Annotated in this window: 38 protein-coding genes (1 of these 38 running past the window's edge); 18 read left to right on the top strand and 20 right to left on the bottom strand. The window is 70.9% G+C overall.

Translation table 11 applies throughout. The features are described from left to right. Together cphA and WFQ05_RS19175 are read left to right on the top strand one after the other, a co-directional pair. Positions 1-693: the final stretch of a cyanophycin synthetase gene (gene cphA, locus WFQ05_RS19170; RefSeq protein WP_337054951.1), read on the top strand. Its footprint begins 2,079 nt before the window's first position; 693 of the gene's 2,772 nt are visible here — the last part of the coding sequence; the start codon falls outside the window, past its left edge; the stop codon is at positions 691-693. Positions 694-734: 41 nt separating this feature from the next. After that, entirely contained in the window at positions 735-2,480 is a 1,746-nt protein-coding gene (locus WFQ05_RS19175; RefSeq protein ID WP_337054952.1) for a Mur ligase family protein, read from the top strand. 230 nt (positions 2,481-2,710) lie between these two features. Here the strand turns inward: WFQ05_RS19175 and WFQ05_RS19180 are convergent, their stop codons facing one another. Next, on the bottom strand, positions 2,711-2,995 hold the full coding sequence (locus WFQ05_RS19180) for a hypothetical protein (RefSeq protein WP_337054953.1): 285 nt from the start codon (positions 2,993-2,995) through the stop codon (positions 2,711-2,713). Positions 2,996-3,097: 102 nt separating this feature from the next. On the opposite strand from WFQ05_RS19180, the gene WFQ05_RS19185 reads away from it, so the two are divergent. Beyond that, positions 3,098-3,910 carry an AraC family transcriptional regulator gene (locus WFQ05_RS19185; protein WP_337054954.1) on the top strand — a complete coding sequence of 271 codons (813 nt, stop codon included), beginning with the start codon at positions 3,098-3,100 and terminating at the stop codon, positions 3,908-3,910. A gap of 76 nt (positions 3,911-3,986) precedes the next feature. Then, positions 3,987-4,628 (top strand): LysE family transporter, encoded by a 642-nt coding sequence (locus tag WFQ05_RS19190; protein WP_337054955.1) that lies wholly within the window; start codon positions 3,987-3,989, stop codon positions 4,626-4,628. A 94-nt stretch (positions 4,629-4,722) separates the two neighbouring features. On the opposite strand, the gene WFQ05_RS19195 is transcribed toward WFQ05_RS19190, so the two are convergent. The 5 genes from WFQ05_RS19195 to creD form a co-directional block, all read right to left on the bottom strand. Beyond that, positions 4,723-6,309, bottom strand: coding sequence for a M20/M25/M40 family metallo-hydrolase (locus WFQ05_RS19195; protein WP_337054982.1), 1,587 nt, complete (start codon positions 6,307-6,309; stop codon positions 4,723-4,725). Positions 6,310-6,430: 121 nt separating this feature from the next. Beyond that, on the bottom strand, positions 6,431-7,315 hold the full coding sequence (locus WFQ05_RS19200) for a carbon-nitrogen hydrolase family protein (protein WP_337054956.1): 885 nt from the start codon (positions 7,313-7,315) through the stop codon (positions 6,431-6,433). Further along, positions 7,312-7,935 carry a GNAT family N-acetyltransferase gene (locus WFQ05_RS19205; RefSeq protein WP_130524850.1) on the bottom strand — a complete coding sequence of 208 codons (624 nt, stop codon included), beginning with the start codon at positions 7,933-7,935 and terminating at the stop codon, positions 7,312-7,314. The genes WFQ05_RS19200 and WFQ05_RS19205 overlap by 4 nt, the downstream gene beginning before the upstream one ends. Beyond that, positions 7,932-8,321 (bottom strand): hypothetical protein, encoded by a 390-nt coding sequence (locus WFQ05_RS19210; RefSeq protein WP_337054957.1) that lies wholly within the window; start codon positions 8,319-8,321, stop codon positions 7,932-7,934. Before WFQ05_RS19210 ends, WFQ05_RS19205 begins: the two co-directional genes overlap by 4 nt. Beyond that, complete coding sequence (gene creD / locus WFQ05_RS19215; protein ID WP_337054958.1) at positions 8,321-9,646, bottom strand: cell envelope integrity protein CreD; 1,326 nt, start codon at positions 9,644-9,646, stop codon at positions 8,321-8,323. Before creD ends, WFQ05_RS19210 begins: the two co-directional genes overlap by 1 nt. Before the next feature lie 173 nt (positions 9,647-9,819). Between creD and WFQ05_RS19220 the strand changes: the two genes are divergently transcribed. The 5 genes from WFQ05_RS19220 (at position 9,820) to WFQ05_RS19240 (ending at position 18,330) form a co-directional block, all read left to right on the top strand. Beyond that, complete coding sequence (locus tag WFQ05_RS19220; protein WP_337054959.1) at positions 9,820-11,190, top strand: gluconate:H+ symporter; 1,371 nt, start codon at positions 9,820-9,822, stop codon at positions 11,188-11,190. 39 nt (positions 11,191-11,229) lie between these two features. After that, a complete protein-coding gene (locus WFQ05_RS19225; RefSeq protein WP_337054960.1) occupies positions 11,230-12,528 on the top strand; it encodes a DUF445 family protein in 1,299 nt (432 codons plus the stop codon). Between the two features lie 167 nt (positions 12,529-12,695). After that, a complete protein-coding gene (locus tag WFQ05_RS19230; RefSeq protein WP_337054961.1) occupies positions 12,696-15,377 on the top strand; it encodes a M1 family metallopeptidase in 2,682 nt (893 codons plus the stop codon). A gap of 977 nt (positions 15,378-16,354) precedes the next feature. Next, the gene (locus WFQ05_RS19235) at positions 16,355-16,627 is read left to right on the top strand and encodes a DUF2845 domain-containing protein (RefSeq protein WP_130528547.1); all 273 of its coding nucleotides are present in this window, start codon (positions 16,355-16,357) and stop codon (positions 16,625-16,627) included. Between the two features lie 251 nt (positions 16,628-16,878). Continuing rightward, positions 16,879-18,330 (top strand): MFS transporter, encoded by a 1,452-nt coding sequence (locus WFQ05_RS19240; protein ID WP_337054963.1) that lies wholly within the window; start codon positions 16,879-16,881, stop codon positions 18,328-18,330. A 1-nt stretch (position 18,331) separates the two neighbouring features. Here the strand turns inward: WFQ05_RS19240 and WFQ05_RS19245 are convergent, their stop codons facing one another. The 3 genes from WFQ05_RS19245 to WFQ05_RS19255 all read right to left on the bottom strand — a co-directional run bounded on the left by WFQ05_RS19245 (position 18,332) and on the right by WFQ05_RS19255 (position 22,434). Continuing rightward, on the bottom strand, positions 18,332-19,603 hold the full coding sequence (locus WFQ05_RS19245) for an MFS transporter (RefSeq protein ID WP_337054964.1): 1,272 nt from the start codon (positions 19,601-19,603) through the stop codon (positions 18,332-18,334). A gap of 66 nt (positions 19,604-19,669) precedes the next feature. After that, on the bottom strand, positions 19,670-20,941 hold the full coding sequence (locus WFQ05_RS19250; RefSeq protein WP_337054965.1) for an MFS transporter: 1,272 nt from the start codon (positions 20,939-20,941) through the stop codon (positions 19,670-19,672). 104 nt (positions 20,942-21,045) lie between these two features. After that, positions 21,046-22,434, bottom strand: a complete 1,389-nt coding sequence (locus WFQ05_RS19255; protein ID WP_337054966.1) for a PLP-dependent aminotransferase family protein — start codon at positions 22,432-22,434, stop codon at positions 21,046-21,048. Between the two features lie 118 nt (positions 22,435-22,552). Here WFQ05_RS19255 and WFQ05_RS19260 point away from each other — a divergent pair, with 118 nt between their 5' ends. After that, positions 22,553-23,416 (top strand): DMT family transporter, encoded by an 864-nt coding sequence (locus tag WFQ05_RS19260; RefSeq protein ID WP_337054967.1) that lies wholly within the window; start codon positions 22,553-22,555, stop codon positions 23,414-23,416. Between the two features lie 15 nt (positions 23,417-23,431). On the opposite strand, the gene rlmKL is transcribed toward WFQ05_RS19260, so the two are convergent. The 3 genes from rlmKL to WFQ05_RS19275 form a co-directional block, all read right to left on the bottom strand. Continuing rightward, the gene (rlmKL, locus tag WFQ05_RS19265; protein WP_337054968.1) at positions 23,432-25,570 is read right to left on the bottom strand and encodes a bifunctional 23S rRNA (guanine(2069)-N(7))-methyltransferase RlmK/23S rRNA (guanine(2445)-N(2))-methyltransferase RlmL; all 2,139 of its coding nucleotides are present in this window, start codon (positions 25,568-25,570) and stop codon (positions 23,432-23,434) included. 112 nt (positions 25,571-25,682) lie between these two features. Beyond that, a complete protein-coding gene (locus tag WFQ05_RS19270) occupies positions 25,683-26,210 on the bottom strand; it encodes a YqiA/YcfP family alpha/beta fold hydrolase (RefSeq protein WP_130517428.1) in 528 nt (175 codons plus the stop codon). Continuing rightward, positions 26,207-26,698, bottom strand: coding sequence for an MOSC domain-containing protein (locus WFQ05_RS19275; RefSeq protein WP_130517426.1), 492 nt, complete (start codon positions 26,696-26,698; stop codon positions 26,207-26,209). The genes WFQ05_RS19270 and WFQ05_RS19275 overlap by 4 nt, the downstream gene beginning before the upstream one ends. 91 nt (positions 26,699-26,789) lie before the next feature. Here WFQ05_RS19275 and WFQ05_RS19280 point away from each other — a divergent pair, with 91 nt between their 5' ends. Next, positions 26,790-27,353 (top strand): N-acetylmuramoyl-L-alanine amidase, encoded by a 564-nt coding sequence (locus WFQ05_RS19280; RefSeq protein WP_337054969.1) that lies wholly within the window; start codon positions 26,790-26,792, stop codon positions 27,351-27,353. A 438-nt stretch (positions 27,354-27,791) separates the two neighbouring features. Here WFQ05_RS19280 and trxC read toward each other — a convergent pair whose 3' ends face one another. Further along, a complete protein-coding gene (gene trxC, locus WFQ05_RS19285; RefSeq protein ID WP_337054970.1) occupies positions 27,792-28,232 on the bottom strand; it encodes a thioredoxin TrxC in 441 nt (146 codons plus the stop codon). Next, on the bottom strand, positions 28,229-28,708 hold the full coding sequence (locus WFQ05_RS19290) for an OsmC family protein (RefSeq protein WP_337054971.1): 480 nt from the start codon (positions 28,706-28,708) through the stop codon (positions 28,229-28,231). The genes trxC and WFQ05_RS19290 overlap by 4 nt, the downstream gene beginning before the upstream one ends. Before the next feature lie 158 nt (positions 28,709-28,866). On the opposite strand from WFQ05_RS19290, the gene modA reads away from it, so the two are divergent. From modA to WFQ05_RS19310, 4 genes are read left to right on the top strand one after another with little or no spacing between them, the layout of a single operon-like run. After that, on the top strand, positions 28,867-29,649 hold the full coding sequence (modA, locus tag WFQ05_RS19295) for a molybdate ABC transporter substrate-binding protein (RefSeq protein ID WP_337054972.1): 783 nt from the start codon (positions 28,867-28,869) through the stop codon (positions 29,647-29,649). 3 nt (positions 29,650-29,652) lie between these two features. Further along, entirely contained in the window at positions 29,653-30,351 is a 699-nt protein-coding gene (modB, locus tag WFQ05_RS19300; protein ID WP_130528537.1) for a molybdate ABC transporter permease subunit, read from the top strand. Continuing rightward, complete coding sequence (gene modC, locus WFQ05_RS19305; protein WP_130524870.1) at positions 30,351-30,968, top strand: molybdenum ABC transporter ATP-binding protein; 618 nt, start codon at positions 30,351-30,353, stop codon at positions 30,966-30,968. Before modB ends, modC begins: the two co-directional genes overlap by 1 nt. 59 nt (positions 30,969-31,027) lie before the next feature. Next, the gene (locus WFQ05_RS19310; protein WP_130517413.1) at positions 31,028-31,585 is read left to right on the top strand and encodes a flavin reductase family protein; all 558 of its coding nucleotides are present in this window, start codon (positions 31,028-31,030) and stop codon (positions 31,583-31,585) included. Positions 31,586-31,824: 239 nt separating this feature from the next. On the opposite strand, the gene WFQ05_RS19315 is transcribed toward WFQ05_RS19310, so the two are convergent. From WFQ05_RS19315 to WFQ05_RS19330, 4 genes are all read right to left on the bottom strand, one after another. Next, entirely contained in the window at positions 31,825-32,499 is a 675-nt protein-coding gene (locus tag WFQ05_RS19315; RefSeq protein ID WP_337054973.1) for a hypothetical protein, read from the bottom strand. Next, on the bottom strand, positions 32,499-34,361 hold the full coding sequence (locus WFQ05_RS19320) for a TonB family protein (RefSeq protein ID WP_337054974.1): 1,863 nt from the start codon (positions 34,359-34,361) through the stop codon (positions 32,499-32,501). Before WFQ05_RS19320 ends, WFQ05_RS19315 begins: the two co-directional genes overlap by 1 nt. Beyond that, complete coding sequence (locus WFQ05_RS19325; protein WP_130524872.1) at positions 34,351-34,719, bottom strand: BlaI/MecI/CopY family transcriptional regulator; 369 nt, start codon at positions 34,717-34,719, stop codon at positions 34,351-34,353. Before WFQ05_RS19325 ends, WFQ05_RS19320 begins: the two co-directional genes overlap by 11 nt. Before the next feature lie 172 nt (positions 34,720-34,891). Continuing rightward, positions 34,892-37,033, bottom strand: a complete 2,142-nt coding sequence (locus tag WFQ05_RS19330) for a TonB-dependent siderophore receptor (protein WP_337054975.1) — start codon at positions 37,031-37,033, stop codon at positions 34,892-34,894. Between the two features lie 264 nt (positions 37,034-37,297). On the opposite strand from WFQ05_RS19330, the gene WFQ05_RS19335 reads away from it, so the two are divergent. Then, positions 37,298-39,259, top strand: a complete 1,962-nt coding sequence (locus WFQ05_RS19335) for an acetyl-CoA hydrolase/transferase C-terminal domain-containing protein (protein ID WP_337054976.1) — start codon at positions 37,298-37,300, stop codon at positions 39,257-39,259. Positions 39,260-39,365: 106 nt separating this feature from the next. On the opposite strand, the gene WFQ05_RS19340 is transcribed toward WFQ05_RS19335, so the two are convergent. Together WFQ05_RS19340 and mprF are read right to left on the bottom strand one after the other, a co-directional pair. Next, positions 39,366-40,781, bottom strand: a complete 1,416-nt coding sequence (locus tag WFQ05_RS19340) for an AcvB/VirJ family lysyl-phosphatidylglycerol hydrolase (protein ID WP_337054977.1) — start codon at positions 40,779-40,781, stop codon at positions 39,366-39,368. After that, positions 40,778-43,360, bottom strand: a complete 2,583-nt coding sequence (mprF, locus tag WFQ05_RS19345) for a bifunctional lysylphosphatidylglycerol flippase/synthetase MprF (RefSeq protein WP_130528530.1) — start codon at positions 43,358-43,360, stop codon at positions 40,778-40,780. Before mprF ends, WFQ05_RS19340 begins: the two co-directional genes overlap by 4 nt. A gap of 193 nt (positions 43,361-43,553) precedes the next feature. Between mprF and WFQ05_RS19350 the strand changes: the two genes are divergently transcribed. Both WFQ05_RS19350 and WFQ05_RS19355 read left to right on the top strand, forming a co-directional pair. Beyond that, positions 43,554-44,567: a L,D-transpeptidase gene (locus WFQ05_RS19350; protein WP_131660420.1), complete on the top strand. Its 1,014-nt coding sequence runs from the start codon at positions 43,554-43,556 to the stop codon at positions 44,565-44,567. A gap of 4 nt (positions 44,568-44,571) precedes the next feature. Next, positions 44,572-45,327 carry a M23 family metallopeptidase gene (locus tag WFQ05_RS19355; protein ID WP_337054979.1) on the top strand — a complete coding sequence of 252 codons (756 nt, stop codon included), beginning with the start codon at positions 44,572-44,574 and terminating at the stop codon, positions 45,325-45,327. Positions 45,328-45,703: the final 376 nt, after the last annotated feature.

Genomic DNA, 45,703 nt, shown 5'->3' on the forward strand with positions numbered 1-45,703 from the left:
GGCCGCGCCACGCACAACGTGTCCAACGCGATGTTCGCCGCGGCGATGGCCTTCGCGCTGGGGCTCAGGCTCGAGGCGATCCGCCAGGGCCTGCGCACCTTCGACACCACCTTCTTCCAGTCGCCAGGAAGGCTCAACCTGTTCGAGGAACATCCCTTCAAGGTGCTGATGGACTACGCGCACAACGCGCACGCCGCGGCGACCATGACCGACCTGGCGCGGCGCATGGACGTGGACGGCCGGCGCATCGTGGTGCTGAGCGCGCCGGGCGATCGCCGCGATACCGACATCGATGCCGTCGCCCGCGCGGTGGCTGGCCAGTTCGACCACTACATCCTGCGCCGCGACGACGCGTTGCGCGGACGCGGCGACGACGAGGTGCCGCAGCGCCTGGCCCGCGCCCTGCGCGCGGCGGGCGTGGACGCCGAGGCCATCGAACTGATCCCCGACGAACAGCAGGCGGTGGACGCCGCGCTGCGCATGGGCCGGCCGGGCGACCTGGTGCTGATCTTCGCCGACCAGCTCAGCCGCACCTGGAAACAGATCACCAAGTTCCGCGCCGAGGGCAGCGCCGCGCCTTCGCCCGTGCAGCGGACCACGCACGCGCAGGACGACGAGGGGACGCCCGACGCACTGCCCGAAGGCGTGGTGCAGGACGCGCGGGGTCTGGTGTTCCGCCGCGAGACCGACTGAGCCACACCATGCAGGCCTTGCCCTATCGACACGCGCGTAGGTTGACCGGACCCAATGTCTACTTCGCCGACACCGGCACGGCGCTGGAAAGCGCGGCCGGGCAGGCGTTCGACCTGGACGCACTGCGGCGCTGGGACGCGCTGGTGCGCGAGGCCGTGGCGCGGCTGGGCTGGCCGGCCGGCGCGCGCTATCGGCATCGCCATGCCAGCGGCGCCACGCTTGCCTTCTCCGCGCCGCTGGATCAGCTGCACACCGCCACCGCGCTCAACGTCTGGGCGTGGTGGATTGCCAGCAACAGCCCGGCCGAGCCGCTGCACGCGCCCGGCGATGCGGCCACCTGGGACATCGCGCTGGCCTTGCGCACGCTGCAGGCCAGCGCAGCGGCCGAGACGCAGCCGACGCTGCTCGCGCTGCAGCGCAAGGCGCGCGCCCGCGCCCTGCCCTTCCTGCTGGACGAGGACGAACTGACGCTGGGCAGCGGCACCGGCGCACGCAGCTGGTTCGTCGACGAGCTGCCCAACCCGGCGCACGTGCCCTGGCCGCGCCTGCATCGCATCCCGACCGCGCTGGTGACCGGCTCCAACGGCAAGACCACCACCACGCGCCTGCTGGCCGCGCTGTGCCAGGCGCACGCTGGGGACACCGCGTACTGCTGCACCGATGGTGTGTTCTTCCAGGGCCAGGCGCTGGACAGCGGCGACTTCTCCGGGCCGGCCGGCGCGCGCGAGGCGCTGCGCCAGGGCCAGGCCCGCGCCGCCGTGCTGGAGACCGCGCGCGGCGGCCTGCTGCGCCACGGCCTGGCCATCGAACAGGCCGATGTGGCGGTGGTGACCAATGTGGCGCACGACCACTTCGGCGAGTTCGGCGTGCACGACCTGCACATGCTGGCGCAGGTCAAGCTCAGCGTGGCCCGCGCGGTGGGCGTGGGCGCACATCTGGTGCTCAATGCGGACGATGCGTTCCTGCGCACGCAGTCCACCGCGCTGTCGTGTCCGCTGGCGTGGTTCGCGCTGGATTTCGACCAGCCGCTGCTGCGGCTGCATCGCGCGCTCGGCAAGCCGGCGTGCGGCGTGCGCGACGCGCATCTGTGGCTGGCGCTGGCCGGTGTCGAACACGACCTCGGCCCCACCGCCGCGATGCCGCTGAGCCTGGGCGATCGCGCGCGCTACAACCTGGGCAACCTGGCGGCGGGCGCTCTGGCCGGCGCCCTGCTGGGCATCGCGCCGACGACCATCGCGCAGGTGCTTGCGCACTTCGGGCAAGACCCGGACGACAATCCCGGGAGGCTGCAGCAGTGGATGTTCGGCAGCACGCGCGTGGTCGTGGACTATGCGCACAATCCTGAGGGCCTGCGCAGCCTGCTCGATGCGCTCGACGCTTCGCGACGCGGCGGCCGGCTGGGGCTGCTGCTCGGCCACGCCGGCAATCGCCAGGACGAGGACCTGCGCGCGGTCGCGCATGTCGCGGCGGCGTACGCGCCGGAGCGGGTGACTCTCAAGGAGCTGCCGGGTTATGCCCGCGGCCGAGAAGCCGATTCGGTACCGGCGCTGATGCATGCGCAGCTGCTGGCCGATGGCCTGGATCCGCAACGCGTGCAACTGCAGCCCGACGAGGTGCAGGCCGCCCGCAGTCTGCTCGCCTGGGCCAGTGAAGGCGACTTGCTGGTGCTGCCTGTGCACGAGCTGGCCAACCGCGCGCAGGTGGTGGCGCTGCTGGATGAGATGGTCGCTTTGGGGTGGCGGGCGGGGGCTGCGGTTCCGGAGCAGGCGATGGATCCAGCCGGATAGAACAACGGTCCCGCAACTGCGCGACTCGGACTCGCCGGTATCGCTGATTGATCGATTGATCGATTGATCGAGCAGCAGAGTGTGAAGCTGCGGCTTTGCCCATTTCCGTGCATAGCAAGTTGAGTCCGGAAGTGGGTTGCGCCAGCCGAGCATGATGCGAAGAGCACCCCTCCCCAGCCCTCCCCTTCGCTTCGCGAAAGGGAGGGGGCCGATCATGCGATCGGCAAGGACTACTGGGCGGTGTTGCTGCCCGCTTGATTCGCGAACAGCGGTGCCGATCGTCGATCGGTAGGGATGGCAGGCCGTGCTTTTGCCCCCTCCCTTTCGCGAAGCGAAGGGGAGGGCTGGGGAGGGGTTGCGCCGTTGCCGTTGCCGTTGCCGTTGCCGTTGCCGTTGCCGTTGCCGTTGCTGTTGCTGTTGCTGTTGCTGTTGCTGTTGCTGTTGCTGTTGCTGTTGCTGTTGCTGTTGCTGTTGCTGTTGCTGTTGCAAATGCTCTCGCTGCCGTGCTGCTGCACGAACGAGCGAGCCAAGCGCAGCAAAGCAGCTGACCAAGCGCCATATCTGGCTAACCCGCCATTGCCCCCGCCCCCCTCCCGGCATGCCATCCTGATGCCCTCATGAACCCTGCCCCGCAGTTCTGGCGCGATCCGGCCATGCCGCATGTCGAGAGCAGGCGTGCGTGGCAGAGCCGCGCCTGTTATCGGCCGCATAGCCACCCGACCTTTTCCATCGGCGCGGTCGATGAGGGCACCAGCGTCTTTACCGGCGCGGCCGAGGGGCCGGTCGTGCTGCGGCCGGGCTCGCTGGTGCTGGTCCCGCCCGCGCGCGTGCATGCCTGCAATCCCGCGCCGGGCAGCGCCTGGAGCTACCAGATGCTGCATCTGGATGCGCGCTGGCTGCAGCGCGTGCTGCAGGCGCAGCGGCCGCCGGCGCAGACGCTGGAGCGCGCCCCAATCCGGGTGAGCGCCGAGCCTGCGCACTACCAGGCCTTCTGCCGGCTCAACGCGCTGCTGTTTTCCGCAGCCTCGATCCAGGAGAAGGAGGCCGCCCTCCTCGCCTTCGTCGCGCGCTTCTGCCGCCTGCCGGCACAACGCGTCTTCCCGCCGCGGGAAACCGGCGCGAGCCGCCAGCGACTGCGGCCGGTGCTGGACGCGCTGCGCCAGGCGGGCGCCGAGATGCGCTCGCTGCAGGAGCTGGCGGACATGGCCGGCCTGAGCCGCTACCAGATGATCCGCATGTTCCGTGCCGCGACTGGCCTGACCCCGCATGCGTGGCAGTTGAACCAGGCGATCAACCAGGCGCGCACGCGTCTGCAGGCAGGCGACGCGCTGGCCGACGTCGCCGCCGATCTCGGCTTTGCCGATCAGAGCCATTTCCAACGGATCTTCAAGGCGCATACCGGCACCACGCCGGGGCGCTACCGGGACTGAGCCCGGCGCAATTTCGTTCAAGACGCGCGCCGTCGGCATGCACAGACTCGGGCGTCCTTCGAACACCGATGTCCGCATGCAGCAGTTCCTGATCATCGCCGCGGCCCACTTCCTGGCGCTGCTCTCGCCCGGTCCCGATTTCTTCCTGGTCGCGCGCACCTCGCTGCGCGCCGGCTGGCGGCTGGCCAGCGGCGCCTGCCTGGGGATCGCCGTGGCCAACGGCGTCTTCATCCTCATCGCCTTCGCCGGCCTGTCGGCCTTGCGCCCGGGCAGCGCGCTGTTCGTCGGCCTTCAGCTGATCGGCTGTCTGTATCTGCTGTATCTGGGCTGGCTGTTCCTTGCCCACGCCGGCAAAAGTGACCTGCAGGTGATGGACGGCGTCCAGGCGCCGCGCGGCGCGGCGGCCGGCGCGGCGTCCTGGCTGCGCGCGATGGGCATGGGCTTTCTGTCCGGCATCCTCAATCCGAAGAACGCCCTGTTCTACGCCAGCCTGGCGGCGATGCTGACCGGGGCGCAGACCAGCGCAGGCTGGAAGCTGTTCTACGGCGTGTGGATGTTCAGCGTGGTCCTGCTGTGGGACCTGCTGGTGGCCATGTGCATCGGCAATGCGGCGGTGCTGCGCCGCTTCGCGCGGGCGCTACCGTGGCTGGAGCGGATCTCCGGCGCGGTACTGATCCTGTTCGCGCTCGGGGTCATCGTCCTGCTCGTCGTGCGCTGAATCCCGACCGGCGCGTCCATGCCCAAGCATGGCGCGCGTCGGCCCGGTCCAGCGGACTGCGCGCCGCGTCGCCAGGACGCGACGCGCGGCCGTCTTACTCCTCGATCACGTCCTTGCGCGGCAGCGGCGCGTCGCGCATCGCGGCCTGGTAGGCGAAGGTGGCGATGATCGCGGCGGCCTGCTGCAGGTCGGCCGGGACGGCGTGGTCGTAGGTGTCCAAATCGCTGTGGTGGACCTGGGTGCCGTAGTCCAGCCGGTCCTGCACGAACTGGAAGCCCGGCAGGCCTACGCGGTCGAACGGGATGTGGTCGGTGCTGCCGGTGTTGCGGCTGGTGACGATGCTCGCGCCGATGTCCTCGAACGGCGCCAGCCAGGCCTTGAAGATCGGCATCACCGCCTGGTTTTCCTGCGCGTAGATGCCGCGGATGCGGCCCGAACCGTTGTCCAGGTTGAAGTAGGCCGACAGCTTGCCCCAGTCCTTGGTCTTCTGCAGCGGGCCGGTCGGCGTGCGCAGCGAGGACGGCAGCTCCTTCTGCGCCGGGTCGGTCGGCTCGGGATAGCGGGCGAAATGGCGCGAGACGTAGTCGGTCGAGCCGATCAGGCCCTGCTCCTCGCCGCTCCACAGCGCCACGCGGATGGTGCGCTTGGGTTTGGCGCCGACCGCCTTGAGGATGCGCATGGCCTCCATCATCACCGCCACGCCGGCGCCGTTGTCCGAGGCGCCGGTGCCGGCGTGCCAGGAGTCCATGTGCGCGCCCAGCATCACCACCTCGTCGGCCTTGCCGCTGCCCTTGAGCTCGGCGATGGTGTTGTAGCCCGGGTCGTTGCCCTGGCTGGTGAAGCGCGCATCGGAGCGCACGCGCAGACGCACGGTGTCCTTGCGCTCCAGCGCGCGCATCAGCGGGTTGTAGTGCTCGGCGGCGACCACCAGCTCGGGCACGCCGACCGGCTCGCCGGCCTTGCGCGAACCGCCGCCGCCCACGCGCAGGATGCCGTCGTCCCAGCCGGAGATGCTCAGCGCGGCCAGCGCGCCTTCGTCGATCAGGAACTGGTTGGTGGCCTTGGCCAGCTCGGTGCGCTCGCGGTATTCCTTCAGGCGCTTGTCGCGCGCGGCCTTGTCGGTGGGCGCGGGGATGGCGAAGTCCAGCAGCTCGTGCAGGCCGGCCTCGTCATAGCGCTTGGAAGCGGCCTCGGTGTTGGGCTTGTACGGACGCGCCTCGCTGAGCAGCACGATCTTGCCGCGCAGCTTGCCCTTGTACTTGTCCAGGTCGGCCTTGGTCTTGAGGTTGAGCGCGATGGCCTCGCCCTCGACCGCGCCGTTGGTGCCCGGCGTCCAGGCCTTGGGCACGGCGTGCAGCGGCGCGGCGCGCGGGCTGAGCAGCTCCAGGCTGGCGCTGCTGAACTCCCAGCCGCGGCCGAAGTCGTCGAAGGCCTCGTCGTGGACGTTGCTCAGGCCCCACTCGCTGAACTTCTCCCGGGTCCAGGCGTTGGCGCGGCCCATGGCCGGCGAATTGGTCAGGCGCGGACCGATCTGCTCGGTCAGGTACTGCAGCGTGTCGGCCACCTGCGAGCGATGGAAGGCTTCCTGCCGGATCTTGCCGACCATCGCCAGGTCCACCGTTTCCTCGGCCTGGGTCGCGAAGGCCATCCCCAGCCCCGCGACCAGCGCCGCCCATTTCATCCGCCTCATGCCTGCTTCCCCATCTGCGTTGTTGAAGGTTGTGTCGTGCAACCCACCGAGTCTGCCAGCGCCCTGTGCGCCTGCAGCAGGCCACAGGTCATGGCCGCCGATGACAAACCTGTCAGGCCAGCGGCGTCAGCCGGGCGCGGCGCAGCGCCGGGGCGTCCTGGCCGGGCCAGTCGCGGTCCACCGCCACCTGCGCGCGGGCCGCGCTGGCCTGCAGCGCCACGAAATCCAGCTCGCCGATCGCCCAGATCTGCTCACCTTCCGTCCGCGCGATCACGCCGTCGGCGGGCAGATCCACATCCATCGGTGCGAACAGCGCGGCCTCGCCCGTGTTCTCGTCCAGCGCCGGGCTCCACGGCGCGCTGCCGGCGGTCACCGACTGGGCGACGAACAGGCGGTTCTCCAGCGCGCGCGCCAGGCAGCCCACGCGCACGCGGGTGGCGCCGGCGGCGGTGTCGGTGCAGCTGGGCACCACCAGCAGACGCGCGCCGGCCTGTTGCTGGGCACGCACCGGCAGCGGGAACTCGGCGTCGTAGCAGATGGCGATGCCGGCGCGGATCTCGTCGGCGGCGAACACGCGCAGGTCGTCGCCGCCTTCGATCACCTGGGCGTTCTTTTCGAAGCCGGTGAGCTGCAGCTTGTCCTGCCAGCCGCGGCGCCCGTCCGGGGTGAACCAGTGCGCGCGGTTGCGATAGCGTCCGTTGCCCACCGCGGTGAGGAAGCTGCCGGCGATCACGTGCAGGCCCATGCGCTGGGCCAGCGTGGCGTAGAGATGCAGGAAAGCCTCGGCGTACTGCTGGGTCGCTTCCAGCGAGGCCAGCAGGTCGGCGCTGATGGCCACCGGGAAGGTCGCGGCCAGCTCCAGCGACAGGTATTCGGGCAGCACCGCGATGCGCGCGCCGGCGTCGGCCGCCTGCTGCAGCAGATGCACCTGCTTCTCGGCGAAGGCATCGAAGTCGCGCGGCTGGCCGATCGGGTACTTGGCGACGGCGACCCTCATGCCTGCCCCTCCAGCGCACGGGTCCAGAAGGTCAGCGTGTGCGCGACCTCGCCGTGCCCGGCCTCGCGCCAGGGCAGACGCAACTGCAGCCCGTCGCGGCGCGTATAGCCGCGCTTGCGCCAGAACGCGTCGTTGTCGCGATGCCCGGCCGGGCGGCGCGGATCGGCCGGGTCACGATCCACCGCGCAGAAGGCGGTCGTGTCGAACCCGCCCAGCGCGCGCGCATGGGCCTCGCGCGCATCGAAGAAGGCATGGCCGATGCCGCGTCCGCGCCACTCCGGCAGCAGCACGGACTCGCCGAAGTAGAAGACGCGGGCGGCATCCAGATCCTGGTCAATAAACGGCGCGGAGAACGCCTCGGTATCGTCCAGCAGCGGCAGGCCGGTGGAGGCACCGATCACCTCATCGCCCGCCAGCGCCAGCACGAACACGCTGCGCGGCGAGCGCGCGTAGGCGGCCAGGTATTCGCACTCGTAGGCGTGGCTGCCCTGGTAGAGGTAGGGCCAGTGCGCGAACACGGCGATGCGCAGGCGCGCCACATCGTCCAGGTAGGGCGCGATCTCGGCGCCACGCACCACCGCGATGCGGTGCGCGGGCAAGGCGGAAGCAAGCGAGGTCATGGACCTAATTTACCGCACCCCGCCCCGCGCTTCCGCCACAGCAGGACCGCGATGCCCTGCTCCGGCACCAGCGCCAGCCACGCGGCGCGATCGCACCGCGCACTGAGCCACACCAACCCGCCCTGCACGCCGCGCAGGCACCGCCACGGGCGCCAGGCCGGCAGCTGCGGGCAACGCGGCCACAACGCCGCGCACAGCAGCTCGGCAGGCCGCTCGCGCAACGCCTGCGCGGTCGCCTGGGCCAGCTGGAACACCACCGCACCGCCCACGCCGCGCCGCAGCGGCGGCAGCGGCGGCCCGTCCGGCTCGACCCGCAGCCCGCACACCGACAGCGCCGCCGGCAGACGGCGCGCCGCGTGGCGCACCGCGCGTCCGTGCAGGAGCATCAGCGCAGCTCCGTGGACAGCGCATACCAGTCGATCCTGCGCGTGATCCACATGATGGCCGCCAGGATGGCGAACAGCAGCAGCGAGCCCATCAGCAGCGCGTTGTCCTCGGACATCAGCAGGCCGTACAGCGCACCGTACAGCGCGGTCAGTGCAAGCGCGAACCCGCCGGCCAGCCAGGGGCTACGCAGTACGCCTGCGAGGTAGACGAACTGCACGCCGATGCAGGCCCCGGCCGCGATCAGATACGCCAGCCAGAACGCGATGTGCTCGGACAGGCTGAACAGCAGCAGGAAGAACATCGCCAGCGCCAGGCCCACCAGCAGATATTGCAGCGGATGGATCCGCATGCGCCGCACCAGTTCCAGCAGGCCGAAGCCGACGAAGGTCAGCAGCACGAACAGCAGCCCGTACTTGCAGGCGCGATCGGCCAGCGTATAGGCATCGAGCGGGTCGACCAGCTCCACCCGCAGCGCATCCAGCTGCGCCCCGCTGTCGGACTGCAGCCGCTGCAGCTGGGCCTGTGCCTGGCTGGCCAGCGAGGACACCGCCCACTGCGCATCGAAGCCGCGCGCGCCGACCGTACGCTGCACGGGCAGGAAGTCGCCGCCGAAGGCCGGATGCGGCCACGGCGAGGCCAGCCGCACGCGGCTGTCGTCGGCCACCGGCACCACCTCCAGCGCCTGCGTGCCGGCCAGCGCGAAAGACAGCGTCACGTTGCGCCCCGGCACGCGTCCGTCCACGACCTCCGGCAGGAGCGCGCTGACGCCGGCCAGGTGCGCGTTGAAGGCGCGCGTGCCGGGCTGCAGGCGCAGGGCCGCGCCGTCGACGCGCAGGCTGGGCGCAGCCTGCAGACCGCGCACATCGCGCAGGCCCAGCACCAGGTAGGGCGTTCCGTAGCGACGCACCGCCCCGGCCGGCGCCGGCGGCAGCGCGGTGGAGAACTGCGCCGACAGCTGCCCGTTCCAGACGTAGGTCGGCACGTCGAACAGCCCGACCCTGCGCGTCTGCGGTCGCAGCTGGCCGCCGACCTGCAGCGACAGCGGCGCCTGCAGCAGCGTGCCTTCGCTGCGCACCTGCCGCGTGCGGGCCTGGCCGGTGTCGTCGGTCCACGCCTGCTCGCGCACATCGACATACGGCAACGCGCGCAGCGGCCCGACCAACCGCTGCGCGCCGGCGCTGCTGAGCGCTACGCGCTCGACGGCCTGTTCGCGGTAGGCGGTGCGCTCGGCGATCAGGCTGCGGGTCATGCTCAGGGGAATCAGCAGCGCCAGCACCAGCGCGCCGACGATGGCCAAACGCAACAGCAACTTCAGGGATTTCATGCACGGCTCCGGCCGGTGGTCGATGCCGGACAGGCTGCGCGGCCCATGTGGGGCGCGGTTGAGCGTTGCTTGAAGCCAATGTGAAGTGCGCCGGCGGGCCGCTCGCCTTGATCGGGATGACATGTCACGCCGACTAGACTGACGGCCCCGTCAGTTTCAACCGGAGCGTCGCCTTGGACTTCACCACCGTGCACTGGGCCGCGCACGACTCGCGCCTGCTGCTGTGCGCCCTGGCCGGCATCGTCTGCATCGTCGCGCTGATCAGCCTGCTCCGGCTGCCGCCGTTCCTGTCGATCCTGGTGGGCAGCTTCGTGGCCGGGCTGGGCATCGGGCTGCCGCCAGAGCAGTTGGCCAAGTCCTTCAGCACCGGCGCCGGCCATCTTCTGGGCGATGCGGGCCTGATCATCGCCCTGGGCGCCATGCTGGGCGCGATGCTGGCTGACACCGGCGCGGCCGACCGCATCGCCTCCACACTGCTCGGCATCGGCAAGGGCAAGGCGCTGCCCTGGGTGATGGCGCTGGTGGCGATGGTGATCGGCCTGCCGCTGTTCTTCGAGGTCGGCCTGGTGATGATGGTGCCGATCATCTTCGTCATGGCGCGCCGCGCGCAGCAGCCGCTGCTGCGCATCGCCATCCCGGCGCTGGCCGGCATGACCACGCTGCACGCGCTGATGCCGCCGCACCCGGGTCCGCTGATCGCGGTCAGCACGCTGCATGCGGACCTGGGGCTGACGATGCTGTTCGGCTTCATCATCGCGGTGCCCGCGGTGATCCTGGCCGGGCCGCTGTACGGGATCTGGCTCTCGCGACGCATGGACATCGCCGTGCCGGCCAAGATGGAGGCGCTGTTCTCCGCGCGCGAGGCGCCGGCGCATCCGCCCGGCTTCGCCGCCAGCCTGTCGATCATCCTGCTGCCGGTGGTGCTGATGCTCGGCGCCACCCTGGCCAAGATCGCATTGCCGCCGGACGCGCCGGCTGCCACGGCGCTGCGCTTTCTGGGCGAACCGATGGTGGCCCTGGCCCTGGCGGTGCTGGCCGCGGTGGCGCTGCTGGGCTGGGGCGGCGGGCTGGGCCGCGCGCGGGTCAACCAGGTGCTGCTCAAGAGCCTGCCGCCGATCGCCGCGCTGCTGCTGACCATCGGCGCCGGCGGCGGCCTGAAGCAGGTGCTGCTGGATGCCGGCATCAGCGACACCATCGCCAAGGTCGCCCAGGGCGCGCACCTGCCCTATCTGCTGCTGGCCTGGCTGATCGCCGTGGCGCTGCGCCAGGCGACCGGCTCGGCCACAGTGGCCACGACCACCACCGCCGGCATCCTGGCGCCGCTGGTGGCGCACCTGCCGCCCACGCAGGGCGCGCTGATCGCGCTGGCCATCGGCGCCGGCTCGGTGTTCTTCTGCCACGTCAACGACGCCGGCTTCTGGATGGTGCGCGAGTACTTCGACCTCAAGCTCAAGCAGACGGTGATGGTGTGGTCGGTGCTGCAGACCATCGTCTCGCTGGTCGGACTGGCCGGCACCGCGCTGCTGTGGCGGCTGCTGGCGTGATCGCAGGGGCTTTGCAGGACACGCGCTAGGCTTTGCCCTATGACTGAACCGCTGACCGGCCCGGCCGACGATCCCCGCCGCATCCGCCTGCGCCGCATGAAGCTGGCCGCGTTCGGCCTGCTGGTGCTGATGCTGGCCGGCTTTGGCTTGAGCCATGCGATGGGGCTGCGCGGCGGCTGGGCGTGGCTGGCCGCGTTCTGCGAGGCGGCGGCGGTGGGCGCGATGGCGGACTGGTTCGCGGTGGTGGCGCTGTTCCGCCGGCCGCTGGGCCTGCCGATCCCGCACACGGCGATCGTGCCGCGCGGCAAGGCGCGGCTGGCCGACAGCCTGGCGGTGTTCGTACGCGACCACTTCCTGGCGCCCGAGGCGCTGCTGGAGAAGCTGCGCGCGTTCGACCCGGCCGCGCGCCTGGGCCAGTGGCTGGCCGAACCGGCGCAGGCGAAGCTGCTGGCCGGCATGGCGCGCGGCTGGGCGCTGCAGGCGCTGGACCTGCTGGACGAGAGCGCCGTGCGCGCGGCGATCCAGCGCTTCGTGATCGCCCGCCTGCGCGGCTGGAACGCCGCCGGCACCGCCGGCCAGGTGCTGGGCCTGCTCACCGCCGACGGCCGCCACCAGGCACTGCTGGACGCCGCGCTCAAGCGCATCGCCCGCTGGCTGGACGACCCGGCGCTCAAGGCCCGCGCCTCGGCGCTGATCGTGCGCTACGCGCGGCGCGAATGGCCCAAGCTGATGGGCACGGTGGACCTGATCAAGCCGGTGGACGAGATCGGCGACGCCCTGGCCCAGCGCATCGCCGCCGCGGCGCTGGAGGAGCTGCAGACCGTGCTGTCCACGCCCGGCCATCCGCTGCGTCAGGACTACGAGGCCTGGCTGTCCCGCTACGTGCAGCGCCTGCGCGAGGACCCGGCGCTGGTGGAGCGCGTGGAGCAGATCAAGCAGGATCTGATCGACCACCCGGCCGTGCAGGACTACGTGCGCGGGCTGTGGGACCAGGTCCATGCCGCCCTGCGCGCGGACCTGGAGAACCCCGACTCGCGCCTGGCCGCGCACCTGGAGCGCCTGCTGCAGACCCTGGGTGAGGCGCTGGGCCGCGACGCCTCGCTGCGCGAGGCGCCCAACGCCCACCTCACCACGGCCGCCGAGAGCCTCACCACCCGCCTGCGCAGCGGCGTCACCCACCACATCGCCCAGACCATGAAGGGCTGGGACGAGCGTCAGCTGGTGGACGTGCTGGAACTGGCCGTCGGCCGCGACCTGCAGTACATCCGCTTCAACGGCACGATCGTGGGCGGGCTGATCGGGCTGGTGCTGCATGCGGTGGTGGTGTTCTGGGGCTAGCCCGAGCGGGCGCGGAACGGGCTTCTGGCGACACGCAGCGCTCGCGCGTCGACGCGTTCCACGCCACCCGCGCGCCCTCCACACCTCGCCCCCCTGCCTTGTGGCACTGTGCGCCCCGCCGCCGGCACTTCAGCCTGCGCAGTCCTTTTTTGACCGGAGCCTTGCCCATGCGTCGTCTGACCCGTTCCGTGCTGGCCCTCGCGCTGGCCAGCGCCTGCTGCGGCGCCTCCGCCGCCGACGAGGCCGTGCCTACCGGGCGCCTGCCCACCTGGGCCCAGCCGCAGGAATACGCGCTGGACCTGAAGATCGACCCCGCCCAGGACAGCTTCAGCGGCACCACGACGATCAAGGTCAAGCTGACCCAAGCCAGCGACCACCTGTGGATCGACGGCAAGGAGCTCAAGGTCGGCAAGGTCAGCGTGACCGGCGCCGACGGCAAGGCCGCCGCGGCCAAGTACACCGTGGCCGACGCGCAGGCCGGCGTGGCCCGCATCGATTTCGGCAAGACCCTGCAGCCGCAGGAACTGACCCTGTCCATCGCCTACACCGCGCCGTTCAACCAGGCGCTGGAAGGCCTGTACAAGGTCACCTACGAAGGCAAGCCGTATGCGATGACGCAGATGGAGCCGATCAGCGCGCGCTTCGCCTTCCCCAGCTTCGACGAGCCGGCGTTCAAGACGCCTTACGACATCAAGCTGACCATCCCGGCCGACCTGCAGGCCGTGGCCAATACCGCCCAGGTGCAGGAGGCGCCCACGACCACCAGCAAGCGCTGGAAGACGCTGACCTTCGCCCGCACGCTGCCGCTGCCGACCTATCTGGTCGCCTTCGCCGTGGGCCCGTGGGACATCGTCGATGGCCCGGGCATCACCGCCACGCCGCAGCGCGCCGGCACCCTGCCGCTGCGCGGCGTGGCGCCCAACGGCAAGGGCCCGCGCATGAAGATCGCGCTGGATTCCACGCCGGTGATCATCCACACGCTGGAGGACTACTACGACTTCGGCTATCCCTTCGACAAGCTCGACCAGCTGGCCGCGCCGGACTTCTCCGCCGGTGCGATGGAGAACGCCGGCCTGGTGACCTACCGCGACTATCTGCTGCTGCTCGACAAGGATTCGGCCACCAGCTACAAGCGCTCGTCCTTCAACGTGATCGCCCATGAGCTGGCCCACCAGTGGACCGGCGACACGGTGACCATGTCCTGGTGGAACGACCTGTGGCTCAATGAGTCCTTCGCCACCTGGATGCAGCAGAAGGTCACCATGAAGGTGCATCCGGAATACCGCGCCGACCTGGACCGCGTGCAGGGCGCGCAGGGCGCGATGTCCGGCGATGCGCTGGTGGCCACGCGCAAGATGCGCCAGGAGATCACCGGCAACGGCGACATCGAGAACGCCTTCGACGGCATCACCTACCAGAAGGGCGCCGCGGTGCTGGGCATGTTCGAGGCCTATGTGGGCGAGGACACCTTCCGCACCGGCATGCGCCAGTACATCCAGCGGCACAAGTTCGGCAACGCCACCGCCGACGACCTGGTCAGCGCCATCGCCACCGCCGCCGGCAAGGGGCCGGAGTTCACCGCCGCGTTCAACAGCTTCCTCGACCAGCCTGGCGTGCCCTACGTGCACACCGAGGTCACCGACGCCAAGGGCCAGGTGGTGCTCAAGCTGACCCAGCGGCGCTACCTGCCGCTGGGCAGCACCGGCGATTCGGCCAGGACCTGGGGCGTGCCGGTCTGCGTGCGCTACCAGACCGGCGCCGGCAGCGACAAGGCCTGCACCCTGCTGTCGGCGGCCAGCGGCACCCTGGCCCTGCCGGGCGCGAAGCAGGGCGGCTGGGTGATGCCCAACGCCGGCGCCGCCGGCTACTACCGCATCGGCCTGGACGCCAAGGCGCTCAAGACGCTCACCGCCGATGTGGCCCAGCTCACCGATGCCGAGCAGCTGGCCTACGGCGACGGCGTCAGCGCCGCCTTCGACCTGGGCGAGTTGAACCCGACCCAGCTGCTGGCCGCGCTCAAGCCGCTGACCGCCTCCAAGGTCTCCGAGGTCGCGACCGTGCCCACCGAACACGTGGGCTGGCTGTACGGCCGCCTGGCCAGGACCGACGCCCAGCGCGCGGCGCTGACCCAGTGGGCCGAGGACGCCTATCTGCCACGCATGCAGCAGCTGGGCTATGTGCGCAAGGACGGCGAGGAAGGCAGCGATGCGCTTGAGCGCGCGCAGCTGGCCGGCTTCCTGGCCCTGACCATGAAGGTGCCGGCCGCACGCGCCGAGCTGCTCAAGCAGGGCGATGCGGTGCTGGCCGGCGGCAAGACGCTGGCCTTCGACCAGGCCAACCCCGACCTGCTCGCCGCCGCGCTGTCGGTGAGCGTGCAGGAGCACGGCGCTCCGGCCGTGGACCAGCTGATGGCTGCGCTGCCCGGCGTGATCGATCCGGCCCACCGCAACGCCATGCTCTCGGCGCTCAGCCGCACCGAGGACCCGGCGCTGGCCGCCAAGGTGCGCAGCTTCGGCCTGGGCAAAGACGTCAAGGTCGGCGAGATGCGCTACCTGCTGACCGCCGGCAAGCACGCCACCGTGGCCGATCGCGACACGCAGTGGAGCTGGTTCACCCAGAACTACGACGCCATCCACGCGCGCATCGGCGCCTTCGCCGGCGGCTCGCTGCCGCGCATGGCCTCGGCCGGCGCCTGCACCCCGGCCGAGTCGGACCGTCTGCAGGCGTTCTTCGAGCCGCGCCTGAAGGACCTGCCCGGCGCCATCCGCGGCCTGCAGCAGGCCCGCGAGAGCATCGCCCTGTGCGCCGCCCTCACCGCCAAGCAGGACCCGGCGACGCTGGTGAAATAAGCGCCAGCGCTCGCTGCAGCACCTGGACGCCGCCGCAGGAAACTGCGGCGGTTTCTTTTTGGGCGCTTTGCCGAACTGCGGATATCGATGAGTGCGGCTTTGGTGAGCGGACTTCGCCCACCAGCCTCGACCCGGCCAAGCGCAGCTTCTCGGCTCGGTTTCCACTGATAGCCGGCGCTTGGATGGGAAAAGATTGACCGCGCCTAATGCTTCCGGTGGGAGCCGCCCTTGTGGCCTTTTCGGCCATGGCGGCTCCCACGGGATTCCGCGAGGACTATGCGCACCCGTGCACCAGCCTGGCCCGTGCTGTGTCACGCCCTGCCGGGGCGGGGCAGTGCGATCGAAAAGCGCAGGATTTCTTTCGATCCAAAGGCGTTGGGTGAGCGCTCTGCCCCCCCCCCTTTCGCCGCAGGCGAAGGGGAGGGCCGGGGGTGGGGTGCTTTTGCTCTTGCCTTGGCGGCTTCACCGGTAAAGCCCCGACCCCTCCCCATCCCTCCCCTGCGCTGCGCGCAAGGGAGGGGGCCTCACGTCGATGCATGTAGTCACTGATCGCGTTGTGCGCAAGAGAGAGGTAAGCAGGATCACGCAAACCGAAGTCCTGCGACGTGACGCGTGAGGCAGCGGGCCGGCGGGCGGTGGCCGCGCCTAGCGAGGCAGGATGCCGAGCGCCCGAATCAGGGCAGGATGCCCTGATTGAGGGAAAAGCGGCCGCCGCCCGCCGGACCGCTGCCCCTTTCGAGGCCGACACGCGTCTGCCTTGCGCCCACCCAAGCCGCAGAAGAAACCTTTTCGCAGGCAATCGAACGCTGCGGGATGCTTCGCAATCCGGGTGTATCGATTCAAACCGAGAAGTCGGATTCAGAAAGCTGAGCAATGACAGTGGACACCTCAGACCCAACCATCCGCCCGTGCCCCGCTCGGCGGCTTGTGGCACAGTCCGCGGGCTCGCAATCACCCCTGATACGAAGGAAAGCCCGATGAAAAGGATCCTGTTGAGCCTGGCCCTCTGCCTGCTGGCCGGCACGGCGCTGGCGGCCGGCAGCGTGCGTTTCGGCAACAAGCTGGTCAGCACCGGCGACAGCGCCGGCAAGGTGACCCAGGTGGCCGGCAAGCCCGACCGCGTGATTCCGCTGCAGAACGAGTACAGCGCCAATATCGGCGAGCGCTGGGAGTACGACCAGTCGCAGAAGACCATCCAGATCATCTTCAAGGATGGCCGGGTGACCGATATCCAGGAGATCTACAACTAATCACCCCGCATCGCAGCGGCCGACGCTGCGATCGCCCGTGAATCTCGCCCGGCCCCGGTCGAGGCCCGCCGCTTGTGTCCCGCATCGCGGGAGGCTGCGCCCCGCGCGGCTTGTCCGGCCCCCGCCACAGGCGAATAATCCGCGTGTTGCGGTGCGCAACTCCCGCGCGCACCGGCCCTTCGACGCGTGTTCACCGCCGCCAGGCTCGCCTGCCGGGACCGTGAGGCCGCGTCGGTCAGGACCCGATCGCTGTGACTGCTGCTCCCCAGGCCCGGCCGCCCGCGCCGGCGCGCCCGCCCCGCAAGACGCCCGACTACCGGGTCATCTCGCTGATCCTGGCCTGCGCCATCTTCATGGAGCAGCTGGACGCCACGGTGCTGGCCACCGCGCTGCCGGCGATGGCACACGACTTCGGCGCCAGCGCCCCGGCGATGAGCATCGCCATGACCAGCTACCTGCTGGCGCTGGCGATCGGCATCCCCGCCTCGGGCGCGATGGCCGACCGCTTCGGCGCGCGGCGGGTGTTCAGCGCCTCGATCGTGGTGTTCGTCGCCGGCTCGGTGCTGTGCTCGCTGGCCACCAGCGTGCCGACCATGGTCGCCGCGCGCCTGCTGCAGGGCGCGGGCGGGTCGATGATGGCCCCGCTCGGCCGGCTGATCCTGCTGCGCACGGTCGAGCGCAGGCACCTGGTCTCGGCCATGTCCTGGACGCTGGTGCCGGCCTTCCTGGGGCCCTTGCTGGGGCCGCCGCTGGGCGGCCTGCTGGTGACCCACGCCAGCTGGCACTGGATCTTCTACATCAACGTGCCGATCGGGATCCTGGGCTTCGTGCTGGTGCGCGCGGTGATCCCCTACATCGAGGCGGCCGACGAACCCCGGCCGTTCGACCTGCCCGGCTTCGTGCTGTGCGGGCTGTGCCTGGGCTGCGGCCTGTTCGGCCTGGAAAGCGTGGGCCAGCCGGGGAACCTGGTCACCGGCCTGGCGCTGATGGCGGTCAGCGCCTCGGCGGCGGCCGGCTACCTGTGGCACGCGCGGCGCGCGGACGCGCCGCTGCTGGACCTGGACGTGCTGAAGATCGACTCGTTCCGGCTCTCGGTGATCGGCGGCTCGCTGATGCGCATCACCCAGGGCGCGCAGCCGTTCCTGCTGCCGCTGCTGTTCCAGCTGGGCTTCGGCTACAGCGCCGCGAACGCCGGCCGGCTGGTGCTGGCCACCGCGCTGGGCGCGCTGCTGATGCGCCTGTGCACCCCGATGCTGCTGCGCCGGGTCGGCTATCGCAACGGCCTGCTCGCCAACGGCGTGCTGTCCAGCCTGGGCTATGCGGTGTGCGCGCTGTTCCGTCCGGGCTGGCCGGACTGGTTGATGTTCGTGCTGCTGGTGGGCTGCGGGGCGTTCATGTCCTTCCAGTTCGCCGCCTACAACACGGTGGCCTACGAGGCGGTGCCCACGCGCCGCATGAGCCACGCCTCCAGCCTCTACAGCACGCTGCAGCAGCTGATGCTGTCGGTGGGCGTGTGCGTGGGTGCGCTGGCGCTGAAGACCGCCATCGCCGTTGGCGGCCATGGCAGCGCGCAGCTGGGCGACTTCTCGGCGGCCTTCGTGCTGGTGACGCTGATCTCGCTGTCCTCGACCTGGTGGCATCTGAAGTTCAGCCACGACGTCGGCGCCGAGCTGTCCGGGCATCGCGCCCGCGCGACGGCCTGACTCACGCCGCGACCTGGCGCTTCCCCAGATACAGCGCCAGGCCGACGTTGACCAGGGCCACCAGCGCCACGTAGTGCGCCGGCGCCAGCGCGCCCACGCGCGCGGCCAGGTAGGCGATCAGCGGCGGCGTCAGCGCCCCGGCGATGGCATAGGCCAGGTTGTAGGACAGCGCCAGGCCGGTGAAGCGCACCGGCGCGGGGAACGCCGCGGTCATCACCCCCGGCGCGACGCCAGACACACCCGCGGTGAAGCCGGCCAGCGCGTAGAGCGGCAGGAAGTAACGCCCGCCGTGGGCCAGGTCGAGATACAGCAGGTAGACGCCCACCATCAGCGCCAGCGAGGACACCGCCAGCGCCGGCGCGCGGCCGATCCGATCCGACAGCAACCCGGTCCACAGGCAGCCGACGATCAGGCAGACCGAGGCCAGCACGCTACCTTCGCTGGCCCGCGCCGCCGAGATGCCGAACGAGGACTGCACCAGCGTCGGCGTCATCAGGATCACCACCACGATGGCCGCGGTCAGCGCCCAGGTCGCCCCCATCGACACCAGCACACCGCCGCGATGGTCGCGCAGTACGTCGCGGATCGGCAGCTTGGCCAGCGCCTTGCGCGCGCGCATCTGCGCGAACACCGGCGTCTCGTCCAGCCAGCGGCGCAGCCACACCGACACGAAGCCGAACACGCCGCCGATCAGGAACGGAATGCGCCAGGCGTAATCCAGCAGCTGCGCCGGGGTGAACCAGTGCGCCATCGCCGAGGCGGCCAGCGCGCCGAGCAGCAGGCCCAGGCTCAGCCCCGCCGACAGCGTGCCGATCGCGAAGCCCACCTTGCCGGCGGGCGCGTGCTCGGCCACGAACACCCACGCCCCCGGCATCTCGCCGCCGATGGCCAGGCCTTGGGTCAGACGCATCACCAGCAACAGCAGTGGCGCGGCGATGCCGATCTGCGCGTAGGTGGGCAGCAGGCCGATGCACAGCGTCGGCAGCGCCATCAGGAACACGCTGAAGGCGAACAGCCGCTTGCGCCCGATGCGGTCGCCGAAGTGGGCCATCAGCACGCCGCCGATCGGCCGCACCAGGTAGCCGGCGGCGAAGATCGCGAAGGTCTGCAGCTGCTGCAGCCACGCCGGCATCTCCTGCGGAAAGAACAGCGCGCCCAGGGTCTTGGCGAAGAACACGAAGACCACGAAGTCGTAGAACTCCAGCGCCCCGCCGAGCGCGGACAGCGACAGGACCTTGGCATCGTTGCGCAGCGGCGCGGCGGCGGTGGACATGGCAGAGACGCTCGGGCGAAAGGCGGCACACGATAACGGGCCCGCCGCCCGGATGCGCGAAGCGGCTTACTCGACCGCCGGACGCCTCCACAGGTACAGCGCCAGGCCGACGTTGACCAGCGCCACCAGCGCCACGTAATGCGCCGGCGCCAGCGCGCCCACGCGCGCGGCCAGATAGGCGATCAACGGCGGCGTCGCCGCGCCGGCGATGGCATAGGCCAGGTTGTAGGACAGCGCCAGGCCGGTGTAGCGCACCGAGGCCGGGAACGACGCCACCATGATCGCCGGGGTCACGCCCGCCACGCCGGCGGTGAAGCCGGCGAAGGCATACAACGGCAGGAAGTGCGCGCCGCCGCGGGCCAGATCGAAGTACAGCAGATACACGCCGACCAGCAGCGCCAGCGAGGCCACCAGCAGCGCCGGGGCGCGGCCGATGCGGTCGCTCAGCACCCCGTTCCACACGCAGCCGATCACCAGGCAGATCGCGGCCAGCACATTGCCCTCGCTGGCCAGCGCCGGCGCGATGCCGAACGAGGACTGCACCAGCGTCGGCGTCATCAGGATCACCACCACGATGCCGGCGGTCAGGGCCCAGGTCACGCCCATCGACACCAGCACGCCGCCGCGGTGGTCGCGCAGCACGTCGCGGATCGGCAGCCTGGCCAGCGCCTTGCGCGCGCGAATCTGCGCGAACACCGGCGTCTCGTCCAGCCAGCGGCGCAGCCACACCGAGATGAAACCGAACACGCCGCCGATCAGGAACGGGATGCGCCAAGCGTGATCCAGCAGCTGCGCCGGGGTGAACCAGTGCGCCATCGCCGAGGCCATCAGCGAGCCCATCAGGGTGCCGACATTGATGCCGGCCGACAGGCTGGCCACGGCGAAGCCGACCTTGCGCACCGGCGCATGCTCGGCCACGAACACCCAGGCCCCCGGCATCTCGCCGCCGATCGCCAGGCCCTGCAGCAGGCGCAGCAACAGCAGCAGCAGCGGCGCGACGATGCCGACCTGCGCGTAGGTGGGCAGCAGGCCGATGCACAGCGTCGGCAGCGCCATCAGGAACACGCTGAAAGCGAACAGCCGCTTGCGCCCGATGCGATCGCCGAAGTGCGCCATCATCACCCCGCCGATCGGCCGCACCAGATAGCCGGCGGCGAAGATGCCGAAGGTCTGCACCTGCTGCAGCCAGGCCGGCATCTCGGCCGGGAAGAACAGTGCGCCCAGGGTCTTGGCGAAGAACACGAACACCACGAAGTCGTAAAACTCCAGCGCCCCGCCCAACGCGGACAGCGACAGGACCTTGGCATCGTTGCGCAGCGGTGCGGCAGGAGCGGACATGGGGCGGGCGTAGCGGTGGGGGCCGCACACCATAGCGGCCCAACGCCGCGCCTGCGCGCGTGCAGTGATGCGTCAGCCGGATGCAGCTTTCCGCACGCCCCGCCTCAGCCCTGTCGGGCCAGGCCGTCGGCCAGCACCTCGAAGATCCGCGGCGCGCCGCACTGGGCCACGTTGAAGCGCATGCAGTCCTCGGCGCGCTGGGCCGGGCTGAAGGCGTTGCCCGGCGCCAGCACCACGCCATGGGCCAGGCCGTGCTGGGCCAGCGGCGCGGCCAGCCGCCCCTGTGGCAAACGGCACCAGAGAAACATCCCGGCGTCCGGCACATGCCACGGCACGATGCCCAGCGGCGCCAGCCGTTCGATCACCCGGCGCCGCTCGACCGCCAGGCGCAGGCGCAGACGCTCGATATGACGCCGGTAGCCGCCATCGGTGAGCGCGGCCAGCAGCACCTCCGAGGCCAGCCGCCCGCCGCCGAAACTGGTCGCCACGCGCAGGTCGGCCAGGTCGTCGATCCAGTCCGCACGCGCGGCGATGTAGCCGCAGCGCATCGACGCCGACAGCGTCTTGGAGAAGCTGCCGACGTGGATCACGCGCGCCAGGCCATCGAACGCCGCCAGCCGCGGGGCCGGCGTGGTTTCGAAGTCGGCGAAGATGTCGTCCTCCACGATCCACGTGCCGGCCTGCTCGGCCAGCTTGAGCACCTGGTGCGCGATGCGCGGGGCGAGCGTGGCGCCGGTCGGGTTGTGCAGGCCGGAATTGGTGATGTACAGCCGCGGCGCCTGCGTGCGCAGCACCTCGGCGAAGGCCTCCAGGTCCGGCCCCTCCGGCGTGTAGGGCACGCTCACGACCTGCACGCGATGCGCGCGCAGCAGCGCGTGGAAGTTGAAGTAGCAGGGGTCGTCGACCAGCACCGTGTCGCCCGGCTCCAGCAGGAAGCGGCAGACCAGATCCAGCGCCTGGGTGCCCGACTCGACCAGCAGCACCTGCTCGGGGCGCGCGGCGATGCCGGCGCCGACCATGCGCCGCGCCAGCAGCACGCGCAGCGCCGCAAGACCGAGCGGGCTGCCGTAGTCGCACAGCGTGGCGGCGTCGCCGCGCGCGACCTGGCGCAGCGCGCGGCGCATGCTGGCCTCGGGCATCCACGACGGCGGCAGCCAGCCGCAGCCGGGCTTGAGCACGCTCGGGTCGGCCTCCAGCGACTGCCGCGACAGCCACAGCGGATCGACCTGGCGATCCAGCCGCGGCCCCAGGCCCGACAGCGCCAGCGGCGCGACCGGCCCCTGCACATAGAAGCCCGAGCCGGCGCGCGGCTGCACCAGGCCTTCGGCCGCCAGCCGCTCGTAGGCCTCGACCACGGTGGACACCGACACGCCGAGCCGGCGCGCCTGCTCGCGCACCGAGGGCAGCCGCGCCCCGGGCGGATAGGCGCGCGCCGCGATGCCCTGCCTGACGGCCTCGATCACCTGGTCGATCCGGAATGCCAGCCGCGCCATGTCCCAACCGTTCTGGTCAAAAAGGAAAACAGTTCCCGCGGATCGTACTGGATTGTGTCTGGGTCGCCCGGCGCGGCGCTGGCCTACTGGCCCGCCCTCCCCAAGACAAGACGAGACGATGGACGACACCACGCGCGGCTGGATCAACGGCGGGATCGGCGTGGCGATCTTTGCCGGATCGCTGCCGGCCACGCGGATCGCGGTGTCCGGCTTCACCCCGGTGTTCCTGACCTGCGCGCGCGCCAGCATCGCCGCCGCGCTCGCCGTGGCGCTGCTGATGCTGCTGCGCCAGCAGCGGCCGCAGCGCCAGCAGCTGGCCAGCCTGGCGGTGGTGGCGCTGGGCGTGGTGGTCGGCTTTCCGCTGCTGACCGCGCTGGCGCTGCAGCAGGTGACCTCGGCCCATTCCCTCGTGTTCGTGGGCCTGCTGCCGCTGTGCACGGCGATCTTCGGCGTGCTGCGCGGGGGCGACCGGCCGCGGCCGGCGTTCTGGGCGTTCTCGCTGCTGGGCAGCGCGCTGGTGGTCGGCTACGCCGCCATGGGCGGGCTACATGCCTCGCTGCGCGGCGATCTGCTGATGCTTGCGGCGGTGCTGGTCTGCGGCCTGGGCTATGCCGAAGGCGCGCGGCTCTCGCGCCGGCTCGGCGGCTGGCAGGTGATCAGCTGGGCCCTGGTCCTCGCGCTGCCGCTGATGCTGCCGCTGGCCTGGCTGTCGCGTCCGGACAGCCTGGCGTCGATCACCCCGCCGGCCTGGCTGGGGCTGGGCTACGTGTCGCTCTTCAGCATGCTGATCGGCTTCATCTTCTGGTATCGCGGACTGGCCCAGGGCGGCGTGGCCGCGGTCGGGCAGATCCAGCTGCTGCAGCCGTTCCTGGGCCTGGCGCTGGCCGCCGGCCTGCTGCACGAGCCGGTGCGCGCGAGCATGCTGTGGATCATGGCCGGCGCGGCGGTCTGCGTGGCCGGCGCGCGCAGGTTCGCGCACTGACCGGCCGGCGGGCGATCAGGCCCGCGTGAGGCGCCAGGCGCGGTGGATGCGGGCGTTGCGCTCGAAGTCCGGGCCGATGGTGCTGGGGCTGATCTCCTCGCACACCGCGAACTCCACCACCGCCGCCTCGTCCAGCCTGAAGCGGCGGAAGTTGTTGGAGAAGTACAGCACCCCGCCCTGCGCCAGCCGCGCCACCGCCGCGCGCAGCAGGCGCACGTGGTCGCGCTGCACGTCGAAGTCCTCGGCGCGCGCGGAGTTGGAGAAGGTCGGCGGGTCGCAGAAGATCAGGTCGTACTGGCCGCGGTCGGCCTCCAGCCAGGCCAGCACGTCGGCCTGCACCAGCTGGTGCCGGGCGCCGCCCAGGCCGTTCTCGCGCAGGTTCTCGGCGCACCACTCCAGGTAGGTCGCCGACAGGTCGACGCTGGTGGTGCTGCTGGCGCCGGCCACCGCCGCCTCCACGCTGGCCACGCCGGTATAGCTGAAGAGGTTGAGGAAGCGCCGGCCGCGCGCCTGGGCGGCCATCTGTCCGCGCAGCGGACGGTGGTCCAGGAACAGCCCGGTATCCAGGTAGTCGAACAGGTTCACGCGCAGCCGCGCACCGTGCTCGCGCACGACGATGAACTCGCCCTGCTGGCCCATGCGTCCGTACTTGCTGCCGCCCTTGCCGCGCGCGCGCGACTTGATCGCCACCTGCTCGCGCGGCACCTCGAACACCGCGCGCACCGCCGAGAGCAGTTCGTTGAAGCGGCGCTGCACGTCGGCTTCGGGGATGCTGGCCGGCGCGGCGTATTCCTGCACATGCAGGAAGGTGCGCTGCGCGCCTTCGGCCTCGGTGTAGACGTCCACCGCCGCGGCGTATTCGGGCAGGTCGGCGTCGTAGGCGCGGTAGCAGCTCACGTCCTCGCGCTGGCGCCAGGCCTTGAGCTTCTTGAGGTTCTTGCGCAGCCGGTTGGCGACCATCTGGGCGCCGTCGTTCAACTCCGGTGGCGCGTCGGGGACCACGCGCTGCGGCGGCGCGATCGGGTCGACGAAGATCAGCGCGCACTCGATGGCGCCGTTGAACAGCTGGTACTTCTTCTGCGCGCGCAGGCCGGTGGCCATGGCCAGATCGGCGCTGCCGCACAGCAGGCTGGCGCGCCAGTCGGGCACGGCCTGGCGCAAGCCATCGCCCAGCGCGCGGTAGAGCGCGGCGGCGGCCGCCAGGCGTTCGTCGTAGGGCGGGTTGCACACCACCACGCCGCGGCGGATCGGCGGCGCCGACAGCTGCGCCACGTCGCTCACGCTCAAGGCGATGGCGTCCTCGACGCCGGCCTCGCGCGCGCTGGCGCGGGCGGCCTCGATGGCGCGCGGATCGATGTCGCTGCCGAAGGCGACCTGACCCAGTTTGGCGCGGCCGGCGGCTTCGCGCGTGCGCGCCTGGTCCAGCAGCACGCGCCACTGCTCGGCATCGAAGCCCAGCCAGCGCGACGGCGGCAGGCTGCCATGGCGCTGCAGGCCCGGCGCCACGTCGGCGGCCATCAGCACGCCTTCGATCAGCAGCGTGCCGCTGCCGCACATCGGGTCGAGCAGGCCGCCCCCGCCGGCGTAGGACTGCAGCCAGCCGCCGCGCAGCAGCACGGCGGCGGCCAGGTTCTCCTTCAGCGGCGCCTCGTTGCGCACCTGGCGCCAGCCACGCCGGTGCAGCGGCCCGCCGCCCAGGTCGATCGACACCGTCGCCCGGCCCTTGCGCAGCGAGAAGTTGATGCGCACGTCCGGCTCGTCCACGTCCACCGACGGCCGTTCGAAGCCCTCGGCGCGCAGGTGATCGACGATGGCGTCCTTGATCCGCTGCGCGGCGAAGCGCGCATGCGTGATCGCCTCGCCGGACACGTGCGCGTCAACGGCCAGGGTCAACTCGGAGGTCAGGTGCCGCGTCCATGGCAGCGCGAAGATGCCGTCGTACAGCGCGTCCTGGTCGGGGCATTCGAACTCGCCGATCGGCCACAGCACGCGGCTGGCCAGGCGCGACCACAGCACCGCGCGCTGCGCATCGTGCAGCGTGCCTTCGGCATTGACGCCCGAGACGGTGGCCGTGGCCTTGGCCGCACCCAGCGCGGTCAGCTCGTCGACCAGCAGGTACTCCAGGCCCTTGGCGCAGGAAACGTAGAACTTCATAAAAAGCCAGGCGTGAGTGAAGAGGAGTGAGGCGTGCGTGAGATCGAGCGCGAGGGAGGTGGAGAAGATTGTTGCTGTTGCTCCCTCCTCACTGCGCTCCGCTCACTCCCGCCTAGAGCCCGGCCAGCAGCTCGCCGAATGCGGCCGCGGCCGCGTCGACATGGTTGGCCAGGCGATGGTCGTCGTTGACCAGCAGCAGGCGGGCGCGGCGGGCCTGGGCCCAGTCGATGACGTTGCGGGCGGGGATCAGCTCGTCGTCCCAGCCGTGGATGACCGACAGCGGCACCTGCGCCGCGTCCAGCGCGGGCATCGGCCCCAGCGCGGTCGGCGGCGCCATCAGGAACAGCCCGTGCACCGGCACCTGCAGCGACACCTGGGCCGAGGTATAGGCGCCGAGGCTGGAGCCGACCAGCACCAGCGGCCCCTTGCGTGCGGCAGCCTCGGCCAGCGTGCGCAGGCGCGCCAGGCGCGCGCCGACATCGCCGAGCTGGCTCAGGTCGCTGCGCGCGTCCAGGTCGGTGAAGTCCGGCCGCTCGCTGGTCCAGCCGGCGGCCTGGGCGACCTGCGCCAGCGCGGTGACCTTGGTCGCGTCCGGCCCGCTTTCGAAGCCGTGCGAGAGGATGACGTGGCCGCGGATCACAGCGGCACCACCGCATCGCCGACCGCGAAGCTGCCGCCTTCGATGATGCGCGCGCACAGGCCGCCATGGCCGCGCATGGCGTTGTAGCCGCCGGCGCCCAGCGCGTCCTCCATGCGCGAGCAGGGATCGCACGGCTCGGTGCCTTCCAGCACCACGCTGCCGATGCGGAAGCGGCGCTCCTTCAGCGCGATCAGCGGCAGGCCGCGCACCACCACATTGCGCCGTAGGGTGGCCGCCTGCACCGCGTCCAGCCCGGCCAGCGTGGCGATCACCGGCAGATGCTCGGCCTGGATCAGGGTCAGTCCGCGCTTGCCGCTGCCGCCCTTGTAGCGATCGCCTTCCAGCCCGCCGCCGGTGCTGGCCTGGACGCGCGCGACCGCCTGCATCGGCACATCGCGCGCCGGGCGCAGCCCGATCCATTCCACCGTGCCCGGGCGCGGCAGGGTGGCCATGAGCCTGGCCAGGGGGGAATCGGGATTGAGCGGCATGCGGATCGGACGCGACAGGCGGCGCCTGGCGCCGGGGACACGCAGTTTACCCCGCCCTCGCCCGCGGCCCGCCCGTGTAGCATCGGCGCCCATGCCCGATGCCTTGCCGATCACCGCCGATCCCCTGCCCTACCAGGACCTGCTGGAGGCGCGGCCCCTGGACCGGATCGACCTGGTGGTCATCCACTGCACCGAGCTGCCGGACCTGGCCACCGCGCGCCACTACGGCGAACAGCCGCGCTATGCCTCCGGCACCGGCAACAGCGGGCACTGGTACATCGACCGCGACGGCGGCGTGCAGCAGTGGATCGCGCCCGAACGCGTCGCCCACCATGTGCGTGGCCTCAACGCACGCAGCGTCGGCATCGAACTGGTCAACCGCGGCCGCTACCCGCACTGGCTGCACGCCGGCCACCAGGCGATGGACGAGCCCTACCCCGAGGCCCAGATCGAGGCCCTGCTCGCCCTGCTCGACCGGTTGCGGCAGACGCTGCCGGCCCTGCGCTGGATCGCCGGACACGAGGACCTGGACACCGCCCAGGTGCCCGCCGAGGACGCGCCCACGCGGCTGGTCGCACGCAAGCGCGACCCGGGACCGCTGTTCCCGTGGGAACGCGTCCTGGCGCGCGCGGGGCTGGAGCGATTGGTGCCCTGAGCGACGGGCGGTGGCGTTGCAGTTGCGCTTCGCGCTGCGAACCCAACGCTCGTCATCCCCGCCAACGCGGGGATCCATGGACTTCCGCGCAGGCCACCGCAAAGTCCCTGGGTTCCCGCTTTCGCGGGAACGACGGTAGGAAGGTCCGCCCGAGGCTTAGCGCTGCAAACCCAACAGCCGTCATCCCCGCGAACGCGGGGATCCAGGGACTTCCGCGCAGGCCACCGCAAAGTCCCTGGGTTCCCGCTTTCGCGGGAACGACGGTAGGAAGATTCGCCCGAGGCTTCGCGCTGCAAACCCAACAGCCGTCATCCCCGCGAACGCGGGGATCCAGGGACTTCCGCGCAGGTCGCGCAACGTCCATGGGTTCCCGCTTTCGCGCGAACGACGGTAGCGAGGTTGTTGCGGCGCCAGCGCCGCTTCGCTGCCCGACCCAACTCAGCCCTGCGCCACGCGCCGTGCCCATTGCACGATCTGCGCCGCCTGCAGCGCGCCGGACTGCCGGCCCAGCTCGCGCCCATGCAGGAACACCGCCATCGTCGGAATGCTGCGGATGGAAAAGCGCGCGCCCAGCACCGGCTGCGCCTCGGTGTCGACCTTGGCCAGGCGCATGCGGGGCTCCAGCTGCTTGGCGGCGGCCTCGAACTGCGGCGCCATCACCCGGCACGGCCCGCACCACGGCGCCCAGAAATCCACCAGCAGCGGCAGATCGCTGTCGCGCGCATGCAGGTCGAACGTGCCGGCGTCCAGCGCCAGCGGGTGCCCGGTGAACAAGGCCTGATGGCAGCGACCGCAGGTTGGCGCCTCGGCCAGGCGTTCGGCCGGCACGCGGTTGCGCGCCTGGCAGTGCGGGCAGGCGATCAGCAGCGGCGCGCTCACAGGACCGCCTCGGCCGGCGCCTGGCCCAGCAGCAGCTGGCCCTGCGCGTCGCGCACCTCGACCTGCACGTCGATGCCCTGGCGCACGCTCTGGGTCACGGTGCAGAAGTCCTCGAAGGTCGCCAGCACGCGCTCCAGATGGGCATAGTCCGCGCTGCCTTCGGGCAGCTGCAGCGTCGCCAGGGCGCGCGGCAGGCGCAGCCGGCCGTCGGCATTGCGTTCGGCGACCGCGCTGATCGAGGCGCGCAGCCGGCCCGGCGCGTTCCTGTACTTGCGCAGCGCGAACAGCAGGCTGGCCGAGAGGCAGTTGAGGATCGCGGCCAGCAGCAGATGCGAGGGCCGCGGCCCCTGGTCATGGCCCAGCGGCGGGCCTTCGTCGGACAGCACGTCGGGCGCATCGAGGCCTTCGAAGTGGAGCCGGAACACGAAGTCCTGCTCCTGCTCCAGCACGACGGTGATCGGGGTGGCGGTGCTCATGGCGGGCCTGGCCTGGCGATGCGGGAGGCCAGCCTACTCCGCGCGCCGTGTGACCGACGCGCAGCCGGGCGAACGGTCCGTCGCATGCGCTCTCACCTCCGGCGCGACCGTGGCGCGCGATACTCGGCGCACATGCCCGATCGAGAGACATCCTCGCGATGACACGCCTGCTTCCCCGCCTGCTGCGCGCAGGCCTGGTCCTGTTCGCCGCCACCGCCGCGCTGGCCGCGCAGGCGGCCGCCCCCGCGCCGGTCACCGTGTTCGCCGCCGCCAGCCTGAAGGAATCGATGGACCAGGCCGCCGCCCTCTACCAGAAGACCACCGGCACGCCGGTCACCGTGTCCTACGCGGCCAGCTCGACGCTGGCGCGCCAGATCGAACAGGGCGCACCGGCCGACGTGTTCGTCTCGGCCGACCTGGAATGGATGGACTATCTGCAGCAGCGCGCGCTGATCGACCCGGCCAGCCGCCGCAACCTGCTCGGCAACACCCTGGTGCTGGTCGCGCCCAAGGCCAGCACCGTGCAGGTCAGGCTCACCCAGCCCGGCGCGCTGGACAAGGCGCTGGGCGATGGCCGCCTGGCGGTCGGCCAGGTCAACGCCGTGCCCGCCGGCAAGTACGCCAAGGCGGCGCTGACCTCGCTGCGGCTGTGGGACGGCGTGCAAGGCCGGCTGGCCGAATCGGACAGCGTGCGCTCGGCCCTGCTGCTGGTCTCGCGCGGCGAGTCGCCGCTGGGCATCGTCTACGGCTCCGACGCGGCGGCCGATGCCAACGTGCGCGTGGTCGACACCTTCCCCGCCTCCAGCCATCCGGCCATCGTCTATCCGGTGGCCACGCTCAAGGCCGGCACCGCGCCGGCGCGCGCGGCCTTCGTGCAGTGGCTGGGCACCGCGCCGGCGCAGGCGATCTTCCGCCAGCATGGCTTCACGGTCCTGCCGTAACGCGTGTTCGGTTTCTCGCCCGAAGAACTCACCGCCATCGCCCTGAGCCTGAAGGTGGCGGCCGTGGCCGCCGTCTGCAGCCTGCCGGCGGCCATCGCCGTGGCCTGGCTGCTGGCGCGCCGGCGCTTTCCCGGGCGGGCGCTGCTCGATGCGCTGGTGCATCTGCCGCTGGTGCTGCCGCCGGTGGTGGTGGGCTATGCGCTGCTGGTGACGCTGGGCACGCGCGGGGCGATCGGGGCCTGGCTGCTGGAACACTTCGGCCTGCGCTTCGCCTTCCGCTGGACCGGCGCAGCGGTGGCCTGCGCGGTCATGGGCTTCCCGCTGATGGTGCGCGCCATCCGCCTGTCGATCGAACAGGTCGACCGCCGCCTGGAGCACGCCGCCGCGACCCTGGGCGCGCCGCCGTGGAAGGTGTTCGCCACCATCACCCTGCCGCTGGCCTGGCCCGGGCTGGTGGCCGGCGCGGTGCTGGCCTTCGCCAAGGCCCTGGGGGAGTTCGGCGCCACCATCACCTTCGTCTCCAACATCCCCGGCCAGACGCAGACCATGTCCGCCGCCATCTACGGCCTGCTGCAGGTGCCCGGCGCGGAGGCCGGCATCTGGCGCTTGGCGGCGGTGTCGGTGTGCATCTCGCTGGCCGCGCTGGTGCTGTCCGAATGGCTGGTGCGCCGCCAGCGCGGGCGCGAGACCGAGGTGCTGTGATGCTGGATGCGGACCTGCAGCTGCAGCGCGGCCAGTTCACCCGCCATGTGCGCATCCACAGCGATGCGCGCCTGCTGGCGCTCGCCGGCCCTTCCGGCGCGGGCAAGACCAGCGTGCTCAACGCCATCGCCGGGCTGCTGCGACCCGTGGCGGGGCGCATCGCGGTCGATGGGACGGTGCTGTTCGACAGCGCGCGCGGCATCGACGTGCCGGTGCATCGGCGCCGCATCGGCTATGTGTTCCAGGATGCGCGCCTGTTCCCGCACCTGGATGTGCGCGGCAACCTGCGCTACGGCACGCACGGGCGCAGCGCCGGCGCGCGCTTCGGCTTCGAGGCGGTGGTCGAGCTGCTGGGCATCGGCCCGCTGCTGCAGCGGCGGCCGCGCAATCTCTCCGGCGGCGAGGCCCAGCGCGTGGCGATCGGCCGCGCCCTGCTGTCGCAGCCGGCCCTGCTGCTGCTGGACGAGCCGCTGTCCGCCCTGGATCCCGCGCGGCGCGGCGAACTGATCCCCTATCTGCGCGGCGTGCGCACCGAACTCCAGCTGCCCATGCTCTACGTCAGCCACCAGCCCGACGAGGTGCAGCAGCTGGCCGATGCGGTGCACGTGCTGGACTGACACGCCGTGAACGGCCGGCGCGGTGCAATGGCAGTCCGCTGTCGCCGTGCAAGGCCCGCATGAAAACGCCCACCAAAGAGGACTTCCCCGTACACCAGGTGCGGCGCTTCCTCGAGCCCGGGCCGGTGGTGCTGGTCAGCAGCGCGCACGCCGGCGCACGCGACATCATGACCATGGGCTGGCACATGATGGTGGAGTTCTCGCCCTCGCTTCTGGCCTGCGTGATCGCCAACGGCAACCGCAGCTTCGAGCTGGTGCGCGCCAGCCGCCAGTGCGTGATCAATCTGCCGACCGAGGCGCTGCTGGACACGGTGGTGCGCATCGGCAACTGCAGCGGCAGCGAGGTCGACAAGTTCGAGGCCTTCGGCCTGACCGCCCAGCCGGCCAGCCAGGTCCAGGCGCCGCTGATCGCCGAGTGCCACGCCAGTTTCGAGTGCCGCCTGCACGATGACCGGCTGGTGGAACGGCACAACCTGTTCGTCTGGGAAGTGGTCAAGGCGCACGTGGCGCCGACGCCGAAGATCCCGCGCACCGTGCACTACCGCGGCGACGGCAAGTTCATGGTGTCCGGCCCCGAACGCTCACGCCGCGGCCTGTTCAAGCCGGAGATGCTGTAACAGCGAGTGAAATTGTCTGTGGGAGCCGCCCTTGTAGCCTTTTTGGCCAATCGCGACGATGAGGCGTTCCCGATAAAGCCCCTCGCCGCCATAGCGGCTCCCACCTGTAGAGCGGAGCTCGCTCCGCTGCTCTTCGTTCGGTTCGTGGGGAACGCCCGAGCGGAGCGAGCTCCGCTCTACAGAAGGGCGGCTGCTGGAGTTGAGGAAGCAGTTGCTTCCGCCCAGCCGCACAAAGACGGTCACCGGCCTCCCACACCGCCCCGCTCCACACGCACACGCCCCTGCTCCACCTCGAAGGTGAAGGCATACAGCAGCGTCACCGGCACCGGCTCGACCGACTGCGCGCCATCGCAGCGCTCCGGATCGGCCGGCGGATGCTCGGCGCTGAAATGGCAGACGGCGGCCGGCTCGAAACGCCATTGCCGCACCTGGGCCAGCATCGCCTGCACCAGATCGGCATTGTCCGGCTGCGCGCCGGCGGCGCATTCGGCGCGGTCGGCGAGCGGCTCGGCACGCAGCACTTCGCCGCGCGCATCGAGGATCACGCGCGCGCAGACCGTGGTCGGTGCCAACGTCTGCCGCGGCGAGTCGGCGGGCAGCGCGGGGTTGTCGGCCTGCACCGGCTGCGGCATGCGGAACACCTCGGTCGGCGCCAGCGCATAGCGCTCGATCTTGCCGGCGCCATCGCCGCCTTCCGGTGTCAGCATGCGCTGATCGACATTGGCATTGCGGACCAGGGTGTCCTGCGCCGGGTCGAGCGGATGCGTGGCGCACGCGGAGAGCAGCAGCGTCGCCGCGGAGATCGTGGCGAAGTGCAGAGTCCACGATGGGGCTCCGCTGGCAAGGCCCCGATCGCCGCCATGGCGGCTCCCACGACAGCGGGTGGGCCGGAGGCTGTTGGGGGGCGTGCTCATCAGCGGCCCGCCATGAAGCCCGCGGGCGCCGGGCGGGTCTCGAATGCGACGGTGTCGGCATCCACGCCCTGGCGCTGCAGCACCCACTTCAGATTGGACGCCGCGACGGTCTTCATCACTTCCCGCTCCAGCGCGGTCGGCTTGCGAGCCGTATCCAGGCGCACGCGCGAAACACCACCATCGGCCGCGACATCGGCCAGCACGCGCCCAAGATCCATGGGCTCACGCGATCCGGCAGGCGCTGACGCGACGCCTTGGTGCGACGCAGAGGGCGCGGATGGCTCATCCAGATCGAAGTCGATCGGCACGCGCATGCGATGGGCGACCGGCCGGCCGTGCTCCAGGACCGGCTTGAACTTCCACTTGCGGACCGCTTCCACCGAGACGGCATCGAACACGCCCGCAGGCCTGGATTCTTCCACCTGCACGTCCTGCACCGAACCGTCGGCAGCCACATCGACCAGCATCACCACACGCCCGGAAATGCCGTTGTTCGCGGCCTCCTTGGGATAGCGCGGCGGCGCATGCTGGGAATAGTCGAAGGGCGATGTCTCTTCCGCTTGCGCCTGCTCAGGCGCAGGCGCCACCTGCTTGCGCGCCACCGGCGGTGCCGCCGCAGCGCGATGGGCGGGGACATCCAGCGCGCGCACCCGCACCGACAACGCCACATCGCGCGTGGCGCCCTGCACCGGGCCCGTTGTCAGCTTGAGCGACGCCGCCTCGCCGAGGCGCGCAATCAGCAGCACGGGGCCGGTCACGTCGGCACCGTCCCGCAACAGCCGGGCATGCACCTTGGCTTGGCCAGGGGCGTCGGGCTCGAGGCTCAGCTCGCCGCTCCAGCGGTGTCCGGCCTGGGTGTCGATGGCAAACGCGAACGGCACTCCGGCCGCGCTGTGCATCTCCAGCGCGTGGCGCTCGCCGTCCACCTCGATCTGCAGGTTCGCGCCGTACTGCGCGGCGGTGGGCGCCGCCGCATGCGCCGATGGCGCAGCGGCCGGCTGCTGCGCCCAGGCCACATAGCCACCGCCGGCGAACAGCGCCAGCAGCAGGACAGCGGACAGACGCGTCTGCCAACGACGGGGACTGGGACGTTTCAACATGGCGATCCGCTCCTTGATCGGGTGTGTGTGCCAGTGGCAGCCCACCGGCAGGGCGAAGACATCCAGCTGCGTCTTCAACATGGCCTGCGCATACGCCCGCCGCGCCCTCGGATGCCGCCGCAGCACGCGCGCATCGCAGGCCAGCTCCTGGTCCTGGCGATAGCGCGCCACCGCCCAGTGCAGCAGCGGGTTGAACCAGTAAACGCAGCGCAGCAGCGCCACCAGCGCATTGCAGGGCAGATCGCCGCGGGCGATGTGCTGACGCTCGTGCGCCACCACCAGAGCGCGTTCGTCCGCGTCGTAGCGATGCAGGAAATCCGCCGGCAGCACAATGCGCGGGCGCAGCACGCCGGTCACCGCCGGCAGCCCCGCGCTGATCGCGGCCACGCGCACGCCGTGAGCATGCACCCGCAGCCGGCCGAGCCGGCGCAGGAATCTGCGCTGCTGCCACAGCTGCAGGCCGGCCATCGCCAAAGCGCCGGTCAGCCAGAGCACAAGCAGCACGGACGTCCACGGCACAGCCGCATCCGCCGGCGCGACGACGACGGACTGCACGCTGCCGACCCGCACGGCCATCGGCATCAGCGCCATCGAACGCACCGGCGCCGGCAGCAGCACGGCGATCAAGGCCACGGGCACCAGCGGCCACAGCGCATACGCGGCCCCGGCGCCGAAGGCGGCGCGCATCGGTCGGCGCAGCAACAGCACCACCACCAGCGCGGCGCTGGTGGCCAGCGTCGTCTCGCCCAGCTCACTGCTCATCGTCCAGCTCCTGGACCAGGCGCTTGAGCTCGGCGATGTCCTGCGCCGAGAGCTTGCCGCGCTGCGAGAAATGCGCCACCAGCGGCGCCACGCGCCCGCCGAACACCCGCTCCAGCAGGCCCTCGCTCTGCTGCTGCACCCAGGCCTGGCGTGTGAGCACCGGCGAGTAGAGATAGCGGCGCCCTTCCTTGGTCGCCTGGATCGCGCCCTTGTTGAGCAGGCGGTTGAGCAGGGTCTTGATGGTCGGCTCGGCCCAGTCGTTGCGGCTGGCCAGCGCGGCGACCACCTCGTCGGCGCCCAGCGGGCTGCGCTCCCACAGCACTTCCATCACCACCGCCTCGGCCTCGCTGATCGCCATGTCGTTTACGCCTGTAATTTTTATTGAAATTACGCGCGTAATCGAACCGCTGTCAAGCGTCTCGGGCGACACCCGACGAACGGCGATGTGCACTGACCTGAAACGCGAAAGCGCCGGACCAGCCGGCGCTTTCGCGGACAGGAGGCGGACCGACCGCGTCGGCTGAATCAGCTCAGAAGCGCCATTCCAGGCTGGCCGTGGTGTTGCGCGGCGCGCCGTAGTAGCCGATCTGGTACAGGCTGCCGATGTACTTGCGGTCGGTGATGTTGCGCGCGTTGACGCGCAGGGTCAGGTCGCGGGTGATGTCCCAGCCGACGAAGGCATCAAGCACGGTGTGCGCGTCCTGGCTGACCGTATAGCCGGTATAGCTGTCCGGGCCGGAGACGGTCTTGTCCTGCCAGCGGCCGCTGAGGCCGAAGGACAGCGCGCTGTAACTGGGCAGGCGCGCGCTGATGGCCAGGTTGGCCGTGTTGCGCGGCACCCAGGGATAGGTGTCATCGCCCTGCTCGCCATCCATCTTCAGGTGCGTATAGCCGAACACCAGGTCGAGGTAGTCGTTGACCTTGCCGGTGACCTCCAGCTCGACGCCCTTGGATTCCACGTCGGCCGGCTCGTAGTAGTACTGGCCGTTGGCCGGGTTCAGCCCGCGCGAGACGGCCAGGCCATCCTGCTTGGCATCGAACACCGCCAGCGTGGTCAGCAGACGCTGGTCCAGCCAGTTGGCCTTGACGCCGACCTCGTAGTTCTTGCCCTTGGTCGGCGGCAGGTAGTTCTGGAGGATGTCCTGCTGGTCCTGCGGCTGGTAGATGTCCGAATAGCTGACATAGCCCAGCACGTCCGGGGTGAAGTCCCAGGTCAGGCCGGCATAGGGGCTGGTATGGCTGTCGCTCTGCTCGAAGTACGCCCCGCCGGCCAGGCCGTTGCGCGAGAACGAGGTGTAGTTGAAGCCCAGCACCGTCTTCAGGCGCTCGGTCAGCGAGACATGCGTGGCGCCGTAGGCGCGCTTGATGTGCTGGTTGAGCGAATCCTGCGGCTGCGGCGCGGCCCAGAGCGGCTCGGGCACGACATCGCCGGCATAGGGGAACCCGGGCAGCGGCTCGAAGCCGGACAGCGCCGACCAGTAATGCCCACCGCTTTCGCTCTGGGCCAGGCTGAAGCCCAGCATCGCCTCCTGCGGACGACCGAACAGCGCGTAGGTCCCGTTGAGCTCGACCGTGCCCAGGTTGGCGGTGACCTTGTCGCGCCCCTTATACGGATAGCCGTTCAATCCTTCGCCGGTGACCGGATCCAGGCCGGTCGTGGTGTAGGCGAAGAACAGCTGATCGTCCTCGGTGCTGCGCCGGTAGTTGTAGGCCACCTTCAGCTTCCAGTCCGGACTGAGCTGCTGGGCGTACTCGACGAAGCCGGTCTGGTTGTTGGTGTTCCAGTAGGTCCAGTCCTGGGTGGTGGAGGCGCTGCGCGGCCAGCCGATCTGGCCGCCGCCGATGGTGTTGAAGGTCAGCGCGCCCCACATGTTGCCGGTGCTGTTGGCCTGCTGCCACGAGTAGCCCGCGGTCAGCGTGCCGTTCTCGCCGATCTGGCCGTCGACCACGCCGTAGAGGAAGGTGCGCTCCTTGTCGTAGTCGCGCAGGTAAGAGCCGCCGTCCTCGTGCGCGGCGACCACGCGCACCGCCCAGCTGCCGTCGGTGGTGATCGGCGAGGAGTAGTCCACCTGCTCGCGCCGAGTGTTCCACGCGCCGTAGCTGATCCCGACCGAGCCCTGCTCGTCGTTGGTCGGCCGCTTGCGCACGTAGTTGATCGTGCCGGCCGCATTGCCCACGCCGGTCAGCAGGCCGTTGGCGCCGCGGATCACCTCGATCTTGTCGTAGCCGTAGGAATCCATCGCCCCGGTGACGATGCCCCAGCCGTTGGGCAGGCCGATGCCGTCGATCTGCGTGTTCTCGATCTCGAAGCCGCGCGAGAGATAGTTGGTGCGGTTGGTCTCCCACTCCTCCACCTGGATGCCGGTCGCCAGGCGCAGCGCATCGTTGAGCGTGTTGGCGCCGAAGGCGTCCATCTGCTCGCGGCTGATGACGCTGATCGACTGCGGCGTGTCCTTGATCGCCAGGTCCAGGTTGGTGGCACCGTTGCTGACGCGCTGCGCGCGCTGGGAGACCACCAGGATCTTGTCCAGGTCCTGGGCCTGGTCGGCATCGGCCGGACCGCCCTGCGTCTGAGCCTGCGCGGACAGCGCCAGGGCCAGGCCCGCGGCCAGGACGGAACAGCGCGGCAGCGGCCGGCGGGGAAGGCGAAGGGAGGCGAGGGCGAAAGGCATGGGGAAGATCCGATGGCTGAGGCAGGACGCACCTGGCCGGGCGTCGTGCCAGCCGAGGCGAGAAGGGGTTGGGCGCGCAGGCGGGCGAGCGGCTGGCCGGCGCGGGCCGGGGCCGCGTCCATGGCGGCGCCCGGATGACAGTATCTTAATGAAAACCATTCGCATTTTACAGCGCGCCGTGGCAGGCGCTGCCTGGACAGTCCGGCACGCGGTCCTGCACGGCCGCTCGGCTACCCTCCTCCCACCGCGATCCGATGTCCCTGCATGCCCCAACACCTCGCCGAACTGTCCGATGCCGTCGATCTGATCCTGCAGCGCGTGCCCGGCCCGCTGCGCGTCGCCGCGCCGCTGGGCATCGGCAAGCCGCACCGCCTGCTCAACGCGCTCTACGACCGCGTCGAACGTGACCCGTCTCGTCCGCTGCTGCTGTTGACCGCGCTGTCGCTGGATCCGCCCGCGCTGAAGGGCGACGGGCTGGAGGCGCGCTTCTTCAAGCCGTTCGGCGCGCGCCACTTCGGCGAGGACTTCCCGCGGCTGCGCTATGTGCAGGCACTCAAGGCCGACGCGCTGCCGGCGCATATCCAGGTCGAGGAGTTCTACATGCAGTCCGGCGCGCTGCTGCACTCGCGGCAGATGCAGCGCCGCTACGTCAGCCTCAACTACACCCACGCCGCCGACGGCGTGGCCCAGCGCGCGCCGAACGTGATCGTGCAGAAGGTCGCGCGCGACCCGCAGGCCCGGCCTGGCGACCCGGTACGCCTGTCGCTGTCGTGCAACAACGACACCACCCAGGACACGCTGGAGGCGATCGCGCGCCGCGGCCTGCCGCGCCCGCTGCTGGTGGCCGAGGTCGACCCGCAGCTGCCGTGGATCGGCGGCACGGCCAGCGTCGCCGAGACCTTCTTCGACGTGGTGATCGACCCGCCCGGGCCGTATCCGGCCTTGTTCGCCCTGCCGCGCCAGCCGGTCAGCGACACCGACTACGCCATCGGCCTGTACGCCAGCACCCTGGTGCGCGACGGCGGCACGCTGCAGATCGGCATCGGTACGCTGGCCGATGCGCTCAGCCACGCGCTGGTGCTGCGTCACACCGACAACGCCGCCTATCGCCGCGTGCTGCACGCCCTGGACCCGGAGCTGCTGCATCACCCGGCGGTGATCGAGAGCGGCGGCATGGCGCCGTTCCAGGTCGGCCTGTACGGCTGCAGCGAGATGCTCAACGAGGGCTTCCGCCTGCTGGTACAGCGCGGAGTGATCAAGCGCCGCGTGTTGGACAATGCGGCGCTGATGCAACGCCTGGCCGACGGCAGTGCCGACGCGCAGGACCACGCCCGCCTGCAGGCCGAGGGCGAGTACCTGCACGGCGCCTTCTATCTTGGCTCACCGGAGTTCTACGACTGGCTGCGCAACCTGGATCACGACCAGCGCCGCGCCATCGGCATGCTGCGCATCAGCCAGATCAACCAGCTCTACGGCGGCCACGAGGCGCTGGAGCGCCTGCAGCGCGTGCAGGCGCGCTTCTTCAACAGCTGCATGATGGCCACCGCGCTGGGCGCGGCGGTGTCCGACGGGCTGGACGATGGCCGCGTGGTGTCGGGCGTGGGTGGGCAGCACGACTTCGTCAGCATGGCCCATGCCCTGCACGATGCGCGCAGCGTGCTGATGCTGCGCGCCGTGCGCGGCGAAGGCGAGCGCGTCGAATCCAACCTGCGCTGGAACTATGGTCACACCACGATCGCCCGCCATCTGCGCGATGTGTTCGTGGACGAGTACGGCATCGCCGACCTGCGCGCGCAAAGCGACGAGGACTGCATCATCGCCATGGCCGGCATCGCCGATGCGCGCTTCGCCGCGCCGCTGCTGGAACAGGCCAAGGCCGCCGGCAAGCTGCGGGGCGACTTCAGCGCGCCGGCGCACTGGCAGCGCAACACGCCGCAGCATCTGGCGCAGGCCCTGGCGCCGTTCCGCCGCGATGGCACCCTGCCCGACTATCCGCTGGGCAGCGACTTCACCGGCACCGAGCAACGCCTGGTGCGCGCCCTGACTTGGCTGAAGGCCGGCACCGGCACGCGCGGCGGCAAGCTGCGCACGGTGGCCCGCGCGGTGTTCTCGCGCACGCCGGTCGATGCGATCGCGCTGCGGCGCATGGACCTCGAGGCACCGCGCGGCATCGGCGAACACCTGATGGCGCGCCTGCTGCGCCTGGCACTGGCGCAGACCGCCTGACGGCGGACGACCTTACACGCAGCCGACGCCAGCACTACGCGAACGCGCCGAATGCGCGTTCGCATGGAGACCAGGCGCGCCTACCCCGCGCCGGCGGGAGAGAACCTCAGCGCTTGCCCTCGGCCGCGTCGGCCGCGGTGAGGATGATGTCGGCCAGATGCGCGTAGTCACCGTCGAAGTGATGGCCACCGGTCAACGCCTGCACGCGCAGGTGGCCCGGCGGGACCTTGCTGCACACCTGCTCGTCGTCGCCCTCGCCATAGACGCAGAAGTTCTGCGCGGCCTTGAGCTTGAGGATCTCCGGCATGGTCGGTATGGCGTCGGCCACGTCGTCGCTCATCCAGTTGGTGACGTGGAACTCGAACGCGGCGTTGTTGCTCAGCGCCAGGTACACGGCCTGCAGGAGCTGGGCACGCGTGTCCGGCGCCAGCCGGTTGACCGCGAACGGCAGCACGTCGGCGCCCTGCGAATAGCCGATCAGCATCACCTTGGCCTTGCCCCAGTGCGCGCCGTAGTAGCGGATGATGCGATCCAGGTCGCCGGCCAGGCCCTGCGGCGTGCGCTTCTTCCAGAAATAGCGCAGCGAGTCGAAGCCCACCACCGGGATGCCCTTGGCGGCCAGCGCCTTGGCCACTTCCTGATCGAGACCGGCCCAGCCGCCGTCGCCGCTGAGCAGGATGGCGTAGGTGTCGCTGCGGGCGCCGCCGGTGGCCGGCACTTCGTTCAAGGGCAGGCCGGACAGATCCTGCGGCGGCGGCGGCGGCAAGGTCGCCACCTGCTCCCGCGCCAGCATGTGCGCGGCGGTGGTCAGCGCGGCGCGGCGCACCGCGGCCTGATCGCCGCCGGTGGCCAGTTGCACGAATGAGGCCCCCTTGACCTGTGCGGCGAAGGGCTTGGCATCGAAGCCCTTCTTCGGCCCGTCGGTGTCCAGGGTCAGCCACGGCACGGCCAGCTTGTTGCGCGCCGGCACCAGGGTGGTGGTCGCCCCGCGCGCGGGCAGCGTATCGAAGATGTTGCCCTTGCCCTCGCAGGGCACCCGGCCCAGGTCCAGCGCAGGGGTGAAATCCAGGGTCAGCGCGCCGGCGAAGATCCCCGGATCGCCCGCCGCGACCATGGCATAGGCGATGGCCGCGCCACTGCCCTCGCCGATCAGCAGCGGCGCGCGGTAGCCCGGCAGCTGGGCATAGCCCTGCAGATAGTGCGAGAGGTTCTCCAGGTCGCCATCGGGGAATACGCAGCCCTTGCCGTCGCCGGTGAACTGCCGGCGCATCTGCGGGGTATCGATGCCGGCCACGAAGGTGCCGTTGGCGGCCAGCGCCTGCGCATCGGCGTCCATGGTCGCGTTCCAGCCGCCGTCGCCGGAGAGCATCAGCACCACCTGCTTGAGCGGGCCGACCGGCCGGTACAGCGCCACGTCGCGGAAATTGCCGTGCGAGATGCGCTCGGGCGTGGGACGGGGCTGCTGCGCGGCCAGCGGCAACGCACAGGCCAACAGCAGCAGACAGCTTGCCAGACGGATCATTTGCGGATGACTCCCTTGTAGCCACCGCTGATCAGCGCGGCGACATCGCCCATCACCAGCAGCGGGGCCATGCCGCCTGGCGCGGCCAGGTAGCGGGCTTCCCACTGCGGATCGAATTTTTCCTTGAAGGCGCGCAGCCCCCGGAAGTTGTAGAAGTGCTCGCCGTGGGCGAACAGCAGGCGCCCGATGCGATGCCAGCGCGGCGCCAGCGCGTGTCCGGCCATGCCCGACAGCGGCGCCATGCCCAGGCCGAAGCGCACGTACCCGGCCTGGGCGAAATGCAGCATCAGCTTGGAGAACAGGAAATCCATCGTGCCGTTGGGCGCCTCTTCCAGCTGGCGCATCAGGTCGATGCTGGCCTCCTGCTGCACATCGGTCACCAGCAGCGAGGCGAAGGCGATCACCTTGCCCTCGCGTCGCACCACCGCCACCGGATTGCGCACCATGTAAGCATCGTCGAACGCGCCGACCGAGAAGCGCTTCTCGGCGGTGTTGTGCTTGGCCAGCCACGCATCGGAGACCGCGCGCAGCTCGGGCAGGATCGCGGCCACCTCGTCGCGCTCGACCAGGCTGAAGCTCAGGCCCTCGCGCTCGCTGCGGTTGACGCCGTTGCGCAGGTTGCCGCGCCGCTTGCCCTGCAGGCTGAAGCCGGCCAGCGGCACCCAGGCGTATTCGCCCAGCTTGAACAGGCGCAGTCCCGCGTCCAGATACAGCGGCAGCGCGTCCGGGCGCACCTGGTAGAAGCAGCCGCGCGCGCCCGATTCGCGGGCGCGCTCCAGGAAGCGCCAGACCAGCTCGGGCCAGGCCTCGCGCGGGCCGACCGGATCGAACAGAGCCACCCAAGACTTGCCCTTGCGTCCGAACATCACGAACGCATCGCCCTTCTCGGAAAACAGCAGCGGCTTGTCGCCGGTCAGCGCCAGCGCCGCGTCGGCCGAAGGCTGGCGACGCAGGATCTCCTGGGCACGCGCCAGTTCCTCGGCGCTGGGCAGCGGCAGCGGCGGCGCCGGCGGGCGCAACAGCTGGCGCAGCGCCAGCACCAGGGCCAGGATCGACACGCCGACCATCGCGCGCAGCGAACGCGGCGCGTTGCCGTCGAACTCGAACTGCCACCACAGACGGTTGGCATAGGCCACGTCGCGGTAGACGAAGAACAGCAGCGCGGTCACCGCCACGCATACCACCACCATCGCCAGCAGCCAGCCGCCGCTGAAGGGCACGGCCAGCAGCGAGGCCTTGCGCGTGAACTGCTTGCGCGAGAGCAGCAGGACCGCCATCAGGCTGCCAAGGATCAGCGATTCGTCCACCGCCAGGCCCTTGGGCAGGGCCAGCACCAGCGCGGCCAGGGTCAGGCCGACCGCCGCCCACCAGGCCGCATCCAGCCGGCGCAGCAGCGCGCGCGCGACGAACAGCATCGCCACGCCGGCGATCGAGCTGAGGAAGTGCGAGGCCTCCACCAGCATCAGTGGCACGTGCATGGCCAGCAGGGCGGTGGCCTGGTCGGTGGCCGGGGTCACGCCCGAGACCAACAGCATGATCGCCACCACCGCGGTGAAGGCGGCCAGCAGATGCGGCGCCAGCCCGACCACCGCGCGGCCGACCGGCGCGGCCGGGCTGAGGCGCAGCTCGTGCACGGCCAGCACGACCATGGCCAGCAGCAGCGGCAGCACGTAATAGATCAGCCGGTACAGCACCAGCGCGCCGGCCAGCTGGTCCGAGGGAACCGTGCCCTTCAGCGCCAGCAACATCACCGCCTCGAACACGCCCAGGCCGCCGGGCACGTGGCTGATCACGCCCAGCACCATGGCCGCGGCATAGAAGCCGACGAAGGCCGGGAAGCCGATCGCCCCGTCCGGCAGCAGGAACCACATCACCGCGGCCGAGGCGACGATGTCCACCACCGACACGCCCAGCTGCTGCCAGGCCATGCTCGGCGCCGGCAGGCGGATGCGGATCGGGCCGAGCCTGAACTCACCGCGCCGGCAGGCCCACATCAGCGCGCCGGCCAGGGCCAATGCTCCGATGGCCAGCGCCTGCAGCACCCACACCGGCATATGCGCCAGCGGCGCTAGCTCGCGCGCGTCAAGCAGCACGCCGCCCGCGCCGACCACGCTGATGCCCAGGCCGAAGGCCAGCGCGTTGAAGGCGATCGCCCGGGTGATCAGGCCGGCCTCCACGCCCGCCGCGCCGTACAGGCGCAGGCGCACCGCGCCGCCGGTGAACACGCCCAGGCCGATCATGTTGCTCAAGGCATAGGCGATGAACGCGGTCTTGGCGACCACGCGGTACGGCACGCGCGCGCCGGCATAGCGCAGCGCCGAGGCGTCGTAACCGGTCAGCGAGAAGAAGCTCAGCGCCGTGGCCGCCAGCGCCAGGCCCAGCTTCCAGCCCGGCACGCCGCGCACCGAGGCGACCACGCCGTCGTAGGTGATCTGCCGCGACAGGTCGACGAAGGCATCGACCACCAGCGCGGCCACGATCAGCGCGGCCAGCCCCAGCAGCCAGGGGCGGGCACGCTGCAAGCGCGGCAGCCAGGTGTCCACGAAGGCACCACGGGCGCGCAGCTGCGACAGGGTCATGCGACGTCCAGAACGGGGCGGCGGGAAAGCCGCGCATGATGCGCGTGCGGGCGCGAGCGCCGCAAGCCGTCGGGAAATGCCGGTGTCATACCTCGATCCATCGTCGCGCCAGTCAGCGTCCAGTCGGGATTTTCACACGGATGCCCCATACCGCGTGCGCATGGTGCGGCCATTCCCATGACTGGAGGGTTGCATGACCCGTGCCGTATCGCTACTTCCCAGCCTGCTCGCGCTGGCCCTGATCGCCCCGCTGCAAGCACAGGCCTTCCAGGCCAACGCGCCGGCCGCCAGCACGCCCGCCGCCACGACGCCCGACACACCGGATGCGGCGCGCGCCAACGACGCGGCCACGGTCGACGGCGCCTCGGGCCTGCTGCGCCTGCAGGTGCTGCTGGACCGCGCGCACTTCTCCCCGGGCGAGATTGACGGGCAGGCCGGCTCGAACCAGCAGCGCGCCCTGCGCGGCTACCAGGCCGCCCATGGCCTGCCGGTCACCGGCCAGCCCGATGCGGCGACCTGGCAGGCCTTGAACGCCGACACCAAGCCGGTCGTCGCCAGCTACACGCTGACCGCCGAGGACGTGGCCGGCCCGTTCGTGCAGATCCCCAAGCAGATCGCCAAGCAGGCCGGCCTGGACGCGCTGGGCTATACCTCGCTGGTCGAGGCGCTGGGCGAGCGCTTCCACGTCGGGCCGCAGACGCTGCAGCAGCTCAACCCCGGCCTGGACTTCGCCACGGCCAAGGCCGGCACCGTGGTCAAGGTGACCAATGTGCTCGGCGCCGCGCCGCTGGCCAAGGCCGCGCGCGTGGTGGTGGACAAGTCCGACTCCACGCTGCGGCTGCTGGACGATCAGGGCAAGGTGTATGCGCAGTTCCCGGTGACCTCCGGCAGCGCGCACGACCCGCTGCCGATCGGCCAGTGGAAGATCCTGGGCATCTCGCGCAATCCGACTTATCACTACAACCCCAAGTTGTTCTGGGATGCCAAGAAGGGCGACAAGAAGGCCACCATCGCCGCCGGCCCCAACAACCCGGTGGGCCTGGTCTGGATCGACCTGTCCAAGGACCACTATGGGCTGCACGGCACGCCCGAGCCGCGCAACGTGGGCAAGACCCAGTCCCACGGCTGCGTGCGCCTGACCAACTGGGACGTGCTGCAAGTCGCCGACGCGGTGGATGCCAGCGTGCCGGTGACCTTCCAGGAGTGAGGCCATGAGATTCCTGCTGACGCTGTTGCTGGGTATCGTCATCGGCGCGGTCGGCCTGCGCCTGGTCGAACGCACGCACGCCCTGCGCGCGGTCGGGCTGGACGTGCAGCCCACCTCCACCCCGGGCACGGCCGCCGCGGCGGTCGACGCCGCGGTCGCCCGGACCGCGCCGACCACGCCGGCCCTGCAGATGGTCGGCGACGTGCAGCCCACCCGCGTGGCGGTCGAGCCGGTCTCGCCGCAGGCACCGGTAGGCGATGACACCGACTCACCCGCCATGCCGGCGGTGGCGCCGCAGCTGCGCGCGCCGGACGCCGGCCAGGGTCTGCTGGTGCCGGTGCAGGGCGTGGAACGCAGCGCGCTGCGCGACACCTTCACCGACGCGCGCAGCGCCGGACGCGTACACGATGCGATCGACATCATGGCCCCGGCCGGCACGCCGGTGCTGGCCGTGGCCGACGGCACGGTGGAGAAGCTGTTCGACAGCAAGCGCGGCGGGCTGACCATCTACCAGTTCGAACCGAGCGGCCGGCTGGCGTACTACTACGCGCACCTCCAGCGCTACGCCGACGGCCTGCAGGAGAAGCAGGCGATCAAGCGCGGCCAGGTGATCGGCTATGTCGGCAGCACCGGCAACGCCAGCCCCGACGCCCCGCACCTACACTTCGCCATCTTCCAGCTCGGCCCGGAAAAGCAGTGGTGGAAGGGCACTGCGGTCAATCCCTACCCGGTGCTGCACGACGGCGCGCCTGTGCCCTGAGCAGGATTCCGACGGACCACTCAGGAAGCTCGTTATCAGCGTGCGGAACCGGCAAAAGCCAACCGCTTCGCGCACCAACCTCGACCGGCCGGGCAAGGCTCCCCGGGTCGGTCCGCCTTTCTGGCGGACTCGCCGCCGCGGGCCATCCTAGGGCCCGCTCTCCGTGCGCCCGGCCGGATCGAGGCTCTGCGAAGGGATGGATCAGGACTTCTTTTGACTTTCGACCCGAAGTCTCTTCGCCCGACGCGCGAGGCAGCGGTTCGGCGGGCGGGGGCCGCGCCTAGCGAGGCAGGACGCCGAGCGCCCGAGTCAGGGCAGGATGCCCTGATCGAGGGATAAGCGGCCCCCGCCCGCCGGACCGCTGCCCCTCCGAAGC

The organism is Pseudoxanthomonas sp. USHLN014 (assembly GCF_037153335.1).
GTDB classification, from domain to species: domain Bacteria; phylum Pseudomonadota; class Gammaproteobacteria; order Xanthomonadales; family Xanthomonadaceae; genus Pseudoxanthomonas_A; species Pseudoxanthomonas_A winnipegensis.

Coding starts and splice junctions, on each gene's coding strand:
- WFQ05_RS19230 (WP_337054961.1), top strand. CDS start 12,696: ATGCGTCGTCTGACCCGTTCCGTGCTGGCCCTCGCGCTGGCCAGCGCC.
- WFQ05_RS19260 (WP_337054967.1), top strand. CDS start 22,553: ATGGACGACACCACGCGCGGCTGGATCAACGGCGGGATCGGCGTGGCG.
- WFQ05_RS19250 (WP_337054965.1), bottom strand. CDS start 20,941: ATGTCCGCTCCTGCCGCACCGCTGCGCAACGATGCCAAGGTCCTGTCG.
- WFQ05_RS19330 (WP_337054975.1), bottom strand. CDS start 37,033: ATGCCTTTCGCCCTCGCCTCCCTTCGCCTTCCCCGCCGGCCGCTGCCG.
- WFQ05_RS19315 (WP_337054973.1), bottom strand. CDS start 32,499: ATGAGCACGCCCCCCAACAGCCTCCGGCCCACCCGCTGTCGTGGGAGC.
- WFQ05_RS19195 (WP_337054982.1), bottom strand. CDS start 6,309: ATGAAATGGGCGGCGCTGGTCGCGGGGCTGGGGATGGCCTTCGCGACC.
- WFQ05_RS19185 (WP_337054954.1), top strand. CDS start 3,098: ATGAACCCTGCCCCGCAGTTCTGGCGCGATCCGGCCATGCCGCATGTC.
- WFQ05_RS19280 (WP_337054969.1), top strand. CDS start 26,790: ATGCCCGATGCCTTGCCGATCACCGCCGATCCCCTGCCCTACCAGGAC.
- mprF (WP_130528530.1), bottom strand. CDS start 43,360: ATGACCCTGTCGCAGCTGCGCGCCCGTGGTGCCTTCGTGGACACCTGG.
- WFQ05_RS19245 (WP_337054964.1), bottom strand. CDS start 19,603: ATGTCCACCGCCGCCGCGCCGCTGCGCAACGATGCCAAGGTCCTGTCG.
- WFQ05_RS19325 (WP_130524872.1), bottom strand. CDS start 34,719: ATGGCGATCAGCGAGGCCGAGGCGGTGGTGATGGAAGTGCTGTGGGAG.
- WFQ05_RS19355 (WP_337054979.1), top strand. CDS start 44,572: ATGAGATTCCTGCTGACGCTGTTGCTGGGTATCGTCATCGGCGCGGTC.
- WFQ05_RS19190 (WP_337054955.1), top strand. CDS start 3,987: ATGCAGCAGTTCCTGATCATCGCCGCGGCCCACTTCCTGGCGCTGCTC.
- WFQ05_RS19350 (WP_131660420.1), top strand. CDS start 43,554: ATGACCCGTGCCGTATCGCTACTTCCCAGCCTGCTCGCGCTGGCCCTG.
- creD (WP_337054958.1), bottom strand. CDS start 9,646: ATGAAATCCCTGAAGTTGCTGTTGCGTTTGGCCATCGTCGGCGCGCTG.
- WFQ05_RS19235 (WP_130528547.1), top strand. CDS start 16,355: ATGAAAAGGATCCTGTTGAGCCTGGCCCTCTGCCTGCTGGCCGGCACG.
- WFQ05_RS19310 (WP_130517413.1), top strand. CDS start 31,028: ATGAAAACGCCCACCAAAGAGGACTTCCCCGTACACCAGGTGCGGCGC.
- WFQ05_RS19275 (WP_130517426.1), bottom strand. CDS start 26,698: ATGCCGCTCAATCCCGATTCCCCCCTGGCCAGGCTCATGGCCACCCTG.
- WFQ05_RS19200 (WP_337054956.1), bottom strand. CDS start 7,315: ATGAGGGTCGCCGTCGCCAAGTACCCGATCGGCCAGCCGCGCGACTTC.
- WFQ05_RS19335 (WP_337054976.1), top strand. CDS start 37,298: ATGCCCCAACACCTCGCCGAACTGTCCGATGCCGTCGATCTGATCCTG.
- WFQ05_RS19290 (WP_337054971.1), bottom strand. CDS start 28,708: ATGAGCACCGCCACCCCGATCACCGTCGTGCTGGAGCAGGAGCAGGAC.
- WFQ05_RS19255 (WP_337054966.1), bottom strand. CDS start 22,434: ATGGCGCGGCTGGCATTCCGGATCGACCAGGTGATCGAGGCCGTCAGG.
- WFQ05_RS19340 (WP_337054977.1), bottom strand. CDS start 40,781: ATGATCCGTCTGGCAAGCTGTCTGCTGCTGTTGGCCTGTGCGTTGCCG.
- WFQ05_RS19225 (WP_337054960.1), top strand. CDS start 11,230: ATGACTGAACCGCTGACCGGCCCGGCCGACGATCCCCGCCGCATCCGC.
- modA (WP_337054972.1), top strand. CDS start 28,867: ATGACACGCCTGCTTCCCCGCCTGCTGCGCGCAGGCCTGGTCCTGTTC.
- WFQ05_RS19210 (WP_337054957.1), bottom strand. CDS start 8,321: ATGCTCCTGCACGGACGCGCGGTGCGCCACGCGGCGCGCCGTCTGCCG.
- WFQ05_RS19320 (WP_337054974.1), bottom strand. CDS start 34,361: ATGAGCAGTGAGCTGGGCGAGACGACGCTGGCCACCAGCGCCGCGCTG.
- rlmKL (WP_337054968.1), bottom strand. CDS start 25,570: ATGAAGTTCTACGTTTCCTGCGCCAAGGGCCTGGAGTACCTGCTGGTC.
- modC (WP_130524870.1), top strand. CDS start 30,351: ATGCTGGATGCGGACCTGCAGCTGCAGCGCGGCCAGTTCACCCGCCAT.
- WFQ05_RS19205 (WP_130524850.1), bottom strand. CDS start 7,935: ATGACCTCGCTTGCTTCCGCCTTGCCCGCGCACCGCATCGCGGTGGTG.